General features: G+C 59.2%; 46 protein-coding genes and 2 pseudogenes (1 of these 48 running past the window's edge). 23 read left to right on the forward strand and 25 right to left on the reverse strand.

What is annotated here, in order from left to right:
- Both CAF74_RS14675 and CAF74_RS14680 read left to right on the forward strand, forming a co-directional pair.
- A protein-coding gene (locus CAF74_RS14675) for a PLP-dependent aminotransferase family protein (protein ID WP_085746797.1) crosses the window boundary here: on the forward strand, positions 1–154 show its end. Its footprint begins 1268 nt before the window's first position; 154 of the gene's 1422 nt are visible here — the last part of the coding sequence; its start codon lies off the left edge, out of view; it ends in the stop codon at positions 152–154.
- Positions 155–214: 60 nt separating this feature from the next.
- The gene (locus CAF74_RS14680; RefSeq protein ID WP_085746798.1) at positions 215–1783 is read left to right on the forward strand and encodes a phospholipase D family protein; all 1569 of its coding nucleotides are present in this window, start codon (positions 215–217) and stop codon (positions 1781–1783) included.
- Positions 1784–1804: 21 nt separating this feature from the next.
- Here CAF74_RS14680 and CAF74_RS14685 read toward each other — a convergent pair whose 3' ends face one another.
- A complete protein-coding gene (locus CAF74_RS14685; protein ID WP_085746799.1) occupies positions 1805–2950 on the reverse strand; it encodes an MFS transporter in 1146 nt (381 codons plus the stop codon).
- 184 nt (positions 2951–3134) lie between these two features.
- A complete protein-coding gene (locus CAF74_RS14690; protein WP_064379859.1) occupies positions 3135–4628 on the reverse strand; it encodes an aldehyde dehydrogenase in 1494 nt (497 codons plus the stop codon).
- Between the two features lie 235 nt (positions 4629–4863).
- On the opposite strand from CAF74_RS14690, the gene CAF74_RS14695 reads away from it, so the two are divergent.
- The gene (locus CAF74_RS14695; RefSeq protein ID WP_085746800.1) at positions 4864–5223 is read left to right on the forward strand and encodes a cupin domain-containing protein; all 360 of its coding nucleotides are present in this window, start codon (positions 4864–4866) and stop codon (positions 5221–5223) included.
- An 84-nt stretch (positions 5224–5307) separates the two neighbouring features.
- A complete protein-coding gene (locus CAF74_RS14700; protein ID WP_085746801.1) occupies positions 5308–5514 on the forward strand; it encodes a hypothetical protein in 207 nt (68 codons plus the stop codon).
- A 152-nt stretch (positions 5515–5666) separates the two neighbouring features.
- Here CAF74_RS14700 and rpmG read toward each other — a convergent pair whose 3' ends face one another.
- Positions 5667–5822, reverse strand: a complete 156-nt coding sequence (gene rpmG, locus CAF74_RS14705; RefSeq protein WP_003177274.1) for a 50S ribosomal protein L33 — start codon at positions 5820–5822, stop codon at positions 5667–5669.
- Between the two features lie 11 nt (positions 5823–5833).
- Positions 5834–6067, reverse strand: coding sequence for a 50S ribosomal protein L28 (gene rpmB / locus CAF74_RS14710; RefSeq protein WP_003177273.1), 234 nt, complete (start codon positions 6065–6067; stop codon positions 5834–5836).
- Positions 6068–6513: 446 nt separating this feature from the next.
- On the opposite strand from rpmB, the gene CAF74_RS14715 reads away from it, so the two are divergent.
- Positions 6514–8100, forward strand: coding sequence for an ABC transporter substrate-binding protein (locus CAF74_RS14715; RefSeq protein WP_085746802.1), 1587 nt, complete (start codon positions 6514–6516; stop codon positions 8098–8100).
- Between the two features lie 132 nt (positions 8101–8232).
- Here CAF74_RS14715 and radC read toward each other — a convergent pair whose 3' ends face one another.
- Complete coding sequence (gene radC / locus CAF74_RS14720) at positions 8233–8907, reverse strand: DNA repair protein RadC (RefSeq protein ID WP_085746803.1); 675 nt, start codon at positions 8905–8907, stop codon at positions 8233–8235.
- Positions 8908–9043: 136 nt separating this feature from the next.
- Here radC and coaBC point away from each other — a divergent pair, with 136 nt between their 5' ends.
- The 4 genes and pseudogenes from coaBC to argB all read left to right on the forward strand — a co-directional run bounded on the left by coaBC (position 9044) and on the right by argB (position 13277).
- Complete coding sequence (gene coaBC / locus CAF74_RS14725; protein WP_085606127.1) at positions 9044–10252, forward strand: bifunctional phosphopantothenoylcysteine decarboxylase/phosphopantothenate--cysteine ligase CoaBC; 1209 nt, start codon at positions 9044–9046, stop codon at positions 10250–10252.
- Positions 10253–10257: 5 nt separating this feature from the next.
- Entirely contained in the window at positions 10258–10713 is a 456-nt protein-coding gene (dut, locus tag CAF74_RS14730) for a dUTP diphosphatase (protein WP_007954445.1), read from the forward strand.
- A 257-nt stretch (positions 10714–10970) separates the two neighbouring features.
- Positions 10971–12347: pseudogene (locus CAF74_RS14735) on the forward strand (phosphomannomutase/phosphoglucomutase); the annotation flags it as partial.
- A gap of 24 nt (positions 12348–12371) precedes the next feature.
- Complete coding sequence (gene argB, locus CAF74_RS14740; protein WP_007954443.1) at positions 12372–13277, forward strand: acetylglutamate kinase; 906 nt, start codon at positions 12372–12374, stop codon at positions 13275–13277.
- A 69-nt stretch (positions 13278–13346) separates the two neighbouring features.
- On the opposite strand, the gene pyrE is transcribed toward argB, so the two are convergent.
- Positions 13347–13991 (reverse strand): orotate phosphoribosyltransferase, encoded by a 645-nt coding sequence (gene pyrE / locus CAF74_RS14745; protein ID WP_007954442.1) that lies wholly within the window; start codon positions 13989–13991, stop codon positions 13347–13349.
- Between the two features lie 82 nt (positions 13992–14073).
- Between pyrE and CAF74_RS14750 the strand changes: the two genes are divergently transcribed.
- Entirely contained in the window at positions 14074–14853 is a 780-nt protein-coding gene (locus CAF74_RS14750; RefSeq protein WP_007920349.1) for an exodeoxyribonuclease III, read from the forward strand.
- 63 nt (positions 14854–14916) lie between these two features.
- On the opposite strand, the gene CAF74_RS14755 is transcribed toward CAF74_RS14750, so the two are convergent.
- Positions 14917–15285 (reverse strand): DUF4870 domain-containing protein, encoded by a 369-nt coding sequence (locus CAF74_RS14755; protein ID WP_007954441.1) that lies wholly within the window; start codon positions 15283–15285, stop codon positions 14917–14919.
- Positions 15286–15314: 29 nt separating this feature from the next.
- Positions 15315–16037, reverse strand: a complete 723-nt coding sequence (rph, locus tag CAF74_RS14760; RefSeq protein WP_003229494.1) for a ribonuclease PH — start codon at positions 16035–16037, stop codon at positions 15315–15317.
- Positions 16038–16304: 267 nt separating this feature from the next.
- Between rph and CAF74_RS14765 the strand changes: the two genes are divergently transcribed.
- The 6 genes from CAF74_RS14765 (at position 16305) to CAF74_RS14790 (ending at position 21615) form a co-directional block, all read left to right on the forward strand.
- Positions 16305–17168 carry a YicC/YloC family endoribonuclease gene (locus CAF74_RS14765; protein WP_007954440.1) on the forward strand — a complete coding sequence of 288 codons (864 nt, stop codon included), beginning with the start codon at positions 16305–16307 and terminating at the stop codon, positions 17166–17168.
- A 13-nt stretch (positions 17169–17181) separates the two neighbouring features.
- On the forward strand, positions 17182–17802 hold the full coding sequence (gmk, locus tag CAF74_RS14770) for a guanylate kinase (protein ID WP_003229498.1): 621 nt from the start codon (positions 17182–17184) through the stop codon (positions 17800–17802).
- A 168-nt stretch (positions 17803–17970) separates the two neighbouring features.
- On the forward strand, positions 17971–18234 hold the full coding sequence (gene rpoZ / locus CAF74_RS14775) for a DNA-directed RNA polymerase subunit omega (protein ID WP_003229503.1): 264 nt from the start codon (positions 17971–17973) through the stop codon (positions 18232–18234).
- A 57-nt stretch (positions 18235–18291) separates the two neighbouring features.
- The gene (gene spoT / locus CAF74_RS14780) at positions 18292–20397 is read left to right on the forward strand and encodes a bifunctional GTP diphosphokinase/guanosine-3',5'-bis pyrophosphate 3'-pyrophosphohydrolase (protein ID WP_007954439.1); all 2106 of its coding nucleotides are present in this window, start codon (positions 18292–18294) and stop codon (positions 20395–20397) included.
- Positions 20398–20421: 24 nt separating this feature from the next.
- Positions 20422–20802 carry a RidA family protein gene (locus tag CAF74_RS14785; protein ID WP_003229509.1) on the forward strand — a complete coding sequence of 127 codons (381 nt, stop codon included), beginning with the start codon at positions 20422–20424 and terminating at the stop codon, positions 20800–20802.
- Positions 20803–20874: 72 nt separating this feature from the next.
- Positions 20875–21615 carry a hypothetical protein gene (locus CAF74_RS14790; RefSeq protein ID WP_007954437.1) on the forward strand — a complete coding sequence of 247 codons (741 nt, stop codon included), beginning with the start codon at positions 20875–20877 and terminating at the stop codon, positions 21613–21615.
- A 64-nt stretch (positions 21616–21679) separates the two neighbouring features.
- On the opposite strand, the gene CAF74_RS14795 is transcribed toward CAF74_RS14790, so the two are convergent.
- Complete coding sequence (locus CAF74_RS14795) at positions 21680–22537, reverse strand: SDR family oxidoreductase (protein WP_085746805.1); 858 nt, start codon at positions 22535–22537, stop codon at positions 21680–21682.
- A 188-nt stretch (positions 22538–22725) separates the two neighbouring features.
- Between CAF74_RS14795 and exbB the strand changes: the two genes are divergently transcribed.
- From exbB to CAF74_RS14825, 6 genes are all read left to right on the forward strand, one after another.
- Complete coding sequence (gene exbB / locus CAF74_RS14800) at positions 22726–23676, forward strand: tonB-system energizer ExbB (protein ID WP_085746806.1); 951 nt, start codon at positions 22726–22728, stop codon at positions 23674–23676.
- A 6-nt stretch (positions 23677–23682) separates the two neighbouring features.
- Entirely contained in the window at positions 23683–24111 is a 429-nt protein-coding gene (gene exbD, locus CAF74_RS14805; protein ID WP_011336565.1) for a TonB system transport protein ExbD, read from the forward strand.
- On the forward strand, positions 24108–24854 hold the full coding sequence (locus CAF74_RS14810) for an energy transducer TonB (protein WP_085746807.1): 747 nt from the start codon (positions 24108–24110) through the stop codon (positions 24852–24854). Before exbD ends, CAF74_RS14810 begins: the two co-directional genes overlap by 4 nt.
- A gap of 175 nt (positions 24855–25029) precedes the next feature.
- Complete coding sequence (locus CAF74_RS14815) at positions 25030–25959, forward strand: hydrogen peroxide-inducible genes activator (RefSeq protein WP_007954418.1); 930 nt, start codon at positions 25030–25032, stop codon at positions 25957–25959.
- 9 nt (positions 25960–25968) lie between these two features.
- Complete coding sequence (gene recG / locus CAF74_RS14820) at positions 25969–28044, forward strand: ATP-dependent DNA helicase RecG (protein ID WP_085746808.1); 2076 nt, start codon at positions 25969–25971, stop codon at positions 28042–28044.
- A 79-nt stretch (positions 28045–28123) separates the two neighbouring features.
- On the forward strand, positions 28124–29524 hold the full coding sequence (locus CAF74_RS14825; RefSeq protein WP_085746809.1) for an aminoacyl-tRNA deacylase and HDOD domain-containing protein: 1401 nt from the start codon (positions 28124–28126) through the stop codon (positions 29522–29524).
- Between the two features lie 120 nt (positions 29525–29644).
- Here CAF74_RS14825 and CAF74_RS14830 read toward each other — a convergent pair whose 3' ends face one another.
- Positions 29645–30031: an SCP2 sterol-binding domain-containing protein gene (locus tag CAF74_RS14830; protein WP_007954413.1), complete on the reverse strand. Its 387-nt coding sequence runs from the start codon at positions 30029–30031 to the stop codon at positions 29645–29647.
- A 587-nt stretch (positions 30032–30618) separates the two neighbouring features.
- On the opposite strand from CAF74_RS14830, the gene CAF74_RS14835 reads away from it, so the two are divergent.
- Positions 30619–30987, forward strand: a complete 369-nt coding sequence (locus tag CAF74_RS14835; RefSeq protein ID WP_085746810.1) for a DUF6124 family protein — start codon at positions 30619–30621, stop codon at positions 30985–30987.
- A 57-nt stretch (positions 30988–31044) separates the two neighbouring features.
- Here the strand turns inward: CAF74_RS14835 and CAF74_RS14840 are convergent, their stop codons facing one another.
- The 15 genes and pseudogenes from CAF74_RS14840 to CAF74_RS14910 all read right to left on the reverse strand — a co-directional run.
- Entirely contained in the window at positions 31045–31476 is a 432-nt protein-coding gene (locus CAF74_RS14840; RefSeq protein ID WP_085746811.1) for a hypothetical protein, read from the reverse strand.
- A gap of 71 nt (positions 31477–31547) precedes the next feature.
- Positions 31548–32567 carry a hypothetical protein gene (locus tag CAF74_RS14845; protein WP_256578378.1) on the reverse strand — a complete coding sequence of 340 codons (1020 nt, stop codon included), beginning with the start codon at positions 32565–32567 and terminating at the stop codon, positions 31548–31550.
- A 34-nt stretch (positions 32568–32601) separates the two neighbouring features.
- Positions 32602–33357, reverse strand: a complete 756-nt coding sequence (locus CAF74_RS14850; RefSeq protein WP_085746813.1) for a lysozyme inhibitor LprI family protein — start codon at positions 33355–33357, stop codon at positions 32602–32604.
- A 2-nt stretch (positions 33358–33359) separates the two neighbouring features.
- Entirely contained in the window at positions 33360–34208 is an 849-nt protein-coding gene (locus CAF74_RS14855) for a type IV pilus biogenesis/stability protein PilW (RefSeq protein ID WP_085746814.1), read from the reverse strand.
- Positions 34195–34740: a hypothetical protein gene (locus tag CAF74_RS14860; protein WP_085746815.1), complete on the reverse strand. Its 546-nt coding sequence runs from the start codon at positions 34738–34740 to the stop codon at positions 34195–34197. Before CAF74_RS14860 ends, CAF74_RS14855 begins: the two co-directional genes overlap by 14 nt.
- A gap of 28 nt (positions 34741–34768) precedes the next feature.
- A complete protein-coding gene (locus CAF74_RS14865; protein ID WP_219733709.1) occupies positions 34769–35218 on the reverse strand; it encodes a hypothetical protein in 450 nt (149 codons plus the stop codon).
- Positions 35219–35273: 55 nt separating this feature from the next.
- Positions 35274–35783, reverse strand: a complete 510-nt coding sequence (locus CAF74_RS14870) for a hypothetical protein (RefSeq protein ID WP_236192136.1) — start codon at positions 35781–35783, stop codon at positions 35274–35276.
- Positions 35780–38230 carry an alpha/beta fold hydrolase gene (locus CAF74_RS14875; RefSeq protein ID WP_085746817.1) on the reverse strand — a complete coding sequence of 817 codons (2451 nt, stop codon included), beginning with the start codon at positions 38228–38230 and terminating at the stop codon, positions 35780–35782. Before CAF74_RS14875 ends, CAF74_RS14870 begins: the two co-directional genes overlap by 4 nt.
- 9 nt (positions 38231–38239) lie before the next feature.
- Complete coding sequence (locus tag CAF74_RS14880; protein WP_085746818.1) at positions 38240–39634, reverse strand: TIGR01777 family oxidoreductase; 1395 nt, start codon at positions 39632–39634, stop codon at positions 38240–38242.
- Positions 39635–39772: 138 nt separating this feature from the next.
- Positions 39773–41137, reverse strand: a complete 1365-nt coding sequence (locus tag CAF74_RS14885) for a lysozyme inhibitor LprI family protein (protein ID WP_085746819.1) — start codon at positions 41135–41137, stop codon at positions 39773–39775.
- Between the two features lie 20 nt (positions 41138–41157).
- Entirely contained in the window at positions 41158–41619 is a 462-nt protein-coding gene (locus tag CAF74_RS14890) for a hypothetical protein (protein WP_085746820.1), read from the reverse strand.
- A gap of 9 nt (positions 41620–41628) precedes the next feature.
- Positions 41629–42297, reverse strand: a complete 669-nt coding sequence (locus CAF74_RS29395) for a hypothetical protein (protein WP_236192139.1) — start codon at positions 42295–42297, stop codon at positions 41629–41631.
- A complete protein-coding gene (locus tag CAF74_RS14900; protein WP_085746821.1) occupies positions 42258–42848 on the reverse strand; it encodes a lysozyme inhibitor LprI family protein in 591 nt (196 codons plus the stop codon). The genes CAF74_RS29395 and CAF74_RS14900 overlap by 40 nt, the downstream gene beginning before the upstream one ends.
- Positions 42830–45481: a pesticin C-terminus-like muramidase gene (locus tag CAF74_RS14905; RefSeq protein ID WP_085746822.1), complete on the reverse strand. Its 2652-nt coding sequence runs from the start codon at positions 45479–45481 to the stop codon at positions 42830–42832. The genes CAF74_RS14900 and CAF74_RS14905 overlap by 19 nt, the downstream gene beginning before the upstream one ends.
- A gap of 51 nt (positions 45482–45532) precedes the next feature.
- A pseudogene (locus CAF74_RS14910) lies at positions 45533–46130 on the reverse strand (type VI secretion system tip protein VgrG); the annotation flags it as partial.

Below are 46130 nucleotides of genomic sequence, written 5' to 3' on the forward strand. Positions count from 1 at the left end.
CGTACAGATTGCCGTCGGCAGCATCTTTTCCGCCTCGGGCAAGTACCGCAATTGCCTGCGCATGAACTACGCTGCCAAACCGACAGCTTTGATCGAAGAGGCAGTGCGCAAGGTCGGTGCGGCAGCGATCAGACTGCTGGCCGAAGCCGACTGACTTTTCACGAGCAAACAGCGTCCATATGCCCAACCCTGCCGCCAACCGGAACGATCCCACGTGAGCTTCAGACATCCCCTACTCGCTCTGCTGGTACTCTCCACGTTCCTTGGCGGTTGTGCGTCTATCGACGTACCGCGCGAACCGAGCCAGGCGTTGCCGGCGGCCGACTCCGCGTTCGGCCGTTCGATCCAGGCCCAGGCGGCGCCCTACAAGGGCCAGTCCGGCTTTCGCCTGCTGTCCAACAGCACCGAAGCCTTTACCGCTCGCGCCGAGCTGATCCGCAACGCACAACGCAGCCTCGACTTGCAGTACTACATCGTCCATGACGGCATCAGTACGCGAATGCTGGTGGAGGAAGTGTTGAAGGCCGCCGATCGTGGCTTGCGGGTGCGGATCCTGCTGGACGACACCACCAGCGACGGCCTCGACCTGATCATCGCCACCCTGGCGGCACATCCGCAGATCCAGATTCGCCTGTTCAATCCGCTGCACCTGGGGCGCAGCACCGGCGTGACCCGGGCGGCCGGGCGGCTGTTCAACCTGTCGCTGCAACACCGGCGGATGCACAACAAGTTGTGGCTGGCGGACAATAGCGCGGCCATCGTTGGCGGGCGCAATCTGGGTGACGAATACTTCGATGCCGAGCCCAACCTGAATTTCACCGATATCGACATGCTGAGTGTCGGGCCGGTCGCCGAACAGCTCGGGCACAGTTTCGACCAGTACTGGAACAGTGCCCTGAGCAAGCCGATCGACGAATTCCTCTCCAGCAAACCCTCGGCCAAAGACCTGCAGAACACCCGCACACGCCTGGAAGAATCCCTCGAAGAAACCCGCAAACAGAATCACGCGCTGTATCAGCAGTTGATGACCTACCGCACCGACCCGCGCATGGATATCTGGCGCAAAGAGCTGATCTGGGCCTGGAACCAGGCGCTGTGGGATGCGCCGAGCAAGGTACTGGCCAAGGGCGAACCCGAACCGCAATTGCTGCTGACGACCCAACTGGCACCGGAGCTCACGGGTGTCAGCAAAGAACTGGTGATGATTTCTGCCTACTTCGTGCCGGGGCAACCGGGGTTGGTCTACCTGACCGGCCGCGCTGATGCCGGCGTGTCGGTGAGCCTGCTGACCAACTCGCTGGAAGCCACCGATGTGCCAGCGGTGCACGGCGGTTATGCGCCGTATCGCAAGGCGCTGCTGGAACATGGCGTGAAACTGTTTGAGCTGCGGCGCCAGCCTGGGGATAACTATGGCAGCGGCCCGCACCTGTTTTACAGCAAGTCCTATCGTGGCTCGGACTCGAGCCTGCATAGCAAGGCGATGATCTTCGACGGCAAAAAATCGTTCATCGGCTCGTTCAATTTCGACCCGCGCTCGGTGCTGTGGAACACCGAAGTCGGGGTGTTGGTGGACAGTCCCGAACTGGCAGCCCACGTACGCGAACTGGCCTTGCAAGGCATGGCGCCAGCGCTCAGCTACGAAGCGAAACTGCAGGACGGAAAAGTGGTGTGGGTCACCGAGGACAACGGCCAGATGCACACGCTGACCAAGGAGCCGGGGAGTTGGTGGCGGCGCTTCAATGCGTGGTTCAGCACCACCGTGGGACTGGAGCGGATGCTGTAACAGCCCGCTCCAACCGGCTTATCAAGCGGGCGCCGACACCTTGCCGAACGCCCCTTGCCGTGACAGAAGAATCACCAGTCCGAATGCCCCGGCCGCCATCAGCCACGGCAGCGCATGCCCGCTGATCCACTGACTGCCCGCCCCCGCCATCAACGGCCCGATCAAACAACCGACACCCCACAGCTGCGCGACATGCGCATTCGCCCGCACCAGCGCATCGTCGCGGTAGCGCTCGCCAATCAAAATCAGCGACAGAGTGAACAGGCCACCGGCACTGGCGCCGAACAGCACCCACAGCGGCCAGATCAGCAAAGTGTCGAGCAGCATCGGGATCGCCAGACTCGACAGCATCAACACCACAGCGCAGCCGGTAAACAGGGTCCGCCGTGACAGATAATCGGCCAGCGCACCGATGGGCAATTGCAGCAGCGCATCACCCACCACCACGGTGCTGACCATCGCCAGCGCGATTTCGGCGGTGAAGCCCTGTTGCAGGCAATACACCGGCAATAGGGTCAGGATCATCGCCTCGAACGCGGCGAACAACGACACCGCCCAGGCGATTGCCGGCAGCTCGCGAGCGAACCCCCACAGATCGCCGAAGGTCACGCTGCTGGCCTCGCTGCTTGGCGCGCCGCTGCGACCCAGCAGCAGAAACGGCGAAGCGATCAGCAGACCGACACCCACCCAGAAACCGTAATCGTGATCGGTGCCCAGTGCGCCCAACAGCAACGGACCAGACAGTTGGCTCAACGCATAACTGCTGCCATACAGCGCCACCAATCGACCGCGCCAGTGCTCGACCACCAGTTGATTGATCCAGCTCTCGCCGAGGATGAACACAATGGTCAGGATCACCCCGATCATCAGCCGCAGCACCAGCCAGATCGGGTAGCTCGGCAGCAGCGCCAGCAGACCGATGGACAGTGCCCCGGCCCACAGGCACAGGCGCATCAGGTTCGCAGTGCCGAAACGTGCCGCCAGATGACTGGAAATCTTCGCCCCCAGCAACACGCCAATGGCCGGCATTGCCGCCATCACGCCGATGGCGAACGAGCCGTAGCCCCAGCCCTCCAGGCGCAACGACACCAACGGCATGCTGACACCGAGGGCCAGGCCAACACTCAAGACAGACGCCAACACGGCGAAATACGTCGCCCAACGCATGGTCCACGCTCCTGTGGATAATTTTTATTCACACAAAACCAATGTGGGAGCGAGCCTGCTCGCGATAGCGGTGTCACATTCAACATTGATGTCGACTGTCACACCGCTATCGCGAGCAGGCTCGCTCCCACAGGGATCTCTGTTCGATTCGAGAGCCTGATTCACTCAGGCTCCCGTCAACGATTTACAGCTTGATCCAGGTCGCCTTCAGCTCGGTGTATTTGTCGAAGGCGTGCAGCGACTTGTCGCGACCGTTGCCCGACTGCTTGAAGCCGCCGAACGGTGCGGTCATGTCGCCGCCGTCGTACTGGTTGACCCACACACTGCCGGCACGCAGGGCCTTGGCGGTGAGGTGCGCCTTGGAAATGTCCTGAGTCCAGACCGCTGCCGCCAGGCCGTAAGGCGTGTCGTTGGCGATGTTGATCGCTTCCTCAGCGGTATCGAACGCAATGACCGACAGCACCGGGCCGAAGATCTCTTCCTGGGCAATCTTCATCGCGTTGCTCACGCCGTCGAAAATCGTCGGCTCGACGTAGGTGCCGCCGGTTTCCTGAAGAATGCGCTTGCCGCCGGCCACCAGTTTGGCGCCGTCGGAGTGGCCCGACTCGATGTAGGACAGCACGGTGTTCATCTGCTGGGTATCGACCAGCGCGCCAACGTTGGTGGCCGGATCCAGCGGGTTGCCGGGTTTCCAGGTTTTCAGCGCCTCGATCACCATCGGCAGGAACTTGTCCTTGATCGAACGCTCGACCAGCAGACGGGAACCTGCGGTGCAGACTTCGCCCTGGTTGAAGGCGATGGCGCTGGCGGCGGATTCGGCGGCGGCCTGCAGATCCGGAGCATCGGCAAACACGATGTTCGGGCTCTTGCCGCCGGCTTCCAGCCAGACGCGCTTCATGTTCGATTCGCCGGAATAGATCATCAGTTGCTTGGCGATCTTGGTCGAACCGGTGAACACCAGAGTGTCGACATCATTGTGCAGAGCGAGCGCCTTGCCGACAGTGTGGCCGTAACCTGGCAGTACGTTCAGCACGCCTTTCGGAATGCCGGCTTCAACGGCCAGTTCGGCAATGCGGATGGCGGTCAGCGGGGATTTTTCCGACGGCTTGAGGATCACCGAGTTGCCGGTCGACAGGGCCGGGCCGAGTTTCCAGCAGGCCATCATCAGCGGGAAGTTCCACGGCACGATAGCGCCAACTACGCCCACTGGCTCACGGGTCACCAGACCCAGTTGATCGTGCGGCGTAGCGGCGACTTCGTCGTAGATCTTGTCGATCGCCTCACCGCTCCAGCTCAGGGCTTGCGCAGCGCCCGGCACGTCGATGTACAGCGAATCGCTGATCGGCTTGCCCATGTCGAGGGTTTCGAGCAGGGCCAGTTCTTCGGCGTGCTGCTTGAGCAGGCCGGCGAAACGGATCATGGTGGCTTTGCGTTTGGTCGGCGCCAGGCGCGACCAGACGCCGGAATTGAACGTGGCGCGGGCGTTTTCCACGGCGCGCTGGGCGTCGGCGGCGTCACAGCTGGCAATCTTGCCCAGCAGACGGCCATCGACCGGACTGATGCACTCGAAGGTCTCGCCGGAGACGGCATCGGTGTACTCGCCATTAAGGTAGGCGCGGCCTTCGATCTTCAGGTCGCGGGCGCGTTGTTCCCAGTCGGCACGAGTCAGGGTGGTCATTCGAGTGTCCTCCTCTTGTTCAATACGAGCGCCGCGATCGTCGCGGTCGTCCTCAGGAATACTGCCCGGCCAGCCTGCTTTTCGGCCCAAGGCATCCGCCACCCTAAACCAGCGACCGGGGTTGTTTCAATATATTTGACATAAGCTCGCCATACGGCCTTGCGGCGTTCAATTTAATCAACATAGACTTTGACCCTTTCACGCCATCGCGCCGTCATCACGGGAGAAAACAACAATGAACATCCAGAACGTCGTCGACATCAGCCTCACCACAACCGAAGCCGAACGCTATCGCCCGGACCCGGCCAAAGTGCTCAAGGGTGATCCCGAGCAAGCGGTGTTCAATCAGTACGACAGCCCTTGCGGGCAAATGGGTGTCGGCGTGTGGGAAGGTGCGGTAGGTCAGTGGACGGTGAATTACACCGAGCACGAATACTGCGAAATCCTGCAGGGCGTATCGGTGCTGCGTGACAGTGAAGGCAATGCCAAGACCCTGCGTGTCGGCGACCGCTTTGTGATTCCGGCCGGCTTTCGTGGCACCTGGGAAGTGCTGGAGGCTTGCCGCAAGATCTACGTGATCTTCGAAGAAAAATAACTATGTAACGCACGACCGAATGCTGACGGGTTGAAAATCGGGTCGTCCATAAGGACATTCCCGTCACGTATAAGGAAATGCGGCATGACCAAAATAGAAGCTTTCAACAAGATTCACCACTTGATCGGCACCCCGTATGTAGAGACCGTAAAGGCCTATATCAACGAACTGACCGGTTTCACCGCCAACGGGCCAATTCAAGGGCCAGATAACCTCCGGGCCAGGTATAGGACCGTAGACATCTTCATCTGCAACGAGGGCAAGATCCTGTCGTTTCAGATCCACGAATAATTGGCGCCACTGAAAGGCTTACCTTTCGAAGGCCTGCATCGCGAGATGCAGGCCTTTTTTGTCGCGATCCCACCGGCCACCACAATTGCCGGACAACAAAAAAGGCCCGTATCGTGAGATACGGGCCTTTTTCGTAAGTCGGGAAAAATCAATTACTTGATTTTGCCTTCCTTGTAGATCACGTGCTTGCGAACAACCGGATCATATTTCTTGATCTCGATTTTGTCCGGGGTAGTACGCTTGTTCTTGTCGGTAGTGTAGAAGTGACCAGTACCGGCGCTCGAGATCAAACGAATCAATTCACGCATGATTAGCTCCCTTAAACCTTGCCGTCGCGACGCAGCTCGGCCAGCACAACGCTGATGCCACGCTTGTCGATGATACGCATGCCTTTGGCGGAAACGCGCAGGCGTACGAAACGTTTCTCTTCTTCAACCCAGAAGCGGTGATGCTGCAGGTTCGGCAGGAAACGACGACGGGTTTTGTTGTTTGCGTGGGAAATGTTGTTCCCAGTCACCGGACCCTTACCGGTAACTTGACATACTCTAGACATGCCTCAGCCCTCTAAAACCACATGCCCAACCCGGCATGGGTTGGCCGCTTAATCTCTAGTCATTGTGGCGCCAGGCGCCGCGATTCTTTAGAGGTCTTACCGGCTACACCTACAAGCGAAGGAACCGGGCCCCTAGAAAAGAGCGCTGCTTTATACCAGAAAGACCACGGAGCAACAACTTTCCGTGTGGAAAGAATGGCTAAAAAGCCGCTTTTTCCGGCTGAAAGCGCTTTGGGCAAAGGCTGCCGGCAATTTTTACCATTCGTCGAAGAAAACCGATCATACCCGCGATCGGGACTTTTCCCATCGCCTCTTCCGACAAATCCTCAGCCGCGCAGCCCCGAAAATGCAAAAAGGGGATAGTCATTTGCAATCGCGACCACTAGGGTAGACCTTTTCCAGACTGCACTTGCAGATGGGCCTTCGATCTGTAAAGGAAGCCGACCATGCGCCTCGCTGCCCTCCCCCTGCTCTTCGCCCCGCTGTTACTGAGTCCACTGGCCCAGGCCGCCGCCCTGAGCGTCTGCACCGAGGCCAGCCCCGAGGGCTTCGACGTGGTGCAGTACAACTCGCTGACCACCACCAACGCTTCGGCCGACGTGCTGATGAACCGCCTGGTGGACTTCGACACCGCCAGCGGTAAAGTCGTCCCAAGCCTGGCCGACAGCTGGGAAGTCAGCACTGACGGCCTTACCTACGTGTTCAAGCTGCACCCGCAGGTGAAGTTCCACAGCACCGACTACTTCAAGCCGACCCGCGAACTGACTGCCGAAGACGTCAAATTCAGCTTCGACCGCATGCTCGACCCGGCCAACCCGTGGCACAAAGTCGCCCAGAGCGGCTTCCCACACGCCCAGTCGATGCAGCTGCCGAGCCTGATCAAGAAGATCGACGCGCTGGATCCGCTGACCGTTCGTTTCACCCTCGACCACCCGGACTCGACGTTCCTCGCGACCCTGAGCATGGGTTTCGCCTCCATTTATTCTGCTGAATACGCCGACAAGCTGCTGAAGGCCGATGCCACCGACAAGCTCAACAGCCAGCCGGTCGGCACCGGTCCGTTCGTGTTCACCCGGTTCCAGAAAGACGCCTCGATCCGCTACAAGGCCAACCCGGACTACTTCCGTGGCAAGCCTGCGGTGGACCCACTGATTTTCGCCATCACTCCGGACGCCAACGTGCGCCTGCAAAAGCTGCGGCGCAACGAGTGCCAGATTGCCCTGTCGCCAAAACCGCTGGACGTACAGGCCGCGAAGCAGGAGCCGACGCTGAAAGTCGAAAAAACTGACGCGTTCATGACCGCATTCGTTGGCATCAACAGCCAGCATCCGCCGCTGGACAAACCGGAAGTGCGCCAGGCGATCAACCTCGCCTTCGACAAAGCCAACTACCTGAAGGCTGTTTTCGAAGACACTGCCGAAGCCGCCAACGGCCCGTACCCGCCGAACACCTGGAGCTACGCGAAGAATCTGCCGGGTTACCCGCACGACGTGGCAAAAGCCAAGGCGTTGCTGGCCAAGGCCGGACTGAAAGACGGTTTTCAGACCACTATCTGGACGCGCCCGTCCGGCAGCCTGCTCAACCCGAACCCGAGCCTCGGCGCACAACTGCTGCAATCGGACCTGGCGGAGATCGGCATTCAGGCGGAAATCCGCGTGATCGAATGGGGCGAGCTGATTCGCCGCGCCAAGGCTGGCGAGCATGACCTGCTGTTCATGGGCTGGGCCGGCGACAACGGCGACCCGGACAACTTCCTCACGCCGCAGTTTTCCTGCGCGGCGGTCAAGTCCGGCACCAACTTCGCCCGCTACTGCAATGCCGATCTGGACAAACTGATCAGCGCCGGCAAGACCACCAGCGAGCAAGGCGTACGCACCAAGCTCTACGAACAGGCACAGGCGCAGATCCAGCAGCAGGCGTTGTGGCTGCCGCTGGCGCATCCTACGGCGTATGCGCTGACGCGTAAGGACGTTCAGGGTTACTCGGTCTCCCCGTTCGGTCGGCAAGACTATTCCAAAGTCACCCTCAAATAACCCGCCACAACACAAAACCTGTTGGAGCTGGCTTGCCAGCGATAGCGGACTGACAGCCAACATTGTGCTGAATGTGCCGCCGTCATCGCTGGCAAGCCAGCTCCCACAGGGTTTTGCATTCTCCCCTCGGATCTACATCCAGCCACACTCCGCCATCGACAACGGTTCACCATCGCCAACGATGAAGTGATCGAGCACCCGCACGTCGATCAACTCCAAAGCCTTCTGCAAACGCTTGGTCAATAATCGATCAGCCTGACTGGGATCGGAGTTTCCCGACGGATGGTTATGGCACAGGATCACCGCTGCCGCGTTGTTGGCCAGGGAACGCTTCACGACTTCCCGGGGATGCACGGCCGTGTTGTCGATCGAGCCGCGAAACAGCGTCTCGAAGGTCAGCACCTGATGTTTGGAGTCGAGAAACAGGCAACCGAACACCTCGTGCGGCTCGTGGCGCAGCATGGCTTTGAGGTAATCACGTACCACCTGTGGATTCTCCAGCGCCGTTTTCTGGCGCATGCGCTCGGCCAGATGTCGCCGCCCCATCTCCAACACAGCTTGCAGTTGGGCAAACTTCGCCGGCCCCAGGCCCAATTGCTCGCTGAACGCCCCGAGATCAGCCTCCAGCAATGCACGCAGACTGCCGAACTGACTCAACAAGTGTCGCGCCAGATCCACCGCGCTTTTACCGGATACGCCAGTCCGTAGAAAAATCGCCAGCAATTCGGCATCGGAAAGACTTCCCGAGCCCTGTTCCAACAGCTTCTCCCGCGGCCTTTCCGCCGCCGGCCAATCGCGAATACTCATACACCTTCCTTGTCTGTGGGCGCCGCTGTTCCGTAGCGGTCGCTGTGATATCGTAGCCCATCTTTTTTGCGGGCGAATTCACTCTGGGGAGGGGGTTTCGCCACGTATGTCACCAACGAAATGTAAAGGCAGACCTATGCAGCGGCTGTATCGGAAACGCATCGTTCTGGGCGTCGGCGGCGGCATTGCTGCCTACAAGAGCGCCGACCTTGTGCGCCGCCTGATCGACCAGGGCGCCGAAGTGCGCGTGGTCATGACCCGCGGCGGCAGCGAATTCATCACCCCGCTGACCATGCAGGCCCTGTCCGGCCACCCGGTTCACCTGGACTTGCTCGACCCGGCTGCTGAAGCCGCAATGGGCCACATCGAACTGGCCAAATGGGCCGATCTGGTGCTGATCGCCCCGGCGACCGCCGACTTGTTGGCCCGTCTGGCCCAAGGCATTGCCAACGACCTGCTGACCACGCTGGTGCTGGCCACCGACGCCATCGTCGCGGTCGCCCCGGCCATGAACCAGGCCATGTGGCGCGACCCGGCGACCCAGGCCAACCTGCAACTCCTTGAAAGCCGTGGCCTGAAGACCTTCGGCCCGGCCTCCGGCAGCCAGGCCTGCGGCGACGTCGGCATGGGCCGCATGATGGAAGCCACCGATCTGGCCCAGCTCGCGGCGGACTGTTTCCAGCGTCAGGCGCTGACCGGCAAGCACGTGGTCATCACCGCCGGCCCGACCCAGGAAAACATCGACCCGGTGCGCTACATCACCAACCACAGCTCCGGCAAAATGGGTTTCGCCCTGGCGGAAGCGGCGGTGGAAGCCGGCGCCCGCGTCACGCTGATCAGCGGCCCGGTGCATTTGCCGACGCCGGATCGCGTCACCCGCATCGACGTGGTCAGCGCCCGCGACATGCTCGCCGCGTGTGAAGCCGCGATCCCTTGCGACATCTTCATCGCCTCGGCGGCGGTCGCGGACTACCGTCCGGAAGTCGTCGCCCCGCAAAAATTGAAGAAAGACCCTACGAGCGGCGACGGCTTCGTCCTGCAAATGGTGCGTAACCCGGACATCCTGGCCACCATCGCGACCCGTCCCGACCGTCCGTTCAGTGTCGGCTTCGCCGCCGAGACCGAACACCTGCTCGACTACGCTGCACGCAAGCTGAAGGACAAGAATCTCGATCTGATCGTCGCCAACGACGTCGCCAACCCGAGCATCGGTTTCAACAGCGAAGAAAACGCCTGCAGCGTCATCGACCGTGCGCTGCACGCCACGGTTTTCGCCCAGACCAGCAAGAGCAAGATCGCTCGCCAACTGGTCACTTTTATCGCCGAACGTCTGAACCAGGTTTAATTTACATGCACGCTTTGCAAGCCAAGATCCTCGACCCACGCATCGGTACCGAATTCCCGCTGCCGCAATACGCCACACCGGGCTCCGCCGGCCTCGACCTGCGGGCCATGCTGCAAGAGGACATCGTGATCAAACCGGGTGAAACCGTGCTGATTCCGACCGGTCTGTCGGTCTACATCGGCGATCCGAACCTCGCCGCGTTGATCCTGCCGCGCTCGGGCATGGGCCATAAGCACGGCATCGTGCTGGGCAATCTGGTCGGCCTGATCGACTCCGACTACCAGGGCCCGCTGATGGTCTCCTGCTGGAACCGTGGCCAGACCGAATTCACCATGCCGGTCGGCGAGCGCCTGGCGCAGCTGGTGCTGGTGCCGGTGGTTCAGGCGCACTTCGAAATGGTTGAAGAGTTCGTCGAAACCGAACGCGGCGCTGGCGGTTTCGGCCATTCCGGCACCAAGTGATTGGCTTTATAGCGAGGGAGCCTGCTCCTTCGCCATAAAAATACGCAGATTCATCTGCAAGCTTTACCGCTGAAAATCAAGGCATTGACAGGCCAAAGCCACGCCGTACAAGGCGTCATGGCCCTTTCACACCACGAACTCTCTGTGAAAACCGCCGTCATACCCTTCAGTTTGAGCTTGCCGTCGAATGAATCGTCGGTGTGTCTAGCCACTTTCGAGATGGAGCATTTTCGCAGATGAGCACCCCCGCCCAAGTCGCCCCGAAGCTTCCCGACAGCATCTTCCGCGCCTACGACATTCGCGGCACCGTGCCGGAATTCCTAAATGCCGAAACCGCCTACTGGATCGGCCGCGCCATCGGCTCCCAGAGCCTGGCCCAGGGCGAGCCGAACGTGTCCGTCGGTCGTGACGGCCGCCTGTCCGGCCCGGAACTGGTTGCCGAACTGATCCGCGGTATCGCCGAAAGCGGCTGCCACGTCAGCGACGTCGGCCTGGTGCCGACCCCGGCGCTCTACTACGCCGCCAATGTGCTGGCCGGCAAATCCGGCGTGATGCTCACCGGCAGCCACAACCCGTCGAACTACAACGGCTTCAAGATCGTGATCGCCGGCGACACCCTCGCCAACGAACAGATCCAGGCCCTGCACGAGCGCCTCAAAACCGGCAACCTGAGCAGCGGCACGGGCAGCGTGACCCAGGTCGAGATCCTCGACCGCTACAACACCGAAATCGTCCAGGACATCAAACTGGCCCGGCGCCTGAAAGTCGTGGTGGATTGCGGCAACGGCGCGGCCGGCGTGATCGCCCCGCAATTGATCGAAGCGCTGAACTGCGAAGTCATCCCGCTGTTCTGCGAAGTCGACGGCAACTTCCCGAACCATCACCCGGATCCGGGCAAGCCTGAGAACCTCGTCGACCTGATCGCCAAGGTCAAGGAAACCCAAGCTGACATCGGCCTGGCCTTTGACGGTGACGGCGACCGCGTCGGTGTGGTGACCAACACCGGCACCATCGTCTTTCCGGACCGTCTGCTGATGCTGTTCGCCCGTGACGTGGTGGCGCGCAACCCGGACGCGGAGATCATCTTCGACGTCAAATGCACCCGTCGCCTGATCCCGCTGATCAAGGAATATGGCGGTCGGCCGCTAATGTGGAAGACCGGTCACTCGTTGATCAAAAAGAAAATGAAACAGTCCGGCGCACTGCTGGCCGGCGAAATGAGCGGGCACATTTTCTTCAAGGAACGCTGGTTCGGTTTCGACGACGGCATTTACAGCGCCGCACGGCTGCTGGAAATCCTCAGCAAGGAAAAATCTTCGGCCGAGGAGCTGTTCGCGACCTTCCCGAACGATATTTCCACGCCGGAAATCAATATCCATGTGACCGAGGAGAGCAAATTCAGCATCATTGATGCACTGCACGATGCGCAGTGGGGCCCAGGCGCCGACCTGACCACCATTGACGGCGTGCGGGTCGACTACGCCAAAGGCTGGGGCCTGGTGCGCGCGTCCAACACCACACCGGTGCTGGTGCTGCGCTTCGAGGCCGATGACGAGGCGGAACTGCAGCGCATCAAGGCTGTGTTCCATGCCCAACTGAAACGCGTTGCACCTGATCTCCAACTACCGTTCTGATTGCTGATTCACCCGGAGCCCTGAATGACCCTCGAACGCGATGCCGCCGCCAACACTGCCAAGGTCCTGTCCGAAGCGCTGCCTTACATCCGCCGATACGTCGGCAAGACCCTGGTGATCAAATACGGCGGCAACGCGATGGAAAGCGAGGAGCTGAAAACCGGCTTCGCCCGCGACATCGTGCTGATGAAGGCCGTGGGCATCAACCCGGTGGTCGTGCACGGCGGTGGCCCGCAGATCGGTGATCTGCTCAAACGCCTGTCGATCGAAAGCCATTTCGTCGACGGCATGCGCGTCACCGATGCCGCGACCATGGACGTGGTGGAAATGGTCCTCGGCGGTCAGGTCAACAAAAGCATCGTCAACCTGATCAACCGTCACGGCGGCAGCGCCATCGGCCTGACCGGTAAAGACGCCGGGCTGATTCGCGCGAAGAAGCTCACCGTCACCCGCCAGACCCCGGAGATGACCCAGCCGGAAATCATCGACATCGGCCATGTGGGCGAAGTGGTCGGGATCAACACCGAACTGCTGAACCTGCTGGTCAAAGGCAACTTCATCCCGGTGATCGCACCGATCGGCGTGGGTGAAAACGGCGAGTCGTACAACATCAACGCGGACCTGGTGGCCGGCAAGGTTGCTGAAGCGCTGAAAGCCGAAAAGCTGATGCTGCTGACCAACATCGCCGGCCTGATGGACAAGTCGGGCACCGTACTGACCGGCCTGAGCACCCAGCAAGTCGACGACCTGATCGCCGACGGCACCATCTACGGCGGCATGCTGCCGAAGATCCGCTGCGCGCTGGAAGCGGTACAGGGTGGCGTTGGCAGTTCGCTGATCATCGACGGTCGCGTGCCGAACGCGATCCTGCTGGAAATCTTCACCGACACCGGTGTGGGTACGCTGATCAGCAATCGCAAGCGTCCATAAGCGCTCGCGCAAACAAAAAGACCCCGCTCAGCCTGGCTGAGCGGGGTCTTTTTTTGCCTGAAGCTGCGATCAGACGCCGAACTGGGCGCGGTATGCTTCAACGGCTGGCAGGTGCTGCTTGAGCTGCGGATCGTCAGCCAGGAATTCCAGCACCTGGTTCAGCGACACGATGCTGATGACCGGGATACCGAAATCACGCTCGACTTCCTGAATCGCCGACAGCTCGCCGTTGCCGCGCTCCTGACGGTTGAGGGCGATCAGCACACCGGCGGCCTTGGCGCCGTCCTGGGAAGCGATGATCTGCATCACTTCACGGATCGCGGTGCCGGCAGTGATCACGTCGTCAATGATCAGCACTTCACCGGTCAGCGGTGCGCCGACCAGGCTGCCGCCTTCGCCGTGGGCCTTGGCTTCCTTGCGGTTGAAGCACCATGGCAGATCACGGTTGTGGTGTTCGGCCAGCGCCACGGCAGTGGTTGCCGCCAGCGGGATGCCTTTGTAGGCCGGGCCGAACAGCACGTCGAACGGAATGCCGCTCTCGGCGATGGCTGCGGCGTAGAAACGCCCCAGCTGCGCCAGCGCGGAACCCGAGTTGAACAGGCCGGCATTGAAGAAGTAAGGACTGGTGCGCCCGGACTTCAGGGTGAACTCACCGAAGCGCAAAACGCCGCGATCGATGGCAAAACGAATGAAATCGCGCTGATACGCTTGCATGAAAAAAACCCCAAATACCACGGATTTAGCTAATTAGCTTGACGCCGTGTATCATACACGCACGCGATTTTTGGGGCCATTTATGCGGATCATCAGTGTGAACGTCAATGGTATTCAGGCTGCAGTCGAGCGCGGTTTGCTCAGTTGGCTGCAGGCACAGAATGCCGACGTCATCTGCCTGCAGGACACCCGTGCCTCCGCCTTTGAACTGGACGACCCAGCCTTCCAACTGGATGGCTACTTCCTTTATGCCTGCGATGCTGAAGTCCCTGCCCAAGGCGGCGTGGCTTTGTATTCGCGGTTGCAACCGAAGGCTGTCATCAGCGGTCTCGGTTTCGAGACGGCCGACCGCTACGGGCGCTACCTGCAAGCAGATTTCGACAAAGTCAGTATTGCCACCTTGCTGCTTCCTTCGGGGATGAACGGCGATGAGGACTTGAACCAGAAGTTCAAGCTCATGGACGACTTCGGCAAGTACCTGGACAAACAGCGGCGCAAACGTCGCGAGTACATTTATTGTGGCTCGCTGTACGTCGCGCAGCAGAAGCTCGACATCAAGAACTGGCGCGACAGTCAGCAATCCCCGGGTTTCCTGGCGCCGGAACGCGCCTGGATGGACGAGATTGTCGGCAACATGGGCTACGTAGACGCCCTGCGCGAAGTCAGCCGCGAAGGCGACCAGTACAGCTGGTGGCCGGACAACGAACAGGCCGAGATGCTGAATCTGGGCTGGCGCTTCGACTACCAGATCCTGACTCCAGGGCTGCGGCGCTTCGTGCGCAGCGCACGCCTGCCACGTCAGCCACGGTTCTCGCAGCATGCGCCGCTGATCGTCGACTACGACTGGACGCTGACCATCTAAGCGGCCTTTCGCAGACACAAAAAAACCGACATCACTGTCGGTTTTTTTGTGGGCGATCGTTCGTTATTTGATCAACCGCCAAGTGAACGGATAGCGGTACGGGAAGCCTTCGTTGGCTTTCACCCCGCCGATAATCGTCAACACCAGCGCCGCAATGGCCAGCAGGCCGAACAGCACGAACCCGATAAGCAACAGCATCAGCACGAAACAGATCATCGAAGCGATTGCCACGGTGATCTGAAAATTCAGCGCTTCTTTACCCTGTGCATCGATGAACGGATCGGTCTCGCGCTTCATCTGCCACAGGACCAGCGGCCCGATCAGCGTGCCGAACGGAATCCAGATCCCCAGCAAGGCGGACAAGTGACAAAACATGGCCCATTGGCGAACCTCCTGGCTCGGTTTGGGCAGCAACTCTTGCTCATCACTCATTGCGTCCTCCTTGCGGGTTACGAACCTGCTCAGTCGGCCAGTGCAGCCTTTTGCAGTTCGAAGATTTCGTTCATGCCTTTCTTCGCCAGTTCCAGCATCGCGTTCAGCTCTTCAGGCTGGAACGGGGCGCCTTCGGCAGTGCCCTGCACTTCGATGAAACCACCGGTGCTGGTCATCACCACGTTGAGGTCGGTCTCGGCGGCGGAATCTTCAAGATAGTCCAGATCCAGCACCGGCTCGCCCTGGTACATGCCCACGGAAACGGCGCCAATCATTTGCTTGAGCGGGTCGCCGCCTTTCAGGCCGCCGCGCTTCTTGATCACTTTCAGTGCATCGACCAGCGCAACCATGGCGCCGGTGATCGACGCGGTGCGGGTACCGCCATCGGCCTGGATCACGTCGCAGTCGACGTACAGGGTGACGTCGCCCAGCTTGGACATGTCCAGCGCAGCGCGCAGGGAACGGCCGATCAGGCGCTGGATTTCCAGGGTACGACCACCCTGCTTGCCACGGCTGGCTTCACGCTGGTTACGCTCGCCAGTGGCGCGCGGCAGCATGCCGTATTCGGCGGTCAGCCAACCCTGGCCCTGGCCTTTAAGGAAACGCGGCACGCCGTTTTCGACGCTGACGGTGCAGATGACTTTGGTATCACCGAATTCGACCAGTACGGATCCCTCGGCGTGTTTGGTGTAGTTGCGGGTAATGCGGATCGAGCGGAGCTGATCGGCAGCGCGACCACTTGGACGTTTCATAGGAGATACCTGTACTGGGGACGGAAAACTGCGGAGCATTATAGAGCCGCGCACCGCGCCTGGGCACTCGTTAAAAAATCCGGCCGACGACCGAAGGCCCTGAAACGCGCTTCGCCGACGGCCTGCAGCCCTTTGTCACACCGTGTGTTTGGGCGCATCTGCCGCACTGCGCTACAATCCTGCGCCTTTGCTGCCAGTCGGCTTAAATTCATTGATATCGAGCTGCGGAGCTTCCATTCGCGCCGATCTGTATCGCGAGGTCACCCCATGGTGCACAGCATGACCGCCTTCGCCCGCGTCGAAAAAGCCGGCGTTCAGGGCACCCTGAGCTGGGAACTGCGCTCGGTCAACAGCCGCTACCTGGAACCCCACCTGCGCCTGCCGGAGTCGTTTCGCGACCTCGAAGGCGCCGTCCGCGAAGCCCTGCGCCAGGGCCTGTCGCGCGGCAAACTGGAATGCACCCTGCGTTTCACCGAGGAAAGCACCGGCAAGCCGCTGCAAGTGGATCGCGAGCGCGCCGCGCAACTGGTCGCCGCGGCCGAAACCGTTGCCGGCCTGATCAAGAACCCGGCCGCGCTGAACCCGCTGGAAGTGCTGGCCTGGCCGGGCGTACTGGTCGCCGACGCCACCGACCCGCAGGCGTTGAACGCCGAGGCGCTGGCTCTGTTCAATCAAGGCCTGAAAGACCTCAAGGCCGGCCGCGAACGCGAAGGCGCGGAGCTGGCCCGCCTGATCAACGACCGCCTGACCTCCATCGAGGAAGACGTGGTGACCCTGCGCGAACTGGTTCCGCAGATGCTCGCTACCCAGCGCCAGAAAGTCCTCGACCGTTTCGCCGACATGAAGGCCGAGATGGACCCGCAGCGTCTGGAACAGGAAATGGTCATGCTCGCACAAAAGAGCGACGTGGCCGAAGAACTGGATCGCCTGAGCACCCACATCATCGAAGTTCGCCGGGTGCTCAAGTCCGGCGGTGCCGCCGGCCGGCGCCTGGACTTCCTGATGCAGGAGCTCAACCGCGAAGCCAACACACTGGGCTCCAAGGCCTTCGACCCGCGCAGCACCCAGGCGGCGGTCAACCTCAAGGTGTTGATCGAGCAGATGCGCGAACAAGTGCAGAATATTGAGTAAGGCTACCCCCGACATGACCCACAGCACCGGCACCCTGTACATCATTTCCGCCCCTTCGGGCGCGGGCAAGAGCAGCCTGGTCAAGGCCCTGACCGACGCCAACCCGGAAATCCGCGTCTCGATTTCCCACACCACCCGCGCCATGCGCCCGGGCGAAGTGGACGGCGTGAACTATCACTTCGTAACCCGCGAAGAGTTCGTGAAGATGGGCGAGCACGGCGACTTCCTGGAACGCGCCGAAGTCTTCGGCAACTTCTACGGCACCTCGCAAAGCCGCCTGCAGCAGACCCTGGACGAAGGTCACGACCTGATTCTCGAGATCGACTGGCAAGGCGCCGAGCAAGTGCGCAAGCTGATGCCGCAGGCCCGTTCGATCTTCATTCTGCCGCCTTCGCTGCAGGCCCTGCACCAGCGCCTGACCAACCGTGGCCAGGACAGCGACGAGATCATCGACGGCCGGATGCGTGAAGCGGTCAGCGAGATGAGCCACTACGTCGAGTACGACTACCTGATCATCAACGATGATTTCGCCCACGCGCTGGACGATCTGAAAGCGATTTTCCGCGCCAATCAGCTGCAACAGAAACGCCAACAAGTGCGTTTCGGCAAATTGCTGGCGGAATTGCTGGGCTGAAACAGCACTTCCCAAAACCGCTGCAAGGGCTTTACATTGGCACTTGCAGCGCGTTGAAGAGTCTGGTCAAAAAATCAGCGCTTCCCTAATCGCTGGTGATTTTTTAAACTGTTGAGTCCGCTCGCCCAACCGGGCAGCGCGCATATTGCATTCGCTCCGAGGAATACCATGGCCCGCGTAACCGTTGAAGACTGCCTAGAACACGTGGAAAACCGCTTTGAGCTGGTCATGCTCTCTACCAAGCGTGCCCGTCAACTGGCCACCGGCGGCAAAGAGCCCCTGGTTCAGTGGGAAAACGACAAACCGACCGTAGTTGCGCTGCGTGAAATCGCTGAAGGCCTGATGAGCTACGAGTTCATCGCCGAGCAGGAAATCGTCCACGAAGACCCTGTCTTCGCTGCGTTCGAGGACGAGTCCAACGAGGCCGTCTAAGCCTATGCCTGGTCGACGTAGCACGGCGCGGGATCACAGCCTACGGCAGGAGACATCATGCCGAGCATAGACGCCCTCGCCGATCGCTTATCGACCTACCTCGGCAATGACCAGGTCAACCTGGTCCGCCGAGCGTATTTCTACGCCGAACAAGCCCACGACGGCCAACGCCGCCGCAGCGGCGAGGCGTACGTCACGCATCCTCTTGCCGTGGCCAATATTCTTGCCGACATGCACATGGACCATCAGAGCCTGATGGCCGCGATGCTGCATGACGTGATCGAAGACACCGGTATCGCCAAGGAAGCGCTGCAAGCGCAGTTCGGTGAAACCGTGGCCGAACTGGTCGACGGGGTCAGCAAACTGACCCAGATGAACTTCGAGACCAAGGCCGAAGCCCAGGCTGAAAACTTCCAGAAAATGGCCATGGCCATGGCGCGCGACATTCGCGTGATCCTGGTCAAGCTTGCCGACCGCCTGCACAACATGCGCACGCTGGAAGTGCTGTCCGGCGAAAAACGCCGGCGTATCGCCAAGGAAACCCTCGAGATCTACGCCCCCATCGCCAACCGGCTGGGCATGCACGCGATCCGCATCGAGTTCGAAGACCTCGGCTTCAAGGCGATGCACCCGATGCGTTCCGCGCGGATCTACCAGGCGGTCAAGCGCGCCCGGGGTAACCGCAAGGAAATCGTCAACAAGATCGAAGAATCCCTCGGCCACTGCCTCGCCATCGACGGCATCCAGGGTGAAGTCAGCGGTCGCCAGAAACACCTCTACGGCATCTACAAGAAAATGCGCGGCAAGCGTCGGGCCTTCAACGAGATCATGGACGTCTACGCGTTCCGGATCATCGTCGACAAGGTCGATACCTGCTACCGCGTGCTGGGTGCCGTACATAATTTGTACAAACCGTTGCCGGGCCGCTTCAAGGATTACATCGCGATCCCCAAGGCCAACGGCTATCAGTCGCTGCACACCACGCTGTTCGGCATGCACGGCGTACCGATCGAGATCCAGATCCGCACCCGTGAAATGGAAGAGATGGCCAACAACGGCATCGCCGCCCATTGGCTGTACAAATCCAGCGGCGACGAACAGCCGAAAGGCACTCATGCCCGCGCCCGTCAGTGGGTCAAAGGCGTGCTGGAAATGCAGCAACGTGCCGGCAACTCGCTGGAATTCATCGAGAGCGTGAAGATCGACCTGTTCCCGGACGAGGTTTACGTGTTCACGCCCAAAGGCCGGATCATGGAGCTGCCCAAAGGCTCCACGGCGGTCGACTTTGCCTACGCGGTACACACCGACGTCGGCAACAGCTGCATCGCCTGCCGGATCAACCGTCGTCTCGCGCCGCTGTCCGAACCGCTGCAAAGCGGCTCCACGGTCGAGATCGTCAGCGCCCCCGGCGCGCGGCCGAACCCGGCGTGGCTCAACTTCGTGGTCACCGGCAAGGCGCGCACACACATCCGCCATGCGCTGAAACTGCAGCGCCGCTCCGAATCCATCAGCCTCGGCGAACGCCTGCTGAACAAGGTGCTCAACGGCTTCGACAGCGCGCTGGAACAGATTCCGGCCGAACGCGTGAAGGCGATGCTCACCGAGTACCGCCTCGAACTGATCGAAGACTTGCTGGAAGACATCGGCCTCGGCAACCGCATGGCCTACGTCGTGGCGCGCCGCCTGCTCGGCGAAGGCGAGCAACTGCCAAGCCCGGAAGGCCCGCTGGCGATTCGCGGCACCGAAGGTTTGGTCCTCAGTTATGCCAAATGCTGCACGCCGATCCCGGGCGACCCGATTGTCGGTCACCTGTCGGCGGGCAAAGGCATGGTCGTGCACCTGGACAACTGCCGCAACATCAGCGAAATCCGCCACAACCCGGAAAAATGCATCCAGCTCTCGTGGGCCAAGGATGTCACCGGCGAATTCAACGTCGAACTGCGCGTCGAGCTGGAACACCAGCGCGGCCTGATCGCCCTGCTGGCCAGCAGCGTCAACGCAGCCGACGGCAATATCGAGAAAATCAGCATGGACGAACGCGATGGCCGCATCAGCGTTGTCCAGTTGGTGGTCAGCGTCCACGACCGTGTGCACCTGGCCCGCGTGATCAAGAAACTGCGCGCCCTGACCGGGGTGATCCGCATCACCCGCATGCGTGCATAACTCAAACATTACAAGGAGTCATACATGACCAAGACTGTTATCACCAGCGACAAGGCCCCTGCCGCCATCGGTACTTACTCTCAGGCGATCAAGGCCGGTAACACCGTTTATATGTCGGGTCAGATTCCCCTCGATCCAAAAACCATGGAACTGGTCGAAGGCTTCGAAGCCCAGACCGTCCAGGTGTTCGAGAACCTGAAAGCCGTGGCCGAAGCCGCCGGCGGTTCGTTCAAGGACATCGTCAAGCTGAACATCTTCCTCACCGACCTGAGCCACTTCGCCAAGGTCAACGAGATCATGGGCAAGTACTTCGACCAGCCGTACCCGGCGCGCGCCGCCATCGGCGTGGCAGCCCTGCCAAAGGGTTCGCAGGTTGAAATGGATGCCATTCTGGTCATCGAGTAATGCGCACGGCGCGGTCTAATACACCGCGCCGACTGCTCTGCGGTAAAGAAAAGGTTTTGAAAGGATTCCACCATGCGCAAAGCGCTTGCTCTCTCGCTGCTCGCCATTTTCCTCGGCGGTTGCGCCAGCAACCCTGCCGACCGTGACATCAGCGGTACCTGGATCAATCAGGTCGCCATCGATGCCGCTGCCAAGGGCGGCCCCCTGCGCGAAGCGCTTCAGGCTTACGGCCCGAACCTGGAGTGGGACGTCAACACCAAGGCCGGTCAGGCCCGCTACACCAACGGTTTCGAAAACGTCGAAGGTCGCCTGCTCGGCGAACAGTCCGGTGCCTGGAAAGTCGATTTCTATGGCAGCTCCGCCAGCGAGCTGAAACGTGATGGTGGTCAACTGCAACAAGCCGCCAATGAAAACGAACCGGAACAGGTCTTCGACCGCGCACAGATTCCGGTGCCGGAAGGCGCACCGATCGGCGCCAGCTTCGAACGCGCGCTGTATTCCGCTTATCTGGGCGGCAACTGGACGATCACCAGCGGCCAGGGCGAAGGCGCCACCGTGCAATTCCAGGCTGACGGACAAGTCTCCGGCCTGCCGGGTGCCGACCGCTATGCGTTGTGCCTCGCCGGCGATTGCGCGTCGATGAGCAGCGGCAACGACAGCATGTGGTTGCAGCAGAACGGTCAGGGCAATAACTGGATCTTTGTGCGCAAGGGCAAAGAGCTGGAAATCCTGCAGGCCGTGAACACCGCGCTGGCGGACGAACAACCGCAGTTCACCCCGGGTGAACGCAAGTGGTTGCTCGAGAAGCAGTGATCGGCGCTTGAGACAAAAAAAGGCGGGAGCAAACATTTGCTCCCGCCTTTTTTACGCCTGAAGATCAGCAGCGCCCCTCAAGAATCGCGGCATACCCCTCGCGATAACTCGGATACTTCGGCACCCAACCCAGCGCCTTCGCCCGGGTATTGCTGCAACGCTTGCTGCCGGTGCGACGCACGCTCTCGTCTTCCGACCACTCGGTGACACTCAAATACTCACGCAGCCATGCCACCACTTCGGCCAGCGGCGCTGGCGCATCGTCCACGCCGATATAGATGTCATCCAGCGCCCCGCCCTTGCGAGCCGCTTCCAGTAGAAACGCCATCAACCCCGCCGCGTCATCGGCATGGATGCGATTGCCATACAGCGGCGGATCGATCGCCACCCGATAACCACGACGTACCTGAGTCAGCAGCCACTCACGGCCGGGGCCGTAAATGCCGGTCAGGCGCACGATGCTCGCGGGAATGCCGCTGTTGAGCGCAACCTGCTCGGCCTCCAGCATCACCCGACCGGAATAACCGGCGGCGACGGTTTCGGATTTTTCATCGACCCATTCGCCGTTCTGCTGCCCGTAAACACTGCTGCTGGAAACGAACAGCAGCCGCTCCGGCTCCTGACCGTAATCGTTCAGCCAACCCAGCACATGCTGCAAACCCTGCACATACGCCGCGCGATAACCGGCCTCATCGTGATCGGTGGCCGCCGCGCTATACACCAGGTAATCGATAGCGCCCACCGGCCACGTCTCGGGGCAATCCTCATTGAACAAGTCACCGGCCACACCGATAACGCCGTCCGGCAAACGTGAAATATCACGGCGCAGGCCATAGACCTGGAAGCCGACAGCCAGCAATTGCGTGGCCAGACGGCTGCCGACATCACCGCAACCGGCGATCAAAACAGAAGGCGCGGACATCAAAAATCTCCCATCGGAAAGCGACAGACTAGCCTCGACAAGGGACGAGCGGCTAGCAATGAAGGAAAAAAAGCAACTCTATTACTTCTGTTAACAAGAATTACTTGCAATAATGAACGCCACTTTTGTTCTCGGCCTCACGAGGCCTGGAAGAGCATTACCGTTTTTCTATCTCAGGTCCGGCCAGCATGACACGCATTCAAAACTCCGCTTCGCCAACCAACCGACCTCGCGCCTGGAGCGCCGTGGCTGCCCTGCTGCTCAGCCTGATGCTGGCGCCAGTCGCCGCATTCGCTGACGCCCAGGCCCCGGCCGCGCCAGCCGCCACCGAGCAAAGCGCTCCGGCCGCCGCACCCGCGACCGACCCGGTGCAGGCCGTAGAGGCCAGCGCCGCCGACGCGCCGGAAGTCCTCGAAGCCGACAACACTCTGGGCATGGCCCACGACCTGTCGCCATGGGGCATGTACCAGAACGCCGACGTGATCGTTAAAGCCGTGATGATCGGCCTGGCCATCGCCTCGATCATCACCTGGACCATCTGGATCGCCAAGGGTTTCGAGCTGATGGGCGCCAAGCGTCGTCTGCGCGGCGAGATTGCCGCCCTGAAAAAAGCCGCCACGCTCAAAGAGGCCAGCGCCACCGCCGCGAAGGAAGGCACCCTCGCCAACCTGCTGGTACACGACGCGCTGGAAGAAATGCGCCTGTCGACCAACGCCCGCGAGAAAGAAGGCATCAAGGAACGCGTCAGCTTCCGCCTCGAGCGCCTGGTTGCCGCCTGTGGCCGCAACATGAGCAGCGGCACCGGCGTCCTCGCCACCATCGGTTCCACCGCACCGTTCGTCGGTCTGTTCGGTACCGTGTGGGGCATCATGAACAGCTTCATCGGCATCGCCAAAACCCAGACCACCAACCTTGCCGTTGTAGCACCGGGTATCGCTGAAGCGCTGCTGGCTACCGCACTGGGTCTGGTTGCCGCGATTCCTGCCGTGGTCATCTACAACGTCTTCGCCCGCTCCATCGCCGGTTACAAGGCTCAGGTGTCCGATGCGTCGGCTCAGGTGCTGCTGCTGGTCAGCCGCGACCTCGACCACCAGCCTGAGCGCAACAGCTCGCAACCGCACATGGTGAAAGTGGGGTAATCGGCCATGGGCCTGCATTTGAAAGAAGGCGCAGACGACGATCTGGCCGAGAACCACGAAATCAACGTCACGCCGTTCATCGACGTGATGCTGGTGCTGTTGATCATCTTCATGGTGGCCGCGCCGCTGGCCACCGTGGACATCAAGGTTGACCTGCCTGCCTCGACCGCCAAACCGGCGCCGCGGCCGGAGAAACCGGTGTTCCTCAGCGTGAAGGCTGACCAGCGCCTGTTCCTGGGCGATGACGAAGTGAAAGCCGAAACCCTCGGCGCCGCACTCGACGCCAAGACCCAGGGCAAGAAAGACACGACGATCTTCTTCCAGGCCGACAAAGGCGTGGATTACGGCGACCTGATGAGCGTGATGGATAACCTGCGCGCCGCCGGTTACCTGAAGGTCGGTCTGGTCGGACTCGAGAGCGCAGTCAAGAAATGATCACGACGCGCCATAAGCTGACGCGTTACAGCGGTAGCCTGGCCGTGGTGCTGGGTGTTCACGCGCTGGCCATCGCGCTGGCGCTGAACTGGACCGCCCGCCCGCCCATCGAATTGCCGCCGCAGGCAATGATGGTCGAGCTGGCACCGGTTCCGGCCTCGCCACCGCCCGCACCGCCGAAAGTCGTCACGCCACCGCAGCCACCGGCTCCGGTTGAGGAACTGCCGATCCCGAAACTGGCCGAAGCGCCGAAAGCCGAGATCGCGGTACCGAAACCGAAGCCCAAGCCGAAACCCAAACCGCCGAAGCCGATCGAGAAGAAACTGCCCGATCCGCCGAAGGAGAAACCGTCCGAAGAGAAGCCGGCCGATACCCAGCCGACTCAGGCCCCGACGGAGAAATCCGCCCAGCCTGCACCGGGCCCGTCGCCTGCACAATTGGCCGCCAAGGCCAGCTGGCAAGGCACCCTGCTCGCGCACCTGGCCAAGTACAAGAAGTACCCGGCCAGCGCTCAGGCACGGGGCAAGGAAGGCTTGAACCGGTTGCGTTTCGTGGTTGATGGCGAAGGCAACGTGCTGTCGTTCGAACTGGTGGGCCGCTCCGGCAACGCCGATCTGGACCGGGCCACCCTGGAAATGATCCGCCGCGCCCAACCGCTGCCCAAGCCACCGGCCGACATGCTGACCAATGGCGCGATCGAAATCGTTGCGCCGTTTGTGTATTCGCTGGAACGCCGCCGCTGATCCGCACTCGCGGATCCCGGCCTGATCCAGCCCAGAAGGCACCGAAAGGTGCCTTTTGCTTATCCATCCACGGCAAACCGGCATTGCCCGGTGTCGCATTCATCACTCAGTCTGATAACGTGCGTCTATCGATTGCAGCCGGTATGCTTGGCCCGCATCTTCATGGACGCTTGCTATGACCCTCACAGAATTACGCTACATCGTTACCCTCGCCCAAGAGCAGCATTTCGGCCACGCGGCCGAGCGTTGCCACGTCAGCCAGCCGACCCTGTCGGTGGGCGTGAAAAAGCTTGAAGACGAACTCGGTGTGCTGATTTTCGAGCGCAGCAAAAGCGCCGTGCGCCTGACCCCGGTCGGCGAAGGTATCGTCGCCCAGGCGCAGAAAGTGCTGGAGCAGGCCCAGGGCATTCGCGAACTGGCCCAGGCCGGCAAGAACCAGCTGACCGCCCCACTGAAAGTCGGCGCAATCTACACCGTCGGCCCGTACCTGTTCCCGCATCTGATTCCGCAACTGCACCGGGTCGCCCCGCAGATGCCGTTGTACATCGAAGAAAACTTCACCCACGTGCTGCGCGACAAATTGCGCAACGGCGAACTGGACGCGATCATCATCGCCCTGCCGTTCAACGAAGCCGACGTGCTGACCCTGCAACTCTACGACGAGCCGTTCTACGTCCTGATGCCTGCCCAGCACCCGTGGACCCAGAAAGAATCCATCGACGCCGCGCTGCTCAATGACAAGAGCCTGCTGCTGCTCGGCGAGGGCCATTGCTTCCGCGATCAAGTGCTGGAAGCCTGCCCGACCCTGACCAAGGGCAACGACGGCGCCAAGCACACCACGGTCGAATCCAGCTCGCTGGAAACCATTCGCCACATGGTCGCGTCCGGTCTGGGCATCTCGATCCTGCCGCTGTCGGCGGTGGACAGCCATCACTACGCCCCGGGCGTGATCGAAGTGCGCCCGCTGTCGGCACCAGTGCCGTTCCGCACCGTGGCCATCGCCTGGCGCGCCAGTTTCCCACGGCCGAAAGCCATCGAGATCCTCGCCGACTCCATTCGCCTGTGCTCGGTCGCCAAACCTGCCGCGCCGGTCACGGCCGGTTAAGCCAGCGTCATGACGGAGCTGTCGCAGGTGTCGGTCACCGCACTCAAGGGTGTCGGTGAAGCCATGGCCGAGAAACTGGCCAAGGTCGGTCTGGAAAACCTCCAGGACGTACTGTTCCACCTGCCGCTGCGTTATCAGGATCGCACCCGCGTGGTGCCGATCGGCGCGTTGCGGCCGGGGCAGGACGCCGTGGTCGAAGGCACCGTCAGCGGCGCCGACGTGGTCATGGGCCGGCGCCGCAGCCTCGTCGTGCGCTTGCAGGACGGCACCGGCGGCTTGAGCCTGCGCTTCTACCACTTCAGCAATGCGCAGAAAGAAGGCCTCAAGCGCGGCACGCGGATTCGCTGCTACGGCGAAGCCCGGCCCGGCGCCTCGGGGCTGGAGATCTACCATCCGGAATACCGCGCCATCAACGGCGACGAACCGCCGCCGGTGGATGAAACCCTGACCCCGGTCTACCCGCTGACCGAAGGCCTGACCCAGGCGCGTCTGCGCCAGTTGTGCATGCAGACGTTGACCCTGCTCAAGCCGGCCACCCTGCCCGACTGGTTGCCGACCGAACTGGCCCGCGACTATCAACTGGCGCCGCTGGCCGACGCGATCCGCTACCTGCACAACCCGCCCGCCGATGCCGACGTCGACGAACTCGCCCTCGGTCATCACTGGGCCCAGCATCGCCTCGCTTTCGAAGAACTGCTGACTCACCAGCTATCGCAACAGCGCCTGCGTGAAAGCATGCGTTCCCTGCGCGCGCCGGCGATGCCGAAAGCCACCAAACTGCCGGCGAAATACCTGGCCAACCTGGGCTTCAACCCGACCGGCGCGCAACAGCGGGTCGGCAATGAAATCGCCTACGACCTCAGTCAGCACGAACCGATGCTGCGGCTGATTCAGGGCGACGTTGGCGCCGGCAAAACCGTGGTCGCCGCCCTCGCAGCGCTGCAAGCGCTGGAAGCGGGTTATCAGGTCGCCCTGATGGCGCCGACCGAGATCCTCGCCGAGCAGCACTTCATCACCTTCAAGCGCTGGCTCGAACCGCTGGGGATCGACGTGGCGTGGCTGGCCGGCAAGCTCAAGGGCAAGAACCGCGTCGCCGCGCTGGAGCAGATCGCCAGCGGCACGCCGATGGTGGTCGGCACTCACGCACTGTTCCAGGATGAAGTGCAGTTCAAGAACCTCGCGCTGGTGATCATCGACGAACAGCACCGCTTCGGCGTGCAGCAACGTCTGGCGCTGCGGCAGAAAGGCGTCGGCGGGCGCATGTGCCCGCATCAACTGATCATGACCGCCACGCCGATTCCGCGGACGCTGGCGATGAGCGCCTACGCCGACCTCGACACCTCGATCCTCGACGAACTGCCGCCCGGCCGAACCCCGGTCAACACCGTGCTGGTCACCGACACCCGCCGCGTCGAAGTCATCGAACGGGTGCGCAGCGCCTGCGCCGAGGGCCGTCAGGCCTATTGGGTGTGCACGCTGATCGAAGAGTCCGAAGAGCTGACCTGTCAGGCCGCCGAAACCACGTTCGAAGACCTCACCGCCGCACTCGGCGAGTTGAAAGTCGGGCTGATACACGGCCGCATGAAACCCGCCGAGAAAGCCGCCGTCATGGCCGAATTCAAGGCCGGCAACCTGCAACTGCTGGTCGCCACCACCGTGATCGAAGTCGGTGTCGACGTGCCCAACGCCAGCCTGATGATCATCGAAAACCCCGAGCGCCTGGGCCTTGCGCAACTGCACCAGTTGCGCGGTCGGGTCGGCCGGGGCAGCGCCGTCAGCCATTGCGTGCTGCTCTACCATCCGCCGCTGTCGCAGATCGGCCGCCAGCGCCTGGGCATCATGCGCGAGACCAACGACGGTTTCGTCATCGCCGAAAAAGACCTCGAACTGCGCGGCCCCGGCGAAATGCTCGGCACCCGCCAGACCGGCCTGCTGCAATTCAAGGTCGCCGACCTGATGCGCGACGCCGATCTGCTGCCCGCCGTGCGCGATGCCGCCCAGGCCTTGCTCGAACGCTGGCCTAACCACGTCAGCCCGTTGCTCGACCGCTGGCTGCGACACGGGCAGCAATACGGCCAAGTGTGAGCACCGTCGCAGTTTCTGACAGCTCGTTCCAACCAAGCTGGTTATACTCCAGCAATTGTTTCAAAAACGGATACAGACCATGACCGAAGCTGCTCTCGCCCCCGAACTCCCGCACGCTCCGTCTGTTATTCGGCTGCTGCTCAACAAGCTGGGCGTCGCCTACGAAGAAGTGCTCGACCACCACGGCCTCAATGCCTCGCGCAAAGTGCAGGCCGTGTTGCTGGACGACGCGGTCGGTGCGCTGATGGTGCTGTTTCCACAGAGCCAGTTGCTGGATCTCAACCGCCTCGCCGAACTGACTGGCCGTCGCCTGACCGCCGTGTCCACCGAGCGCCTGGAAAAGATGCTCGGCAAACACAGCCTGAGCCTGCTGCCGGGCCTGCCGGCGCTGACCAGTTCGCCGTGCCTCTACGAAGAAAGCCTGCTGCGCGAGCCGAAGTTGCTGATCAACTCCGGTGAGCCGGGCCTGCTGCTGGAAATCGCCAGCGAAGACTTCAAGACCATGCTGACCAAGGCCAGCGCCGCCAACTTCGGCGAAGCCCTGAGCAGCATCCGCCCGAACCTCGACCGCCCGGACGATGACCGCGAGGAAATCACCCAGGCCGTTCAGGCGTTCACCGCGAGACGCATCCAGCAGCGCCTCGAAGCGACCATCGAGATTCCGCCGCTGGCCGAAACCGCACAAAAAATCATCAAGCTGCGCGTCGACCCGAACGCCACCATCGACGACATCACCGGCGTGGTCGAAACCGACCCGGCGCTGGCTGCGCAAGTGGTGAGCTGGGCGGCGTCGCCGTACTACGCCTCGCCGGGCAAAATCCGTTCGGTGGAAGACGCGATCGTCCGCGTGCTGGGCTTCGATCTGGTGATCAACCTGGCTCTGGGCCTGGCCCTCGGCAAGACCCTGAGCCTGCCGAAAGACCACCCGCAACACACCACGCCGTACTGGCAGCAATCGATCTACACCGCCGCCGTCATCGAAGGCCTGACCCGCGCCATGCCGCGTGCCCAGCGCCCGGAATCCGGCCTGACCTACCTCGCCGGCCTGCTGCACAACTTCGGCTACCTGCTGCTGGCCCACGTGTTCCCGCCGCACTTCTCGCTGATCTGCCGCCACCTGGAGGTCAACCCGCACCTGTGCCACAGCTATGTCGAGCAACACCTGCTGGGCATCAGCCGCGAACAGATCGGCTCCTGGCTGATGCGCTACTGGGACATGCCGGACGAACTGGCCACCGCCCTGCGCTTCCAGCACGACCCGAACTACGACGGCGCCTACGCCGAATACCCGAACCTCGTCTGCCTGGCCGTGCGCCTGCTGCGCAGTCGCGGCATCGGCTCCGGGCCGGATGAAGACATTCCGGATGCGCTGCTGGAACGCGTTGGCCTGACTCGTGACAAGGCCAATGATGTGGTCAGCAAAGTGCTTGAGGCTGAAGTGCTGCTGCGGGAACTGGCTTCGCAGTTCAGCCAGGCCTGATTTGCGCTCATAAAAAAGGCCCCACACTCAACCGAGTGTGGGGCCTTTGTATTTGATCGTTCCCACGCTCTGCGTGGGAATGCAGCCCATGACGCTCCGCGTCACAGCCTCACGCAATACTCAAGCAGCCTTGGCCTTCGCCTTCCGCGGCTTCAAATACTTCATCAACCCCTGAAACCACATCACCAATGCCGGATTCCCCTTGAGCTGGATCGACTTGTCCTGAATTCCCTGCATGAACGCCAGCTGCTTGTTCTTGGCCTGCATCGTGGCAAACCCGAACGCCGCATCCTTGAACGCAATCGCAAACGCCGGCTCCGCCACCACCCCGGACTTGCTGGTAATGCGCTGATCCTTCACCACGAAATGCCGCGCCACTTTCCCGTCCAGAGTCTGTAGCTGAAACACCAGATCCTTGTCACCCAACTGCTGCTGGAACGCAGGATTTGTCCGACTGGCCTTACCCATCAACAGACCCAGCATCCACAGAAGAAAACGAAATTTCATGCGCACAGCCTCAAAAGGAAAATGAACGGCTGGGGGAGTGTAAGGGATTCGGACGGAATCGCCACTATCCAAGACTGATAGAAGACGATGCAGCGCTTTTCCTGCCAGATGACTACCAAGTCACGATTTCCATCCCTAGCCTTGATCGTTCCCACGCTCCGCGTGGGAATGCATCCCGTGACGCTCCGCGTCACACCATCCCCCCTTCCTACACCTGAAGAAACACATTCCTGTAGGAGCTGACGGAGGCAGCGATCTTTTGATCTTCTACCTCGCAAATCCTTGGGAAATGTCCTTCAAACTGCGGTGCTGTCCATGAACTAGGCAGGCTGGATCATCGTCGATAGCCTCTGTGTGTCACCGCAAAATCGGTGACTCGGACGTGCAAGTCCGGTTCAGGTGCACAATCGCAATGGCATTTCGCCGAGCCTTTTCCTATGCTCGCGGATCGTTATGGCGGCTGTGCGTCGGAGACCTTCGGGTCTGCCGGGCACCTGGACCGGTCTTGCACACCAACGCACAGCTGCCACCTATTTCGAAGTGCAAAGCGAAACGGTGTCAGCGTCTTAACTCCAGGGATGACATCCATGATCAAACCAACACCCAATCCACCAGAAACACCAGAAACCTCCCCCTACGAATCCCCCGATTCGAAGAAACTCCACGAAGCCGCCGAACGCGCCCTCGACCACCATTTCAAACCCACCGCCCCACGCCCCAAACGCCTCGGCGGCCTGTTCGCCCTCTGCCCCGACACCGACGCCGAAGCCCTCATGGCCAACGCCTCCGAAGACCTCCTGTCCATCAGCGCCTTCGCCGCCAACCTGGCCGACGACCTCGACGGCCCCCGCCGCTCGATGGCACTGGGCCTGAGCAGAATGGCGGACGGCGTGCGGTTGATGGTGGAAGGCACGCTCGATCACATTGAGTTTCGGGAGTATCAGGCCAAGCCGTAGCTGAATCGCGGGCGGAAAAAAGGGGACGTTGAGTCCCCTTTTCTCATGATTTCGGGATCACCACTGGCAACCCGTCTCAGGTGAAAAATCTATCCCGAAATCTTCCTCGAATGAGTACTTCTTCCCAGACTTGTAGTTCGTGTAGACCATGCTGTAGACACGGGCACCCTGACTGACCATCTCATATTCACCTGTCAGAGCACCTTCGGAGACCTCCACCCAAGTCGTCGTGAATTCATACGGTCGATCCTCTGCCAGGATTTCTTGCTCGGTGTTCCGATGCACAAGCGTAATAAATCGCTTGGACTGGCTATACCGGACACCCACCCCGCCCCATGTGGACACGGAGTCGTGATACGTCCTGAACTCAAAATTGATGTTCTTACCTTCCGACGAACGAAAACAGCGAACCTCGGTTGTGAGTTCCCCATAGGCAGCTAAAGGACAGAGCGATAGCGCAACCAAAGGCAGCACAGACAAATACTTCAAACTGATCGTTCCTTAAGCGGTAGGTGATAACCACAAAACTGCATGGCAACCGTTCAGATGATTACGAAGCGCTAGAGCGAAAAGTCCAAAACCTCTTCAAGCACCCAGCACGCCCCTCGAACAAACCGATACTCGAAGACATAATCGGTATCCGGTTTCTGCAGGATGGCGACGGCGTGATCACCCTGCTCTTCCTTGATGGTCAACGTCAGGCCCTGAGCTTCTCGCTTCGCTACATCCGGGATGATCGGGAACTTGAGCTGATCGCCGCTGAGGCTGCTTTTTTGCATTTCGGGCTCGGGATCACCGGCCACGGTCGTGACCATTTTCAGCGGCTGCTGGACGAATGCTTTCTGCACATCTATGCGTGCAGAGAAAGCTGAGAGGAACGTTGAGAAGTCAGGTGAGGGACACGCAGCACTGGTCACGTCACCGTCGGTCTTTAATGCTTTCTGGCGGATCTCCTGTTGCAGTTTCGAATCGGCAATGATCTTTGCATCAAGGTCTGCCAGACGCTTTTTGATACTCGCCGCATCCTTGTAGGCACACACGACATCGACACCGTTTTCAAGGTCTCGGCCGTCGCGGCAGTTCTGCAATTCGGGATCTGGCGGATCACCGCGGAAAAACCGCAAAGACAACTGGTCACCCTGCTTGATGAGCGGCAATTCCAGCGTCCAATAGGTGTAGCCTTCAAAGTTACCGTATGACTCTTTTAGCTTCGTGAGCACATACAGGGATTTCCCCGCTCGCTCAGGAAATTTGCGCTCAAAGAAAAACACCGACGCGATTTCATCTCCTATGAGCGGCGCCACAAAAGAGAGTTCTGGCTTCGTGGCACTCATCGTCGTGTAAAAAACCTCACCACCGGGAACATAGGCGCCTGTCGTCTGACCTTTGAGCGTGTTCTTCAAAAACAACACGGTGATCTTCTGCTCACCCACTGATGCCACCACCGGCGGATGCATTTGCTTGATGGTTTGCAGGTCATCAGCTGCTGCCGGTTGTGCTGTAAAACCGATGATCGATACGAGCATGCACACACAACTTGAGAACCGGGTCACTTCCATCACTTCCTTGTTGATCGACAAATTGATCAATCTTCAAAAACCAGCGCGAGTGGCCTCACGATGACTCAGGCGCGCCGCATTTCAACTCTTTGATCTGCTCGTTCTGAATCGGAATCACACAGGCGAGGCGTTTTTCTCCATCCCCACGAAGCTCGAACAAGCTGAGCGTCAGCTGTAAACCATCCGAAGTGAATGCATGATCCTCAAACAAGGCACTGGCGTAACCATCCCAAAACGATTTGCCGTTAAAACTGCAAAACCGTTTTGAGGAGAGCACCCGCCAATTGCCCTTGGGCGCGAGGATCTGAACATTGAGGCAGGGGCTACCAAACGTAGTGACATAACGAGCCACCACATCGCCGTATCGTTGCGAAGCAGAACTGGAGACCTTGGCGACATCGATCACTTCACTCGGATCATCCGGGACGACCGCATCCAGGAAGGCTGCACGCTCTAGACTCATTCTGGCGATGCACTTATTGAGCACCAAGGTATATGCCTGCGATCCGGGTTCGACATCCGTGGCATCGAGGGGGCAAGTGGTATCGCGCAACTTGATCCAGGCCCGCTGCGATTCTTTGGCCATGGCCATGTAAGCCTTTCCTTGTTCAGGCTCAGGCTTCCATCGAGATTCGAATCGCTCCATCAGTTTTTTGTAGCTGGCATTGAGCTTTGCGTCGGCACTCTTGCGGTCGGCTTCCACACACTCGTCGTATTGCCAGCTCACAGTGATGACTTTGCAAGTGTCCTCAGCGAACGCGGCTGAAGCGGACAGCAGTCCTAAGGACAACGCGATAAAGCGCACAAACATGTTCAATTTTTCATTCCCTGAATGACGGACCGCTCAACTGCACGTTGAGGTATTTTCTGCGCCTTGCCATCGGCGCTCATCGCGTCGCGGTACTGGCTGTAATAGCGCTGCGCTTCGTCTTTGCGATCAAGGCGCCAGAGTGAATCGGCGATGTTCAACATCAGCACGGTGCGTTTACCGACGGCCTCAACGCCGCGATAGAACTTCAGCGCCAGCTCATCTTTGCCGCCCTCAGCCAGGTAAAAGCCCAGGTCGTTATAGGCCTGAACATTTTGCGCCGGGGGGTGACACGCCATGTAAGACTCCGGACTTAAAAAGACCAGACCCCATTCGATGGACTCTGCTCGGGACTGCGCCAGTTCGTTACTTGTGACATGTTTCAGCAAGTCCTTTGGAGACCTCGTCTCCAGGGCGGGAGTGAGCACTTCGCCGTCGTCGGTAACCCATTGATTGCCCTTCCACTGGCCGACACAAAAAGTGGCCGAACGATCAGCCAGCACGCAACCGGTCTCCATTGAGATAACCGTGCAATGCTGTTGCGACACTAGCTTCTCTTCACCGTTTTCGTCCGACAACATGCCGAAAATCACCGGGTCGAGCAGCAAGGTTTTCTTGTCAGGACTGAGCATATTGGAGTGCCCATCGGCGCCAATATCGGCGCCGAAGAGGGGAAAAGTTTTGCCGTTTGCGGTAAACCACGCAGTCGCCGAATCCACACCGGGCGTCGTCCATTCTGTAGCCCGAAATGACACCGTGTTCCCGTTGACGCCGACTATTGGCGGGTCCTCGGCAAACGCGCCCATAGCGCTGCACAGACTGCCGGTCATCAATACCCACTTAAGGCTGCCCATAGTCGATCCTTTTCACTGACGGACTTTCCGACTGTAACTGCCTCTTCGTCACGCCATAAGCCTTGATCAGCTCTTCCCAGGAACCCTTCGAACCAAATGAGCGCTGGGTATTATCGAAGCTGTATTGCTCCAATCGCCCCGCCGTCGAGTAATACCCGCGCCATTCAGGACAGGCACCACAACCGCCATAACCGCCTATCGAAACAAGGCTACCCTTGGTGCCTTTCACACAATCCATCGCCACGACAACGTTACTCAGCATCTTTGCTTTCTTACCGTCAGACGTGAGCTGTAAAACCTTGTCGATGTTGCGGCGCAACACTTTGCCGCCAATGTTGATCGTCTGGTCGGAGCAGACCGGGATGAGGTGGGTTTCTGCGTCATCCACCGTCACGGATCGGCAAGACGACACCATCACCACTTCAACACCGCCACATTGCATGACATCGCGTTGGGTGTAGGCGTCCTTCGGAGCGGCGAAAGCTGGAAGCGAGAGCAACAGCGAAAGGCTGCTCGCAAGAAAATGGTTCATCCAATCATCCTTAATCAAACAACGGCGATCACAAATCCTTGAACGTCAGCAGCCGGAACTCGTTGTTCACAAACTCGAAGTAGCGGGTTCTGAAGCGGCTTTCCAGCTCATTACCCTGCGCGTCCTCTTCCGTATCGGCCGCAATGCCGGAAACAATGAGCAGACGGCTATCAGGCCGGTTTGACAGACTTAACGCATTGCCGTCGTATGCGTTCGGCAGTCCGCCGACAACCTCCCCCGTGCGCGCATCCAGCACTTCGCCGCAAATGGCACTGCCACCACAACCGACTCGGTACAGGATGTAGTGGCCGGCAAAGTTGACCTTGCCTTTGAGTGCCTGTGCACGATCCATATCCATCATCGGGTTGCTGTGTTCTTGCGGCACCGGTTCATGATTGATGCCGGTAAACACTGGGGTGACGGTGTAATCCTTGAAATCCGGGTCAGCGGCGAAAGCCACGGAGGTGGCAATGGCCAAGAGGCAACCGAGTAGAACTGAGCATCCTTTCACGCTGTAACTCCGTAACTGAAATCTATTCGGACTGACCTTCATAACGCTGTGTCTGTGGGTTGAACTGCCACAGATGTGGCCGGGTCATGGCTACATTTTTTTTGTAGCGAATCTGCCCGCGCTTATCCCTGATGTAGGAATAGATCTCGATGTCTTTGACGTCGCCGCCGTTCTTGGGCGGACCGTCCAGAACCTTGATCCCGGCAAAGTAATCACCACCGGTATGCTTCAAGTAACCACGGCACTGGATCAGGAAGGCGTACGTCATGTCGCCGGCCGAGCCGTGACTTGAATAGGAGAGGAAGATGAAGTCGTCTCGGCCATCGCCGTTGAGATCGCCTTGGTACACCACCTTGCCACGCTCTAGAGAAAATCCGTCATCGTAGAAGCCAGAATGTATGTCTTCGACACTTTCTCCACTGTCTTTCCATTGCGTAAGAAAAGTCTTGGTATCGCTTTTCTCGTTGCAGATATCCGACGCCATCGCTGCCATCGGCAACCAGCTCATGCATAACACCAGCAGTCGTTTCACTTCACATCCTTCGAATTCATCAATTCCAATTCCCCATCCCGATACAACACTTCGCACCCCACCCAGGCCAGATCCACCTGCGGCATCACCGCCGACGGTTTGCGCAATTCCCGCAACAACGTCGAACCATGCGACAACCGTCCACCCATCCGCGCAATCACCGCCCGCGCTGACTGATAGTGCGCGTGGCGCCCCGGATCGAGGGTGTCTTCCAGCAAGATGTCTTCGCCAAGGATGCCCCGCACCTGCCCCGGGTAAATCATGAACCCGGTGGCCTGTTCGACACCTTCGCGGCCGTCCTGCCAGAAGCTGCCGTCGCGCGTGCGGATGTCCGGGTGCGGCGCAAACCAGTGTTCGCGATCCGCCAGCGGCATGGCGTGATGCAGGCGGAAGAAGATGCGCATCAGGTTGTCGCGATACCACTCGCGCACTTGCAGGTAGTAACCACGCAGGCCCGGCAGGCCGGTCGAATGGGCGAGGCGGATCAGCCCTGACCATTGCGGGAACGCCTGTAATGGCAACGCGCTCGACGCGGGTCGAGGTGTGGCCGGATCGGTCTCCCACGGCAGTCGATGGGGGCTGTTTTCCAAGTTGTCGTAAGCGGTGGGCGGTCGGCCCAGCCAGTCCCCGCCGCTGCTGGCCAGCGCCGTGGCGATGCACAGATTGCCCTGCACCACGAACACATAGAACCGGGTGAACCAGTCCGCCAGTTGCTGACCGTCAGCACCCTGGGCGACGAGGTCGGTCAGTTCTTGGTCGAAGCGCTGCAAGCCGTGCTCAAGGCTCAGCAAATGCCCCCGAGCGATACGTTGCATGCGCAGAAACAACGGTAGCGAACGCAACATCTGCAACGGTCGCCACGGCAGATGCGGGGTCGCGCCGCCGACTTCACCGGCATAGTTGCTGGCGCTGATGCCCCAGTCGGCCAACCGTGCGAGAAACAGGTCGTTGTTGATGTAGGACGCGCCGCCAAATACAGCCGTGAACGGCTCGTTGTCCTGCAACACCCGCGTATCCCAACGGGCCATGATCGCCGGAATGCTCGCGGCGGCCCGGCGCTGGGCGTACTCCACCAGCACGCTGGGTTGCGGCGGCAGGATCTCGGCGATGTTGGCGGCCGTCAGGTGACGGCGCCAGCCGTAGTCGCTGATCGGCCGGTATTGCAGCAGCCACAGTTGCGTACCGTCCCAGGCCCATTCGACATCGCCCGGCACATAGTGAAATACCCGCAAGACATCTTGGAGAAAGCGCCACAGCACATCTTCGGTCAAACCGTGGGCGGCTGTGAACGTGCCGCTGCGCCAGGCATCGCCGAGCCGCGAAAGCGTCGCCCGTTCCGGGCTGATCTGACCGTCGGCAAGGGACTCAAGATGACCTTCAACCCACTCGAGTTCCACCGACAGATGACGCACAAACGCGATGCCGGACACCTGCGGCGTGATGAAGCGCTGCACCACCACTTCCTCGACACTTTCGGCAGTCAGCTCGGCAATGCGCGCCGGCACGTTGGCGGCCGGCTCGCGCAGGTAGGTCGTGCTCAAACCGGCATTCGCCGAGTCGGCCTGATCTTCGCCATAACTGGAGGAACGCACCGCCCAGACCGCCTGTGGTTGGCTGGCGAGAAAGGTCGGTAGTCGCGGATCGTTGCAATCGTTGAGGGTCAGCGCCGCCGGCACCGGTTGCCGGGCCAGTTCCGCCAGACGCAAACGCCCGCCCTTGGTGTGCGCGACGAAGCCGCGTTCGCCCGACTCCAGCCACTGCGCAAACTGCGCGGGCGCGTCGATCCACGGGTAATGACCCCAACCGGGTTTGAGGCTGATAGTCAGGTCTGCGCGCGCAAGAATCGCCGACCATGCTGCCGCTTGCTCGATGCCGAGCACCTTGTCCTGATCGCCCCAGACCAGTTCGACCGGGTCGGTGATCCACTCCAGCAAGGGCAGCGCGGTGTCGGCACGGATCAGATCCCAGTGCGGCACAAACGCACGGCAGCGCGCATAACCGGCGCCCATGCGCTGATACTGCGCGGGCGTCCAGGTCTGGTTGGAGAACTTGCGCGCGAACAGCGTGGGTCTGTTCGACAGCAGCCAGTGAATGGACTTGCGGATCGGCAGCGGTGACATCAGCGCCGGCAATCGGCGCTGCCACAAAAAGGCGCCCACCGGCGCCAGCAACACACTGCGAGAAAAGTGCCCGGGCCGACGTTGCAGCGCATGCAGCACCAGCAATGCGTTGACCCCGACGGCCATGATCGCGCTGCCTTTTTGCGTCATCGCCAACAAGGTTTGGGCGTAAGCCGCCAGATCCTCGCAAGGCGGCTGCGGGTTGGCGCCGAAGCCCGGCAGCTCCAGCGGCACCACGTCGTAACGCTGAAAATGCGGCAGCGCATCATCCCACCAATCGGCGGCGCTGCCGTTGCCGGCCAGCAGGTACATCAGAGGCTTGTTCATGGGCGATTCTCAGGCCAGATCGCGCAGCGCGGCGTCGAGGGTCGGATAGCGAAACGTGTAACCCGCCTCGCTCAAACGCTGCGGCACCACGCGCTGACCGTCGAAAAACAGCTGAGCCATTTCCCCAGCCAACGCACGCACGGGCGCGGCTGGAATGTGGAACCACACCGGACGCTTGAGGACTTTGCCGACGTTCTCGGCAAAGGCTGCCTGACTGACGGTTTCGGGCGCGACCATGTTGTAGGTGCCGCGCAAATTTTCATCGTGGAAGGATCGAGCGATCACCTGAATCACATCGTCGCGGTGCACCCAGCTCATGATCTGCTGACCATCGCCCATGCGACCGCCGAAACCCAGGCGGAACGGGATCAGCAATGGCAACAACGCACCGCCCGGCCCGAACACCACGCCGAGACGCAGCACCACCTGACGCACGCCAAACTGCGTCGCGGGTTGCGCCGAAGCCTCCCAACGCGCACAGAGTTCGGCCATGAAACCGTCGCCCTTTCTGGCTTGTTCATCGAGGCTTTCGCTGGCATCGCGCACGCCGTAGAAACCGATGGCCGAGGCCTGAATCCACAGCGCCGGTTTATGGCTCGTGCACTTCAGCCAGGTCATCAAGGCTTCGGTGGTATCGACCCGACTGGCGAGCAGTTGCGCCTGCCGTTTGGGGCTCCAGCGTGGACCGGCGACCGGTGCGCCGGCGAGGTTGATCACTACGTCGAAGGGTTCGTCACGGCCGAGTTCGCTCAACGACCGTACACAGCGGACGCGACCGTCGAACAGGTTCGCCGCTTTCAGCGGATCACGCGCCAACACGCTGACGGTGTGGCCGGCATCGAGTAATTGATTGACTACGGCTTCACCGATAAACCCGGTGCCACCGGTGATCAGTACCCGCTTGTAGGCGCCGCCGGCAAACGGGTTGGATTTGCTCACGGCCCTTTCTGGCGGGGATGACCGACGATCATGGCGCAGCAACCAGATCAGCGGCGGCAACAGCACCAGCAGCGCAAAACCGTCGAGCCACAGATGCGACCAGACCTGTTTTTGCGCGGAAAACCACATGTCCTGCGGTGCCCATAACAGGACGCCCGCCATCAACCAGCCCCAAATTGCAGGAGCTTTAAGGCGGTTGCCGAGGTGCACCAACGCGAGCATGTACAGCGAATAGCTTTGTAGCGTCGCACCGAACAGTGCGAGCCACCACACCTGCTGCTCGTGACCGGCGGCAGGGACCGGGTCGGCGCCCCAGAATGCGAGTTCGAGGGTGTGCAAATAGCCGTCGAGTAATCCGGAATGACCGGCCCAGGTCAGCGTGAGACCGGCGAGCACATGCACAATTGCCGCGGCATACAGCCACAGCACCATCGCGGGGCGAAGAGAGAAAGAGGGGGCTGGCATTCCGTGTCCTGAGCGCATTCCTTGAGGGCGGGGAGTTTAAAGGAAAATGGGGGTTGTCAGATGCACAAGCGTTAAACGCTTACCGTGACGGGCCCACGCCCAACAAGTGCGGAAGCGCATCAAGCACGACCCCGAACTTCAAATGCAGTGGCTCGCCTTGATCGGCTCTGGACCTTGCGACTTCAATCGCGCCACGTTGTCGATGCTCAGCCGGTGACCTTTATCAGCCGCCATTTGATAACAGGCTAACGCTCGGGACATATCCTTTGTTCCCAACTCGCCACCCTCAAAGGTAGAAGCCAGATAACTCATTCCCTCTATGGAGCCCATGTTGATTGCTCGAATGACCTGCTCTTCTGCCTGCTTGGGATGAAGACAAGGACCGTTATAGTCGGTGGAGTTTCCTGAACAAAGAAACGTGGCATAGCCCAACGCACCACTCGGTATTTTCGAGGCCGCTTTGAACAACGCCTCAACCTTGCTCGTTTCCAACTGAGACGCCATCTGCGAAAGGCTCAAGCTTGCCGCTGAGAGACTCGCCTGTGGGTCACCCGACTCTGCTGCACAGACATAGTTTTCCAGAGACGCTTCAATCAACTCCCCAGTCAGAGGGTATTGCTCAAGAAAACCTAACCCTCCTAAAGCTTCAGCACGTTGTTCGCAGAAATTCTCAGCGCGGCTCATTCCGGGGTTACGAGTTGCGACAAGATCCTTCTCACTCACTGACCAATCCTCAATCCCCTCAAGCACCCAACATGCCTGACGAGAGAAGTTGAAGATTTTCACATTGCTGTTGCCCGCCCGCTTATCGACCACGTTGACGTGACTGTCATCGACCTCTTCAATCTCGACTCCAGGTGTCTTGCCGGGTGTGATGGCAGCCATCAGCGGGTAGGTGAAGGAAGCTCCGCTGACGCCCGAGGTCGAAGGCTCAAAGGTACTACGGTCCTTGCCTGCTACCGGCTTCAAAACAAGCGACTTGACCGTCATCGCAGTGAGACGGCGCTGTAATTCACTGCTGGCGGAAAACGCTGTCAGGAAAGCAGGGAATTCCTCCGAAGGACAAGCGCCGTTGGCCGGCGCTGTCGAAGTGCTCTTGTCGGATGCAAGAGCAGGGACCATCTTGTCCAGGTACGCCGAGCGCTCGCGACTCATTCTGGCGATGCACGAGTTGACCGCGAACACATGCGCCGGCATCCCCGTCTCGATCTCGAATGCTTCCAACGGACAATTCGCATCGCGCAACTTCAGCCATGCACGTTGCGATTCTTTGACCTTCGCCGCGTAATCCGCGCCCAATGCCGGATCCGCTCGATAATCAGACTCAAGCCGCGCCATCAATTGCTTGTAGCTGAGGTTCAACTGCGTGTCGGCAGCCTTCTTCGCCGCCTCCGAGCAGGGCACCATTTCCAGGCTTGAGGTGACATGACTACAGTCATCCTCCGCGTACACAGCTGAAACAGGCAGCAGCACGGCCAGCAGGGTAAAAACAAAACGTTTCACTGTGTTCTTCCTTGAGTCATTCAAGCTTTGCGTTTGGCGAACCGAGTGACGCATTGCTTGGCTATGTTCATTTCCCAATAGGTGCTGAGCAACGCTTTACGCTTTTTGTCGACGCGCAAATTAACGAAACCATCGCCACAGTCCGGCTGTAATTCTTCGAACGTGCCGGTTTTGACTTGGTAAATGAACACCCGGTAGTAGTCGTAAGTGCCCATTCCGTCATCAAGCTGCCAGATCGCGAAATCCTTTACTCCGTCAAAATTGAAATCATCGACCTGCACATGGAGTTCGTTTTCAGCTTGAAAATCGATTGTCCGCGACTCGTTATTCGTTTCGCCTTTAATCGCGATGTTCAGCGTGGAGCCTTCGAGAACCAGTGTTGCTTCGACGTCTTTGGTTGGGCTGAACGTAGTGGTTTCGGCTAACACCGGCATCGTCCACAGCAGGCCGAGCAATGATGCTGCTAGAGTTTTTGATCTCATGTGCGCGCCCTACTCCCACTTGCATCCGGACTCCAAAGAGGAATCGACGCTGGTGTTATTTCCAAAATAGTAAACCTTGCCGTTGGACTTCTTCGTGTACGTCATCGAGACGACCTGCGTTCCTTGAGTCACGAGCTCGTAGGTCCCTGAGACCTTGCCGCTGATGACTTCAGACCAGCTTCTGGTGCTCTGCCAAGGGGCATCGGCGCCGAGCATTTCGTTCTGGGTATCCGTCAACACAATGGAAATTGGCTCACTGGACTTGGCGTACTTTACGAACCCGCCTGACCATTTGCTGGAGACGTCGTAAAAGGTATGGAATTCGAACTTCACCGGACTGGTTTCAGATAGTTCGAAGCAGAGTGATTCGCTGGTGACTGCGCTGTGGGCGGCGAAAGGAAATAACGCCAAAAAACCAAAACATGACCTTTTCATAGTTATGAAAAACCCGTTAACCACAGACGCCCCCTCAAGCAGCCAATATAATGCCGCCACCAACTTACCGACAGATTTATTCAAAAAAGGAACAGATCTATTCAAATAGCATAAATAACCTCCCTTTTCACTCCAACAAATAAATCCGCCCGCCATTTCAGCCAAATTGATAAATCTGAAAATATATCCACACAGGAAAACAGCTAGTAAATTGGAATCTGAAATCGCATCCTCGCCATGCATCGGTCCACATCTTCGCCAAACAGCTTAGAAGTCATAGCACAATTTCCATCTGCGTATTCTTTCCAAGCTGAACCAAAATTTTCGCTTCCACCAACAAACTCAATAGCTTTTGGGTAGTTCATAGATGTAGCTTTTTCGTTCACTAACGACACTGCCTTGTAAAAGCCATCGCCTATAACGCCAGTACGAAGATAAATGAGCTCACTCACCCGAAAACTAGTGAACTGCTTTACACATGAAAGCTTTTCGATAGGCGACTCTTCACCTTCGTCACCATCATCTCTGCAATAACTATCTTTTAATTTAATCCATTTCTTCTGCGCAGATATCAGCTCTGCTTTTGTCGACGCATCCAGCTCAATTGACAGCGCCTTGTATTGCTCATTAAGCACCTTATCAATTTTTTCAAATGATTTCTGTGAGCAGTTGATAATATCAGGGGCCGCCAAGGTGGCAGAGCTACAACTGACGTCCGCCGATGCACCGCCTATAGATATCCAAACAACTGATAACGCAATCAGTGACTTGCTAATTACTTCCAGCAGTTGCATTTTAATGCCTCCTCAAAAAATACCGCTTCCTTTTCACGTCTTGTCGCCACCCCAGCCGTGCTGGGATCGTTTTCCCACAAGCGCTTCATACTGCGAAGACGTGAAGGTATCAGTTCGGGTTGATCGTTATCAAAATCTTCTTTTATTTGCTTCATCTCTAAGCGCTTCTGAGCTTTAGCCGGGGTATTACCGGTTAACGCGTTGCCTCGGTTCACAACAAGAGAAAGCAATACACCTTGACAATCCGGATGTAGATTGACAGCCTTGGGATATACATCAACAACTTGTTGTGCATATCTCTTCTTCATAATCACGGCCAACTTAAGAGCGTTATCTTTGCTTATAGATATTGAGCTGACATTATGAACATAGTCTCTTGCATCTTGACCTTTTTTGCCTAACGCCCCTTTCAAGCTTTCGATTTCCTGAGGCGTATAAAGGTCTTTAAGCTCCGCATCGACCCTGGCGGCAGTCTGCTGCCCCAAGTCATAGCCATAGCCAATTGTTATGCCGCTATTATTATCAGGAAGCGCATACGGATGTTCTCTATACGCTTCAATTGCCAATAAAAACTCAAACAGCTTTTTGGAAACGACATAAGGACCGACAGTTGTGTCCAGAGTATAAACTTCCGCCTTACACTTTTCAGGACAGCCCGATAAGAACCCCCCCAACAACCCTAGGGGATGGATATGCTGGACGTTAGCATCACCAGTTATTCCGAATTTTCCGACTAGCTTATCCCACCAACCGAGTCGCTCGATTCGAAGTTTCTCTTCCACCCATTGTTTATGCGGATCGGCGTCACTATGCCCCATCAACTCATCTAGGGCGCTCCATTTCTCCCCCTTGTACTGCCACTCACTTTCGTAACGTGTAACCATCTGAGATATCGGCTGCGAGAACCAAGGTTTCTCTAACGCTTCCCTTATCTCCGAAGGCGTAAGTTTATTATCACCATTTTTATCCAGCATCTTGAACAGATGCTGCTTGGCAGGGCCGTCATTGGCAGCTCCCACGTTAGGCGTATAACTTGCCTTCTCCTCCTCAGTCAGGTTTTCTTGAGCATGGAGAGAGGCAGCCAGATGATCCACGTTGCTGACGGTCTCCTCAATAAAACGGAATCCCTCCCACTCAAAGGGCGAATGACGAGACAACGTCACGTCCGGCTCCGAAAACCATCCGCCAATTTCATTGCCATTTTCGTCACCAAGAAGACCATCCAGGCGCCACCAAAGCGTATAACTTGTCGTTCCGCCCATTACGACAGGAACCTTGATTTTTCTGTCCGCCGGCAATGCTTCCAGTACCCCGACCGGGACCATGAAATCGTACCCAACTTTTTTATGGGGATCAGTCACCCTAGGCGGATTACTCGCACTCATGCCTTCAACATGAGTGATTAATAGACTGTCTTTTGGAATTTTAAGCAGAGTTTTCTCGGCTTTTGGCAGACCTGATGCCTTCTGTTTACTTAGCTCAGTAAAAGCCTTGACGTCCTCGCAACTAAAAACCTCCAAGTGCAGAAGATTTCTTGGAGCAGAGTCTGAGTAGCTCTGATATTTGCCGACGTGCCCCACCAAACTCCCTGCTTTTATGAAAACAGGAGTAGCCAACACGTGGACAGCGTCTTTTTCGGCTGGCTCGCTCTTGGTTTCAAGCAGGCCCTCCCAAACGTAGCCAAGAACCTCCGCTGCTGCCAACGGAGGTACAGCGTTTCCTCCCAAAATTTCCAATAGCTTTTGGTATTTACCGCGCGTCCCATCACTGCCAATTTTCACCTGAGTTCCAATCGGCAAAATAGCGGTCGTCGTACTGGATTGATTAGGAGAAGCGTGTACCGCCAGCCCTTTTTTAGGGGGAGTCATCGGATCTTTTGCTGCAGTGCCCACCTTATAGCTATTTGGTGTGGCCCCTGCAGTCAACTCTCGCTTAAACACCCAGCCGTTCCCAGCGGGGAGGTTGGCATCCGGAGGCGTAACACTAACCACTTTGAGCCAACCGTTTTCTTCTTCAGCAGTTTCGACAACTGTGCCGCGAGGCAAAACAGTCAACACCGTGCTATATCCCGGTTTTCCGCGCCTTTCCTGTCGAACTCTCAAGCCCAGAATTTCATCCTTTGCCGTAGCCATCACCTGCCATGTGCCACCACTCCAAAATGAAGGCCGACCCAATGCAGGAGTTTTTTCATACGTGTCCCAATGCAGGAGGTGCATGTAAAGACTAAAGAAAGTCAGACTAGGCCCCGGAGTTACTGCAGCTGGTGTTCCCCCAGCCGCAGGGGCGGGTGCAGGAGGAACAGGCGTCTCTAAACGATGTTTAACGAGTACAAAACCCGTTGAATATACCGCCCCATTGGTATCAAAAGCTGACTTTGGATAAGTACTATCAATACGATAAGCGACAACTTCCCCGTCCGCGATGCACCTGACTTCCGCCAAATCCTGCACCAAACCAGATGCCTCATCGAAATGTACCCCTCCGTGCCAGAGGCCATTCGCCCCCAACGGGTAGTAACCATCTTTCGCCTTGGCTAACGCCTTATAAAACTGCTGCGGATCCGTAGCTTCTGCAGCTCCCACCTTCAATGGATACGACCATTTTTCTACTTTCTTGCTGGTTGTCTCTGTCATTACCAATTACCTGAATTCTGATCCCTGGTGGCTTGGATTGCCGTCGATGTATTACCCAGAAAAATTGAGCATGCGTTTTGGCTTGCGTTTGACCTGTTCTTCAGGCGCATTCAACAACGCCTGATCCATCAAACTCCCCGCCTTATCCTTATCCGCCGCCCCCGGCAGCACCGGCGGTTTGATCCCGATCCCGGTCCCCGACCCAGCCGACCCGCCAGCATTAATCTTCACCACCGGCCCAACCACCGTCACACCACCGCCATCCAGCTTGATGAAACTGCCACCGCCGAGAATCGTCAGCTCAGTCCCAGCCTCAATGACAATCTTGTCCCCAGCCTTGATGTGAATCTCTTTCCCTGCACTCGTCAGTTGCGCAGTCCCGAGCTTCACATGCTGGCTCTCGCCAATAGTCAGGTGGTCATCCATCCGTGCTTCGATCTTGCGGTCGCTGATGGTGGTGCGGTGTTCTTCGGCCTTCAGCTCGGTGTAGGTGTTCTTCACCACGGTGTCGTGGCGTTCATTGCCGACCCGAATCTTCTGGTCGTGCTCAACGTTTTCATCCCAGTCGCGCTGGGCGTGGATGAAGATTTGTTCGGCGCCTTTTTTGTCTTCGATGCGCAGTTCGTTGTAGCCACCGCCGCCCGGGGAG

The organism is Pseudomonas sp. R45(2017) (genome assembly GCF_002112305.1).
GTDB classification, from domain to species: domain Bacteria; phylum Pseudomonadota; class Gammaproteobacteria; order Pseudomonadales; family Pseudomonadaceae; genus Aquipseudomonas; species Aquipseudomonas paraglycinae.

Excerpts from the sequence above, each read along its gene's own strand:
- CAF74_RS14685 (WP_085746799.1), bottom strand. The coding sequence starts at position 2,950 with ATGCGTTGGGCGACGTATTTCGCCGTGTTGGCGTCTGTCTTGAGTGTT.
- CAF74_RS14690 (WP_064379859.1), bottom strand. The coding sequence starts at position 4,628 with ATGACCACCCTGACTCGTGCCGACTGGGAACAACGCGCCCGCGACCTG.
- CAF74_RS14695 (WP_085746800.1), top strand. The coding sequence starts at position 4,864 with ATGAACATCCAGAACGTCGTCGACATCAGCCTCACCACAACCGAAGCC.
- CAF74_RS14700 (WP_085746801.1), top strand. The coding sequence starts at position 5,308 with ATGACCAAAATAGAAGCTTTCAACAAGATTCACCACTTGATCGGCACC.
- rpmG (WP_003177274.1), bottom strand. The coding sequence starts at position 5,822 with ATGCGTGAATTGATTCGTTTGATCTCGAGCGCCGGTACTGGTCACTTC.
- rpmB (WP_003177273.1), bottom strand. The coding sequence starts at position 6,067 with ATGTCTAGAGTATGTCAAGTTACCGGTAAGGGTCCGGTGACTGGGAAC.
- CAF74_RS14715 (WP_085746802.1), top strand. The coding sequence starts at position 6,514 with ATGCGCCTCGCTGCCCTCCCCCTGCTCTTCGCCCCGCTGTTACTGAGT.
- radC (WP_085746803.1), bottom strand. The coding sequence starts at position 8,907 with ATGAGTATTCGCGATTGGCCGGCGGCGGAAAGGCCGCGGGAGAAGCTG.
- coaBC (WP_085606127.1), top strand. The coding sequence starts at position 9,044 with ATGCAGCGGCTGTATCGGAAACGCATCGTTCTGGGCGTCGGCGGCGGC.
- dut (WP_007954445.1), top strand. The coding sequence starts at position 10,258 with ATGCACGCTTTGCAAGCCAAGATCCTCGACCCACGCATCGGTACCGAA.
- argB (WP_007954443.1), top strand. The coding sequence starts at position 12,372 with ATGACCCTCGAACGCGATGCCGCCGCCAACACTGCCAAGGTCCTGTCC.
- pyrE (WP_007954442.1), bottom strand. The coding sequence starts at position 13,991 with ATGCAAGCGTATCAGCGCGATTTCATTCGTTTTGCCATCGATCGCGGC.
- CAF74_RS14750 (WP_007920349.1), top strand. The coding sequence starts at position 14,074 with ATGCGGATCATCAGTGTGAACGTCAATGGTATTCAGGCTGCAGTCGAG.
- CAF74_RS14755 (WP_007954441.1), bottom strand. The coding sequence starts at position 15,285 with ATGAGTGATGAGCAAGAGTTGCTGCCCAAACCGAGCCAGGAGGTTCGC.
- rph (WP_003229494.1), bottom strand. The coding sequence starts at position 16,037 with ATGAAACGTCCAAGTGGTCGCGCTGCCGATCAGCTCCGCTCGATCCGC.
- CAF74_RS14765 (WP_007954440.1), top strand. The coding sequence starts at position 16,305 with ATGGTGCACAGCATGACCGCCTTCGCCCGCGTCGAAAAAGCCGGCGTT.
- gmk (WP_003229498.1), top strand. The coding sequence starts at position 17,182 with ATGACCCACAGCACCGGCACCCTGTACATCATTTCCGCCCCTTCGGGC.
- rpoZ (WP_003229503.1), top strand. The coding sequence starts at position 17,971 with ATGGCCCGCGTAACCGTTGAAGACTGCCTAGAACACGTGGAAAACCGC.
- spoT (WP_007954439.1), top strand. The coding sequence starts at position 18,292 with ATGCCGAGCATAGACGCCCTCGCCGATCGCTTATCGACCTACCTCGGC.
- CAF74_RS14785 (WP_003229509.1), top strand. The coding sequence starts at position 20,422 with ATGACCAAGACTGTTATCACCAGCGACAAGGCCCCTGCCGCCATCGGT.
- CAF74_RS14790 (WP_007954437.1), top strand. The coding sequence starts at position 20,875 with ATGCGCAAAGCGCTTGCTCTCTCGCTGCTCGCCATTTTCCTCGGCGGT.
- CAF74_RS14795 (WP_085746805.1), bottom strand. The coding sequence starts at position 22,537 with ATGTCCGCGCCTTCTGTTTTGATCGCCGGTTGCGGTGATGTCGGCAGC.
- exbB (WP_085746806.1), top strand. The coding sequence starts at position 22,726 with ATGACACGCATTCAAAACTCCGCTTCGCCAACCAACCGACCTCGCGCC.
- exbD (WP_011336565.1), top strand. The coding sequence starts at position 23,683 with ATGGGCCTGCATTTGAAAGAAGGCGCAGACGACGATCTGGCCGAGAAC.
- CAF74_RS14810 (WP_085746807.1), top strand. The coding sequence starts at position 24,108 with ATGATCACGACGCGCCATAAGCTGACGCGTTACAGCGGTAGCCTGGCC.
- CAF74_RS14815 (WP_007954418.1), top strand. The coding sequence starts at position 25,030 with ATGACCCTCACAGAATTACGCTACATCGTTACCCTCGCCCAAGAGCAG.
- recG (WP_085746808.1), top strand. The coding sequence starts at position 25,969 with ATGACGGAGCTGTCGCAGGTGTCGGTCACCGCACTCAAGGGTGTCGGT.
- CAF74_RS14825 (WP_085746809.1), top strand. The coding sequence starts at position 28,124 with ATGACCGAAGCTGCTCTCGCCCCCGAACTCCCGCACGCTCCGTCTGTT.
- CAF74_RS14830 (WP_007954413.1), bottom strand. The coding sequence starts at position 30,031 with ATGAAATTTCGTTTTCTTCTGTGGATGCTGGGTCTGTTGATGGGTAAG.
- CAF74_RS14835 (WP_085746810.1), top strand. The coding sequence starts at position 30,619 with ATGATCAAACCAACACCCAATCCACCAGAAACACCAGAAACCTCCCCC.
- CAF74_RS14850 (WP_085746813.1), bottom strand. The coding sequence starts at position 33,357 with ATGTTTGTGCGCTTTATCGCGTTGTCCTTAGGACTGCTGTCCGCTTCA.
- CAF74_RS14855 (WP_085746814.1), bottom strand. The coding sequence starts at position 34,208 with ATGGGCAGCCTTAAGTGGGTATTGATGACCGGCAGTCTGTGCAGCGCT.
- CAF74_RS14860 (WP_085746815.1), bottom strand. The coding sequence starts at position 34,740 with ATGAACCATTTTCTTGCGAGCAGCCTTTCGCTGTTGCTCTCGCTTCCA.
- CAF74_RS14875 (WP_085746817.1), bottom strand. The coding sequence starts at position 38,230 with ATGAACAAGCCTCTGATGTACCTGCTGGCCGGCAACGGCAGCGCCGCC.
- CAF74_RS14880 (WP_085746818.1), bottom strand. The coding sequence starts at position 39,634 with ATGCCAGCCCCCTCTTTCTCTCTTCGCCCCGCGATGGTGCTGTGGCTG.
- CAF74_RS14890 (WP_085746820.1), bottom strand. The coding sequence starts at position 41,619 with ATGAGATCAAAAACTCTAGCAGCATCATTGCTCGGCCTGCTGTGGACG.
- CAF74_RS29395 (WP_236192139.1), bottom strand. The coding sequence starts at position 42,297 with ATGCATGGCGAGGATGCGATTTCAGATTCCAATTTACTAGCTGTTTTC.
- CAF74_RS14900 (WP_085746821.1), bottom strand. The coding sequence starts at position 42,848 with ATGCAACTGCTGGAAGTAATTAGCAAGTCACTGATTGCGTTATCAGTT.
- CAF74_RS14905 (WP_085746822.1), bottom strand. The coding sequence starts at position 45,481 with ATGACAGAGACAACCAGCAAGAAAGTAGAAAAATGGTCGTATCCATTG.